The 57,105-nt window shown below is 52.7% G+C and carries 51 protein-coding genes and 6 tRNA genes (2 of these 57 cut by a window edge); 29 read left to right on the top strand and 28 right to left on the bottom strand.

The genetic code is table 11. From position 1 onward, the window contains the following. Together AC0LWE_RS11510 and ypfH are read left to right on the top strand one after the other, a co-directional pair. Window positions 1-834, top strand: partial view of a tRNA(Met) cytidine acetyltransferase TmcA gene (locus tag AC0LWE_RS11510; RefSeq protein ID WP_474265464.1) — the final stretch only. Its footprint begins 1,167 nt before the window's first position; 834 of the gene's 2,001 nt are visible here — the last part of the coding sequence; its start codon lies beyond the left edge, outside the window; its stop codon occupies window positions 832-834. A 74-nt stretch (window positions 835-908) separates the two neighbouring features. Then, window positions 909-1,604: an esterase gene (gene ypfH / locus AC0LWE_RS11515; RefSeq protein WP_202693268.1), complete on the top strand. Its 696-nt coding sequence runs from the start codon at window positions 909-911 to the stop codon at window positions 1,602-1,604. A gap of 42 nt (window positions 1,605-1,646) precedes the next feature. On the opposite strand, the gene AC0LWE_RS11520 is transcribed toward ypfH, so the two are convergent. The 3 genes from AC0LWE_RS11520 to AC0LWE_RS11530 are packed head-to-tail and all read right to left on the bottom strand — an operon-like array spanning window position 1,647 to window position 3,355. Next, window positions 1,647-1,844 (bottom strand): YpfN family protein, encoded by a 198-nt coding sequence (locus AC0LWE_RS11520; protein WP_059179411.1) that lies wholly within the window; start codon window positions 1,842-1,844, stop codon window positions 1,647-1,649. Between the two features lie 25 nt (window positions 1,845-1,869). After that, complete coding sequence (gene dapE / locus AC0LWE_RS11525) at window positions 1,870-2,997, bottom strand: succinyl-diaminopimelate desuccinylase (protein ID WP_219347505.1); 1,128 nt, start codon at window positions 2,995-2,997, stop codon at window positions 1,870-1,872. Between the two features lie 10 nt (window positions 2,998-3,007). Beyond that, on the bottom strand, window positions 3,008-3,355 hold the full coding sequence (locus AC0LWE_RS11530) for an ArsC family reductase (RefSeq protein WP_202693267.1): 348 nt from the start codon (window positions 3,353-3,355) through the stop codon (window positions 3,008-3,010). Window positions 3,356-3,743: 388 nt separating this feature from the next. On the opposite strand from AC0LWE_RS11530, the gene ypfM reads away from it, so the two are divergent. Then, window positions 3,744-3,803: a protein YpfM gene (gene ypfM / locus AC0LWE_RS11535; RefSeq protein ID WP_100780840.1), complete on the top strand. Its 60-nt coding sequence runs from the start codon at window positions 3,744-3,746 to the stop codon at window positions 3,801-3,803. 100 nt (window positions 3,804-3,903) lie between these two features. Here ypfM and acrD read toward each other — a convergent pair whose 3' ends face one another. Together acrD and narQ are read right to left on the bottom strand one after the other, a co-directional pair. Then, window positions 3,904-7,017: a multidrug efflux RND transporter permease AcrD gene (acrD, locus tag AC0LWE_RS11540; RefSeq protein WP_202693266.1), complete on the bottom strand. Its 3,114-nt coding sequence runs from the start codon at window positions 7,015-7,017 to the stop codon at window positions 3,904-3,906. A gap of 201 nt (window positions 7,018-7,218) precedes the next feature. Beyond that, the gene (gene narQ / locus AC0LWE_RS11545; protein WP_219347507.1) at window positions 7,219-8,913 is read right to left on the bottom strand and encodes a nitrate/nitrite two-component system sensor histidine kinase NarQ; all 1,695 of its coding nucleotides are present in this window, start codon (window positions 8,911-8,913) and stop codon (window positions 7,219-7,221) included. Between the two features lie 183 nt (window positions 8,914-9,096). Here narQ and aegA point away from each other — a divergent pair, with 183 nt between their 5' ends. From aegA to AC0LWE_RS11560, 3 genes are all read left to right on the top strand, one after another. Then, complete coding sequence (gene aegA / locus AC0LWE_RS11550) at window positions 9,097-11,073, top strand: formate-dependent uric acid utilization protein AegA (protein ID WP_219347508.1); 1,977 nt, start codon at window positions 9,097-9,099, stop codon at window positions 11,071-11,073. Between the two features lie 66 nt (window positions 11,074-11,139). Beyond that, window positions 11,140-11,715, top strand: a complete 576-nt coding sequence (gene nudK, locus AC0LWE_RS11555; protein ID WP_059179405.1) for a GDP-mannose pyrophosphatase NudK — start codon at window positions 11,140-11,142, stop codon at window positions 11,713-11,715. Window positions 11,716-11,839: 124 nt separating this feature from the next. Next, window positions 11,840-12,883, top strand: coding sequence for a DUF1176 domain-containing protein (locus AC0LWE_RS11560; protein WP_219347509.1), 1,044 nt, complete (start codon window positions 11,840-11,842; stop codon window positions 12,881-12,883). Here AC0LWE_RS11560 and tkt read toward each other — a convergent pair. Together tkt and tal are read right to left on the bottom strand one after the other, a co-directional pair. Continuing rightward, entirely contained in the window at window positions 12,880-14,868 is a 1,989-nt protein-coding gene (tkt, locus tag AC0LWE_RS11565; RefSeq protein WP_219347510.1) for a transketolase, read from the bottom strand. The genes AC0LWE_RS11560 and tkt overlap by 4 nt on opposite strands. Before the next feature lie 19 nt (window positions 14,869-14,887). After that, window positions 14,888-15,838 carry a transaldolase gene (gene tal, locus AC0LWE_RS11570; protein WP_219347511.1) on the bottom strand — a complete coding sequence of 317 codons (951 nt, stop codon included), beginning with the start codon at window positions 15,836-15,838 and terminating at the stop codon, window positions 14,888-14,890. Between the two features lie 292 nt (window positions 15,839-16,130). Between tal and maeB the strand changes: the two genes are divergently transcribed. Further along, a complete protein-coding gene (gene maeB / locus AC0LWE_RS11575; RefSeq protein WP_059179401.1) occupies window positions 16,131-18,410 on the top strand; it encodes an NADP-dependent oxaloacetate-decarboxylating malate dehydrogenase in 2,280 nt (759 codons plus the stop codon). Between the two features lie 54 nt (window positions 18,411-18,464). Here the strand turns inward: maeB and hemF are convergent, their stop codons facing one another. Then, window positions 18,465-19,364, bottom strand: coding sequence for an oxygen-dependent coproporphyrinogen oxidase (gene hemF, locus AC0LWE_RS11580; RefSeq protein ID WP_131487748.1), 900 nt, complete (start codon window positions 19,362-19,364; stop codon window positions 18,465-18,467). Next, window positions 19,361-20,236 carry an N-acetylmuramoyl-L-alanine amidase AmiA gene (gene amiA / locus AC0LWE_RS11585; protein ID WP_015959952.1) on the bottom strand — a complete coding sequence of 292 codons (876 nt, stop codon included), beginning with the start codon at window positions 20,234-20,236 and terminating at the stop codon, window positions 19,361-19,363. Before amiA ends, hemF begins: the two co-directional genes overlap by 4 nt. Before the next feature lie 214 nt (window positions 20,237-20,450). Between amiA and AC0LWE_RS11590 the strand changes: the two genes are divergently transcribed. The 10 genes from AC0LWE_RS11590 (at window position 20,451) to pdxK (ending at window position 28,779) form a co-directional block, all read left to right on the top strand. Then, entirely contained in the window at window positions 20,451-20,876 is a 426-nt protein-coding gene (locus AC0LWE_RS11590) for a GNAT family acetyltransferase (RefSeq protein ID WP_041689485.1), read from the top strand. After that, entirely contained in the window at window positions 20,863-21,312 is a 450-nt protein-coding gene (locus tag AC0LWE_RS11595) for a DUF2919 domain-containing protein (protein ID WP_202693259.1), read from the top strand. Before AC0LWE_RS11590 ends, AC0LWE_RS11595 begins: the two co-directional genes overlap by 14 nt. Before the next feature lie 62 nt (window positions 21,313-21,374). After that, window positions 21,375-21,959, top strand: coding sequence for an RpoE-regulated lipoprotein (locus AC0LWE_RS11600; RefSeq protein WP_202693258.1), 585 nt, complete (start codon window positions 21,375-21,377; stop codon window positions 21,957-21,959). 92 nt (window positions 21,960-22,051) lie between these two features. Beyond that, the gene (locus AC0LWE_RS11605; protein ID WP_059179396.1) at window positions 22,052-22,951 is read left to right on the top strand and encodes a Dyp-type peroxidase; all 900 of its coding nucleotides are present in this window, start codon (window positions 22,052-22,054) and stop codon (window positions 22,949-22,951) included. A 202-nt stretch (window positions 22,952-23,153) separates the two neighbouring features. Beyond that, on the top strand, window positions 23,154-24,167 hold the full coding sequence (locus AC0LWE_RS11610; RefSeq protein WP_219347513.1) for a sulfate ABC transporter substrate-binding protein: 1,014 nt from the start codon (window positions 23,154-23,156) through the stop codon (window positions 24,165-24,167). Then, on the top strand, window positions 24,167-25,000 hold the full coding sequence (gene cysT, locus AC0LWE_RS11615; RefSeq protein ID WP_059179394.1) for a sulfate/thiosulfate ABC transporter permease CysT: 834 nt from the start codon (window positions 24,167-24,169) through the stop codon (window positions 24,998-25,000). Before AC0LWE_RS11610 ends, cysT begins: the two co-directional genes overlap by 1 nt. Continuing rightward, on the top strand, window positions 25,000-25,875 hold the full coding sequence (cysW, locus tag AC0LWE_RS11620; RefSeq protein ID WP_059179393.1) for a sulfate/thiosulfate ABC transporter permease CysW: 876 nt from the start codon (window positions 25,000-25,002) through the stop codon (window positions 25,873-25,875). The genes cysT and cysW overlap by 1 nt, the downstream gene beginning before the upstream one ends. Continuing rightward, window positions 25,865-26,959, top strand: coding sequence for a sulfate/thiosulfate ABC transporter ATP-binding protein CysA (gene cysA / locus AC0LWE_RS11625; RefSeq protein WP_059179392.1), 1,095 nt, complete (start codon window positions 25,865-25,867; stop codon window positions 26,957-26,959). Before cysW ends, cysA begins: the two co-directional genes overlap by 11 nt. 66 nt (window positions 26,960-27,025) lie before the next feature. Beyond that, complete coding sequence (gene cysM / locus AC0LWE_RS11630) at window positions 27,026-27,937, top strand: cysteine synthase CysM (RefSeq protein ID WP_216981084.1); 912 nt, start codon at window positions 27,026-27,028, stop codon at window positions 27,935-27,937. 5 nt (window positions 27,938-27,942) lie between these two features. Further along, window positions 27,943-28,779, top strand: coding sequence for a pyridoxine/pyridoxal/pyridoxamine kinase (gene pdxK, locus AC0LWE_RS11635; protein WP_219347514.1), 837 nt, complete (start codon window positions 27,943-27,945; stop codon window positions 28,777-28,779). A 63-nt stretch (window positions 28,780-28,842) separates the two neighbouring features. On the opposite strand, the gene crr is transcribed toward pdxK, so the two are convergent. The 5 genes from crr to cysZ form a co-directional block, all read right to left on the bottom strand. Next, window positions 28,843-29,352 carry a PTS glucose transporter subunit IIA gene (crr, locus tag AC0LWE_RS11640; protein WP_015959941.1) on the bottom strand — a complete coding sequence of 170 codons (510 nt, stop codon included), beginning with the start codon at window positions 29,350-29,352 and terminating at the stop codon, window positions 28,843-28,845. A 39-nt stretch (window positions 29,353-29,391) separates the two neighbouring features. Further along, window positions 29,392-31,119, bottom strand: coding sequence for a phosphoenolpyruvate-protein phosphotransferase PtsI (gene ptsI, locus AC0LWE_RS11645; RefSeq protein WP_015959940.1), 1,728 nt, complete (start codon window positions 31,117-31,119; stop codon window positions 29,392-29,394). 43 nt (window positions 31,120-31,162) lie between these two features. Continuing rightward, window positions 31,163-31,420 carry a phosphocarrier protein Hpr gene (gene ptsH, locus AC0LWE_RS11650; protein WP_000487600.1) on the bottom strand — a complete coding sequence of 86 codons (258 nt, stop codon included), beginning with the start codon at window positions 31,418-31,420 and terminating at the stop codon, window positions 31,163-31,165. A 317-nt stretch (window positions 31,421-31,737) separates the two neighbouring features. After that, window positions 31,738-32,709: a cysteine synthase A gene (gene cysK / locus AC0LWE_RS11655; protein ID WP_059179387.1), complete on the bottom strand. Its 972-nt coding sequence runs from the start codon at window positions 32,707-32,709 to the stop codon at window positions 31,738-31,740. 162 nt (window positions 32,710-32,871) lie between these two features. Further along, on the bottom strand, window positions 32,872-33,633 hold the full coding sequence (gene cysZ / locus AC0LWE_RS11660; RefSeq protein WP_219347515.1) for a sulfate transporter CysZ: 762 nt from the start codon (window positions 33,631-33,633) through the stop codon (window positions 32,872-32,874). Between the two features lie 230 nt (window positions 33,634-33,863). Between cysZ and zipA the strand changes: the two genes are divergently transcribed. The 3 genes from zipA to AC0LWE_RS11675 all read left to right on the top strand — a co-directional run bounded on the left by zipA (window position 33,864) and on the right by AC0LWE_RS11675 (window position 37,117). Continuing rightward, window positions 33,864-34,817: a cell division protein ZipA gene (gene zipA / locus AC0LWE_RS11665; protein ID WP_219347516.1), complete on the top strand. Its 954-nt coding sequence runs from the start codon at window positions 33,864-33,866 to the stop codon at window positions 34,815-34,817. A 67-nt stretch (window positions 34,818-34,884) separates the two neighbouring features. After that, window positions 34,885-36,900 carry an NAD-dependent DNA ligase LigA gene (gene ligA / locus AC0LWE_RS11670; RefSeq protein ID WP_219347517.1) on the top strand — a complete coding sequence of 672 codons (2,016 nt, stop codon included), beginning with the start codon at window positions 34,885-34,887 and terminating at the stop codon, window positions 36,898-36,900. Window position 36,901: 1 nt separating this feature from the next. Next, window positions 36,902-37,117, top strand: coding sequence for a DUF3820 family protein (locus AC0LWE_RS11675; RefSeq protein WP_059179383.1), 216 nt, complete (start codon window positions 36,902-36,904; stop codon window positions 37,115-37,117). On the opposite strand, the gene AC0LWE_RS11680 is transcribed toward AC0LWE_RS11675, so the two are convergent. After that, window positions 37,114-38,109, bottom strand: a complete 996-nt coding sequence (locus AC0LWE_RS11680) for a bile acid:sodium symporter family protein (RefSeq protein WP_059179382.1) — start codon at window positions 38,107-38,109, stop codon at window positions 37,114-37,116. The two genes, AC0LWE_RS11675 and AC0LWE_RS11680, sit on opposite strands and share 4 nt — an antisense overlap. 89 nt (window positions 38,110-38,198) lie before the next feature. Between AC0LWE_RS11680 and AC0LWE_RS11685 the strand changes: the two genes are divergently transcribed. Then, window positions 38,199-39,134, top strand: coding sequence for a LysR family transcriptional regulator (locus AC0LWE_RS11685; protein WP_059179381.1), 936 nt, complete (start codon window positions 38,199-38,201; stop codon window positions 39,132-39,134). On the opposite strand, the gene AC0LWE_RS11690 is transcribed toward AC0LWE_RS11685, so the two are convergent. The 5 genes from AC0LWE_RS11690 to AC0LWE_RS11710 form a co-directional block, all read right to left on the bottom strand. Continuing rightward, window positions 39,131-39,478, bottom strand: coding sequence for a FlxA-like family protein (locus AC0LWE_RS11690; RefSeq protein WP_202667425.1), 348 nt, complete (start codon window positions 39,476-39,478; stop codon window positions 39,131-39,133). The genes AC0LWE_RS11685 and AC0LWE_RS11690 overlap by 4 nt on opposite strands. A gap of 298 nt (window positions 39,479-39,776) precedes the next feature. After that, window positions 39,777-39,852: transfer RNA gene (locus tag AC0LWE_RS11695), tRNA-Lys, on the bottom strand. A gap of 3 nt (window positions 39,853-39,855) precedes the next feature. Continuing rightward, window positions 39,856-39,931 (bottom strand) — tRNA-Val (locus AC0LWE_RS11700). 36 nt (window positions 39,932-39,967) lie between these two features. Beyond that, window positions 39,968-40,043, bottom strand: a tRNA-Val gene (locus tag AC0LWE_RS11705). A 44-nt stretch (window positions 40,044-40,087) separates the two neighbouring features. Continuing rightward, window positions 40,088-40,163, bottom strand: a tRNA-Val gene (locus AC0LWE_RS11710). 259 nt (window positions 40,164-40,422) lie between these two features. Between AC0LWE_RS11710 and gltX the strand changes: the two genes are divergently transcribed. Then, entirely contained in the window at window positions 40,423-41,838 is a 1,416-nt protein-coding gene (gene gltX / locus AC0LWE_RS11715) for a glutamate--tRNA ligase (RefSeq protein ID WP_219347518.1), read from the top strand. A gap of 47 nt (window positions 41,839-41,885) precedes the next feature. Here the strand turns inward: gltX and AC0LWE_RS11720 are convergent, their stop codons facing one another. Beyond that, the gene (locus tag AC0LWE_RS11720) at window positions 41,886-42,281 is read right to left on the bottom strand and encodes a YfeC-like transcriptional regulator (RefSeq protein WP_202667426.1); all 396 of its coding nucleotides are present in this window, start codon (window positions 42,279-42,281) and stop codon (window positions 41,886-41,888) included. Then, complete coding sequence (locus AC0LWE_RS11725) at window positions 42,274-42,645, bottom strand: YfeC-like transcriptional regulator (protein WP_202667427.1); 372 nt, start codon at window positions 42,643-42,645, stop codon at window positions 42,274-42,276. The genes AC0LWE_RS11720 and AC0LWE_RS11725 overlap by 8 nt, the downstream gene beginning before the upstream one ends. Window positions 42,646-42,862: 217 nt before the next feature. On the opposite strand from AC0LWE_RS11725, the gene AC0LWE_RS11730 reads away from it, so the two are divergent. The 3 genes from AC0LWE_RS11730 to AC0LWE_RS11740 all read left to right on the top strand — a co-directional run bounded on the left by AC0LWE_RS11730 (window position 42,863) and on the right by AC0LWE_RS11740 (window position 45,461). Further along, window positions 42,863-42,938: transfer RNA gene (locus tag AC0LWE_RS11730), tRNA-Ala, on the top strand. Window positions 42,939-42,977: 39 nt separating this feature from the next. Then, window positions 42,978-43,053, top strand: a tRNA-Ala gene (locus AC0LWE_RS11735). A 212-nt stretch (window positions 43,054-43,265) separates the two neighbouring features. Beyond that, entirely contained in the window at window positions 43,266-45,461 is a 2,196-nt protein-coding gene (locus tag AC0LWE_RS11740; protein ID WP_202667428.1) for a sensor domain-containing phosphodiesterase, read from the top strand. Window positions 45,462-45,500: 39 nt separating this feature from the next. On the opposite strand, the gene nupC is transcribed toward AC0LWE_RS11740, so the two are convergent. Next, on the bottom strand, window positions 45,501-46,688 hold the full coding sequence (gene nupC, locus AC0LWE_RS11745; RefSeq protein ID WP_059179375.1) for a nucleoside permease NupC: 1,188 nt from the start codon (window positions 46,686-46,688) through the stop codon (window positions 45,501-45,503). A 352-nt stretch (window positions 46,689-47,040) separates the two neighbouring features. Between nupC and AC0LWE_RS11750 the strand changes: the two genes are divergently transcribed. Then, a complete protein-coding gene (locus AC0LWE_RS11750; RefSeq protein WP_059179374.1) occupies window positions 47,041-48,279 on the top strand; it encodes an Nramp family divalent metal transporter in 1,239 nt (412 codons plus the stop codon). 63 nt (window positions 48,280-48,342) lie between these two features. On the opposite strand, the gene AC0LWE_RS11755 is transcribed toward AC0LWE_RS11750, so the two are convergent. Then, complete coding sequence (locus AC0LWE_RS11755; RefSeq protein ID WP_131487766.1) at window positions 48,343-48,696, bottom strand: DUF2502 domain-containing protein; 354 nt, start codon at window positions 48,694-48,696, stop codon at window positions 48,343-48,345. Between the two features lie 127 nt (window positions 48,697-48,823). Next, window positions 48,824-49,822: an L-glyceraldehyde 3-phosphate reductase gene (gene mgrA / locus AC0LWE_RS11760; RefSeq protein ID WP_204771527.1), complete on the bottom strand. Its 999-nt coding sequence runs from the start codon at window positions 49,820-49,822 to the stop codon at window positions 48,824-48,826. A 185-nt stretch (window positions 49,823-50,007) separates the two neighbouring features. On the opposite strand from mgrA, the gene ipdC reads away from it, so the two are divergent. Then, the gene (gene ipdC, locus AC0LWE_RS11765) at window positions 50,008-51,666 is read left to right on the top strand and encodes an indolepyruvate decarboxylase (protein WP_219347519.1); all 1,659 of its coding nucleotides are present in this window, start codon (window positions 50,008-50,010) and stop codon (window positions 51,664-51,666) included. Here the strand turns inward: ipdC and AC0LWE_RS11770 are convergent, their stop codons facing one another. Beyond that, window positions 51,667-52,902: an ion channel protein gene (locus AC0LWE_RS11770; protein ID WP_059179370.1), complete on the bottom strand. Its 1,236-nt coding sequence runs from the start codon at window positions 52,900-52,902 to the stop codon at window positions 51,667-51,669. 205 nt (window positions 52,903-53,107) lie between these two features. Between AC0LWE_RS11770 and glk the strand changes: the two genes are divergently transcribed. Beyond that, window positions 53,108-54,073, top strand: a complete 966-nt coding sequence (gene glk, locus AC0LWE_RS11775; RefSeq protein WP_059179369.1) for a glucokinase — start codon at window positions 53,108-53,110, stop codon at window positions 54,071-54,073. A gap of 35 nt (window positions 54,074-54,108) precedes the next feature. Here the strand turns inward: glk and AC0LWE_RS11780 are convergent, their stop codons facing one another. Together AC0LWE_RS11780 and AC0LWE_RS11785 are read right to left on the bottom strand one after the other, a co-directional pair. Beyond that, entirely contained in the window at window positions 54,109-54,846 is a 738-nt protein-coding gene (locus AC0LWE_RS11780; protein WP_059179368.1) for a LytR/AlgR family response regulator transcription factor, read from the bottom strand. A 14-nt stretch (window positions 54,847-54,860) separates the two neighbouring features. Next, window positions 54,861-56,558 carry a sensor histidine kinase gene (locus tag AC0LWE_RS11785; RefSeq protein WP_219347520.1) on the bottom strand — a complete coding sequence of 566 codons (1,698 nt, stop codon included), beginning with the start codon at window positions 56,556-56,558 and terminating at the stop codon, window positions 54,861-54,863. Window positions 56,559-56,943: 385 nt separating this feature from the next. Between AC0LWE_RS11785 and alaC the strand changes: the two genes are divergently transcribed. Beyond that, window positions 56,944-57,105: the 5' portion of an alanine transaminase gene (gene alaC, locus AC0LWE_RS11790; RefSeq protein WP_059179366.1), read on the top strand. Its footprint extends 1,074 nt past the window's final position; the window shows 162 of its 1,236 coding nt (coding positions 1-162); it begins with the start codon at window positions 56,944-56,946; the stop codon falls past the right edge of the window.

The raw sequence follows: 57,105 nt of genomic DNA on the forward strand, positions 1-57,105 counted from the left end.
CAGCATTTTACCATTGCCCGCGCCGCAGAAAAACTTATCGGCGCAATGTGGCTGGTGGAGGAAGGTGGTTTGAGTCCGGAACTCAGCAAGGCGGTATGGGCGGGGTATCGGCGGCCGCGCGGCAATCTGGTGGCGCAGTCGCTGGCGGCTCACGGCGGCTCACCGTTGGCGGCTACGCTTATTGGGCGGCGTATCACACGCGTTGCGGTACATCCGGCGCGTCAGCGCGAGGGCATTGGGCAGGCTCTTATCGCGGGCGCGAGTCAGCATATCCAGCAGGATTATCTCTCCGTCAGCTTCGGTTTCACCGATGAGCTATGGCGATTTTGGCAGCGCTGCGGGTTTGTTCTGGTGCGGATGGGCACGCATCGTGAAGCCAGTAGCGGTTGCTTTACGGCAATGGCGCTGCTGCCAATAAGCGAGGCGGGCAGAGCGCTTTGCGTCCAAGCGCATCAGCGTTTATGTCGTGATGCCCGAATCATTGAGAAATGGAACGGTGAAAAGATCCCCGTAGAAGAGGCGTGGGAACCTGTTCTTAATAATGATGACTGGCTTGAGCTGGCTGGGTTTGCTTTCGCCCATCGGCCATTCGCCACGTCTGCGGCGGCGCTTACGCGATTACTGCTGGCGGTGGATCTCCCGCTTACGGCCCTGCGCGGGAAAATAGAACGCCAACGGGATGATGCCCAGCTGTGCGCGGATCTTACCCTTCAGGGGCGCAAACAGTTGCTCGCAATGCAGCGTCGTGAAGCATGTCAGGCCCTTGATTCATTGGATATTCAGCGTAGCCAACGGCTTAAAAGTGACATTTTGCAATGGCAATTTTTTCAATGACTTCTTCAGTAAAGTGGCATGGTGATTACCTTCCGGAGGCGTAAACTCCACCTTATCGAATTGAGGAGACTGCCATGAAACATGACCATTTTGTTGTTCAAAGCCCAGAAAAACCCGCACAACAATTACTGCTGCTGTTTCATGGCGTGGGCGATAACGCCGTCAATATGGGGCAGATTGGAAGCTGGTTTGCGCCCATCTTCCCCGATGCGCTGATTGTCAGCGTGGGCGGCGTTGAGCCGTGCGGTCCGAATGGACGCCAGTGGTTTTCGGTGCAGGGTGTGACGGAAGAAAATCGTCAGGCGCGCATCGATGCCATCATGCCGACGTTTATTGAAACGGTGCGTTACTGGCAAAAACAGAGCGGCGTTGGCGCAGCGGCCACCGCGCTGATTGGTTTTTCTCAAGGGGCAATTATGTCACTGGAGAGCGTGAAAGCGCAGCCAGGCCTGGTGTCCCGTGTGATTGCGTTTAACGGCCGTTTTGCCACGCTGCCAAAAACGTCGACCACATCAACAACGATCCACTTGATCCACGGTGGTGAAGATCGGGTCATCGAGCTGTCTCACGCAGTCGCGGCACAGGACGCGTTGATTCGTGAAGGCGGGGACGTGACGCTGGATATCGTTGATGAGCTGGGTCATGCGATTGACGATCGCAGCATGCAGTTGGCGCTTGATCATCTGCGCTTTACCGTGCCGAAGCATTATTTTGACGAAGCGCTGAGCGGCGGTAAGCCGAATGACGACGATATCGTTGAGTTTTTATGATGTGGCTTTCCTCTCTCCTGGCGGAGAGAGGAAATAAGACGATTATTTCTTCTGGTCTTTCTTCGGCCAGTTGTCGTCATCGTCCCACTTGTCGTTGAAGTCACGATGTGGCGGAAGTTCGGGCTTGTTGGCGAGAAACTTCTTATGATCAACGCGCTTAAGATCTTTGATGACGTTAAGCAAGACGCCTACCAGAAACACCAACACCAAAATCCACCAGTATTTAGCCAGCCAGTCCATTCGCTATTCCTTCTCAGAGCCATCGTCAGGCGACGAGTTGCTCCATGATACGTTGATACATACGCGCCAGTAGCTGTAAATCAGCCGCATTCACGCATTCATTGATTTTATGAATGGTGGCGTTCACTGGTCCCAGTTCGACAACCTGCGCACCCATACGGGCAATAAAGCGTCCGTCTGATGTGCCACCCGTTGTCAGCAGTTGCGGTTTAATTTCATTATAGTGCGCGATGGCGTTAACCACCGCATCGACCAGCTTGCCGCGGTGGGTCAGGAACGGCTGGCCAGACAGCCACCAGTCCACGGAGTAGCGCAATTCGTATTTTTCCAGCAGCGCGATGACGCGGCTTTTAATCATCTCGTCGGTCAGTTCCGTACTAAAACGGAAGTTGAACTGCACGGAGAAATCACCGGGGATCACATTATTGCTGCCCGTACCCGCCTGAAGATTCGCAATCTGCATGCTGGTCGGCGGGAAGAATTCGTTGCCTTTATCCCATTCGATATTGACCAGCTCATTCAGCATGGGCGCAGCGCGATGCACCGGGTTATCGGCAAGATGCGGATACGCGACGTGGCCTTGCACACCGTGGATCGTCAGGTTGCAGGTCAGCGATCCGCGACGGCCATTTTTCACCACATCGCCCACCACTTCGGTGCTGGACGGCTCGCCTACGAGACAATAATCCAGGCGTTCGTGGCGTTCCATCAGCGCTTCAACGACTCTCACCGTGCCATTTTTAGCGCTGGCTTCTTCATCGGACGTGATCAGGAATGCCAGACGGTTTTTGTGGTTTGGATGCTGGGCGACGAACCGTTCGGCGGCCACCACCATCGCAGCCAGCGAGCCTTTCATGTCAGCCGCACCGCGACCAAACAGCATGCCGTCACGAATGGTCGGTTCAAACGGCGGATTGATCCAACGGTCAGCATCGCCTGCCGGAACGACGTCGGTATGTCCGGCAAAAGCCAGCGTTTCACCCTGGCCGCGCCATGCCCAAAAGTTCTGGGTGTCGCCAAAATCCATCCGCTCAACGGTAAAACCGATCGCGCGCAGACGTTCAATCATTAAAGCCTGACAACCTGCATCGTCCGGGCTAAGGGAAGGGCGGCGAATAAGCTGCTGAGTCAGCTCAATGACCGGGCATGACATAAACTGCACCTCAAATATAAGTCTGATAACTGGATTCACTAAAGCCCAGCAGCATAGGCTGACCGGGCGCGCAGAGCAATGGGCGTTTGATTATTGCTGGCATTTCGAGCATTAATTTTGCTGCGCTGTCGGCATCGGTAATGCTACTACGAACGGAATCATCCAGTTTACGCCAGGTTGTTCCGCGCGTATTCAGCAGCGCTTCCCAGCCCAGTTCCGCGATGGCGGTTTGAAGGAAATCAGCGTCAAGCCCATCAACGCGGTAATCATGAAAGCGATATTCGACATTATGGCTTTCCAGGAAGCGGCGTGCCTTTTTTATGGTGTCGCAGTTTTTAATTCCATACATCACAATCATGATGAATCCTTTTGTCCTTATTAATAAAAAATGTTCAGTTTTTTCGATGTTATATTATTTGACCAAACATAACATATTTACCTTATGCCTGATTGTACTATGCCTGATAATTCAACCTACACCTGTAAGCTGAATATTATTTCATCAAGACCGCATAAATGTCCAGATAAGCAAAATTTGGCTTAAAGTCAGTAGGTAATAAGAATATCACCCACACGTATGGTTGTTTCTAAATATTGCTATTGGTCACATAAAATTTATGGTTAAAAGACCATATTTGAAGCACGTCAGGCACAGCAAGGGGAAGGGTAGCAAACCGATTGATTAAATTATCTTCACAATACCGATATATTCTCATAGAATACGCATAATAATAAGAGAGGTTGTTATGATTGAACGTGAACTGGGGAACTGGAAAGATTTTATCGAAGACATGCTTCGTAAATGACATTCAGGAAGAATTGCAAGAGCACTTATTTAGTATAAAAACGATGTGATTCATCACACAATAAAAAGGCGGCCCTGGAGCCGCCTTTTTTAATGCACGTTTATTCTGGCCGTTCTTTAAGCGGGAAGCGACGACGCACCAGCACGAAGAACAACGGAACGAAATAGATAGCCAGAACCGTGGCTGAAATCATTCCGCCCATCACCCCCGTCCCCACAGCATGCTGGCTGCTGGAACCTGCTCCAGAACTGGTCGCCATAGGCAGCACGCCAAACACAAATGCCAGAGACGTCATCAGGATCGGGCGCAGACGCTGACGACACGCGTGTAGCGTAGACGACAGCAGATCGTGCCCCTTCGAATTCATCTCATTGGCAAACTCGACGATCAAAATCGCGTTCTTCGCCGACAAGCCGATGACCGTGAGCAACCCCACCTGGAAGTACACGTCGTTTTCGAGACCACGCATCCAGGTGGCGAGTAATGCGCCGATGACACCTAATGGCACCACCAGCATGACGGAGAACGGAACGGACCAGCTTTCATAGAGCGCGGCGAGGCACAGGAACACCACCAGTAACGACAGGGCATACAGAGCAGGGGCTTGTGCGCCTGAGAGCCGTTCCTGATAGGACATCGCGGTCCACTCCAGGCCGAACCCTGCGGGCAGTTGCTGAACCAGCTTCTCCATGGTGTCCATCGCGGTTCCGGTACTTACTCCCGGCGCGGCTTCACCGACTATCTCCAGCGCGGAATACCCGTTATAACGTTCCAGGCGCGGGGAGCCGCTCTCCCAGTGGGATGTCGCAAACGCGGAGAACGGCACCATCCCACCAGTATTATTGCGCACGTACCACAGATTAATATCGTCGGGCAGCATGCGGTAAGGCGCCGCCGCCTGGACGTAAACCTTTTTCACGCGTCCGCGATCCATAAAGTCGTTGACGTAGCTGGAGCCCCAGGCCGTTTGCAGCGTATCGTTAATATCATTGATGGAAACTCCCAGCGCCTGGGCTTTGCGCTGATCGATATCGATCTGTAATTGCGGGCTGTCATCAAGACCGTTATGGCGCACGCGGGTGAGCGAAGGGTCTTTACCCGCCAGGTCCAGCAACCGATCGCGGGCGGCCATGAGCGCATCGTGCCCGGCGCCTGCATGGTCTTGTAACTCCATATCAAAACCTGCCGAACTGCCCAGGCCGCTAATGGCCGCCGGGCTACTGGCAAATACCCGCGCTTCTTTAATGCGCGTAAATGCTTTGGTGGCGCGCTCGATAATGGCGAAAGAAGAGCCGGTCTTGCTGTCGCGCTCGTCCCAGCCTTTCAGGCGGACGAACATCCGCGCGACGTTCTGCCCGTTACCTCCAGGGCCGGATCCGACGGTTGAAAACACCGACACAATGTTGTCTTTTTCTTGGGTGAAAAAGTACTGTTCAACTTTCTGCACCACTTTCAGCGTTTGCTGCTGGGTGGCACCGCTGGGCAACTGCACTGACGTGATAAACATGCCCCTGTCTTCCAGCGGCAGGAACGAGGTCGGCAGGCGCAGGAATAAAAATACCATCCCACCGAGCAGTAAAACGTAAATCGCAATCCAGCGCAGGCTGCGGTGCAATATCTTTGCGACGCCCGCCTCATAGCGCGCCGCATTGCGATTAAACATGCGGTTGAACCAGCCGAAGAACCCTTTTTGTCCGTGTTGTTCGCCTTTGTGCAACGGTTTGAGCAGCGTTGAGCAAAGAGCGGGCGTCAGGATCATGGCCACCAGCACCGAAAGCACCATGGCAGAAACGATGGTTATCGAGAACTGGCGGTAAATCGCGCCGGTTGTGCCGCCAAAAAACGCCATGGGCACGAAGACGGCGGAGAGCACCATCGCGATACCCACCAGCGCGCCCTGAATTTGCCCCATCGATTTACGCGTCGCTTCGCGCGGCGAAAGGCCCTCTTCCGTCATGATACGCTCGACGTTTTCCACCACGACGATGGCGTCATCCACCAGCAAGCCAATCGCCAGCACCATGGCGAACATGGTGAGGGTGTTGATGCTGTAGCCGAAGGCGTATAACACGGCGAACGTTCCGAGCAGAACCACCGGGACGGCAATCGTCGGGATAAGCGTTGCGCGAAAATTCTGCAGGAACAGATACATCACCAGGAACACCAGCGCGATGGCTTCGAGCAGCGTTTTAACCACATCTTCGATGGAAGCTTTTACGAAGGAGGTGGTTTCAAAAGCGACTTTATATTCCAGGCCGTGCGGGAAATAGGGCGCGAGTTCATCCAGCCTTTCAATAACCAGCTTTGCGGTGGCCATTTCGTTCGCTCCTGAGGCCAGTTTCACCCCTAAACCCGACGCCTGATTGCCGTTAAATCGGCTCAGGTTGTCGTATTTTTCCGCACCCATTTCCACTTTTGCCACATCCCCCAGACGCACTTCCGAACCGTCCGAATTGACGCGCAGGGTGATGTCGCGGAATTGCTGCGGCGTCTGAAGTAATGACTGCGAATTGATGGTGGCGTTTAGTGCCTGGTTATCGACAGACGGCGTGCCGCCAAGTTGGCCGACAGCGATTTGTGCATTCTGGGATTTGATGGCATTGGTCACATCCGTTGCCGTCATTTGCACGCTATTCAGCTTCGCCGGATCGAGCCAAATACGCATGGAATATTGCGAGCCATAGGCGTCGATATCGCCAACGCCGTTAATACGACTCAGCGGATCCTGAATATTACTGGCGACATAGTCTGAGATATCCTGTTTATCCATCGAACCGTCGGTGGAAACAAAGGCAATCGTCAGGATATTGGAATCACCGGTTTTACGGACCGTGACGCCCTGATTTTGCACCGCCTGCGGCAGTTTTCGCATGGCTGATTGCAGCTGGTTTTGCACCTGCTGTACGGCTTCATCCGGGTCAGAACCGGCGGTGAAACTCAAGGTAACGGTCGCCTGGCCTGTCGCGCTGCTTTGCGAGGACATATACATCAGATTGTCCAGCCCGGTCATGTTCTGCTCAATGACCTGGGTAACGGTGTTTTCCAGCGTTTGGGCTGATGCCCCGGGATAGTTCGCGGTGATACGAACGTTCGGCGGAGCCAGATCGGGATATTGCTCAACAGGAAGTGACAGAATAGCGAGAGTGCCTGTCAGACATAAAATAATTGCCAGCACCCAGGCAAAAATGGGGCGATCAATGAAGAAATTCGCCATGAAAATAAGACCTCGTTTTGCTGCGCATCGTTATTGTACATTGCCCGCTTAACTCTAGCGGCAAGGCGGATGCCAAACGTGGAGAAAATAAGGAGATAGTGTAAATTATCATGCGCATTTACAGCGCGTTCCTGACGTTCCGCACTGCGAATTATTGCCCACAAGCGAAGCAGACTGGCGACAATACCCTTTTATTTACCGTTATTTACCCTCTACGACCTCGGGCGTGCGAAAGCGAAGACATACCTGCGTTCCGCCATTTTGCGGCTGTGAGAAGCCCAGCGATCCGCCAAGTCGTCCGGCACGCTCGCGCATGATATTCAGTCCGTAGTGCCCTGGCGGCTCGCTGGCATCACCAATACCAATGCCGTTGTCACGAATATAGACTGTGTGCATGCCGTCAGGCGCGGTGATGCAACTGACGGTAATCTCGCTCGCCTGGGCGTGCTTGATGGCGTTCAGCACCGCTTCGCGCACAATTTGCAGCAAATGGACCTGCTTTTGTGCATCCAGGGCTAAGGATGAGAGTCGGCAGTCCAGCGCCAGTCTGGCGGTGGTCTGGCTTTGCAGACCTTCCAGCGCCTCTTGCAGCGCGGCAGGAAGATTCGAATGATTGAGCGCCAATCGGAACGTGGTCAGCAGCTCGCGTAACTGACGCCAGGCATTGTTCAGTTCGCGTGAGAAGTCGGTGATAATGGTCTGCGCAGGCACGTTATCGTCCGGGATAGCACGTTTGAGCAGCGCCAGCTGAATGCGCAAATACGAGAGCACCTGCGCCAGAGAGTCGTGCAGTTCGCGGGCAATCGTGGCGCGTTCTTCCATGAGCAGCAATTGCTGGTAGTGCTTCTGCGCCTGATTAAAATAGAGTCCGCGCCCGAGCATTGTCGCCACGCTTTTCATCAAAGGCAGAGAAACAGCCACACTCTCACTTTGCCAACGTAGCTCGCCAAAACGCGTGTCCTGCATAATGACCGGCAGGGTAAACGTCTCCCGATCGTCTTGTTTTACCCCTTCGCACAGCTGCCAGTTATCGCTGGCCTGCAGTTCCAGAAAACTCATTCCCGTATCTTCCTGAACAATTTGCAGAATATGCCGGAAACAATGCGCGTCTATCTGACTGGTGTTCAGCGCCTGGGAGCATTTGAACAGCATTTCGAGCTGCTGGTGGGCTTCATTCAGATGACGGGTTTTTTCTTCGACCGTTATCTCAAGCGATCGATAGTGTTTATGCAATTCCGAGGACATATGGTTAAAGGTGCGCGAAAGCAGCCCCAGCTCGTTGGGCAGGCTGGTGCCCTGAGCCTGAATGTCAAAATCACCTTGTTCCATTTGCAGGCTGGCGGCAACCAAATGGTTAAGCGGGGCGACAACCTGTCGGCGTATCCGGCGCAGTGTGACCACCACCAGCAGCATAATCCCCACTCCACCGGCCAGTGAAATCGCCACCACCAGCTGCATTTTGTGTTCCGCATAGTGCTGAAGTGCGAGCACGAAAGCGTCAATACGCTCCACATATTGCTGGATATGATCCTGATACCACGCCTTATCCCCCGCTTCGAGATGGCTATCCATCTCATGCCATGCGATCTGCAACTGCTGATAACCGGTTTTTACTGATTCCGGAACGTACCAGCGATCCAGCTCTTTCAAAACGGGAGAGTTAAGGGTGTTTTGCCAGTGAAGGCGATGATCGGAAAAACCGGCGCTGTTGCGTTCCAGATCGTAACCAAGACGGTAGCTTTGCATGCGCAAAGAGCCTGCAATATTAATGGCTTCAGCGTCACGCAGGCTGCTGGCAAGCGTCATTAACGCAATTCCGCTGGTCAGAACGGAGAGTAAAATAATCGAGATAAAAGCCCGGGCCAGGCTTCCTGAAACAGGACGTTTAACGATCACAACACGGCTTCCTGAACGTTACTGAAACGCAATTTCACCTGTGATGAAATAAATTGATCTGCCACAGGTAAGTCGTAAATAGTGCCCCTTTCTGGGCAAATGAACATTGCCTGAGACCGTCAGCCCAGTTAAATACAATATTCTTATAAAAACTAAGGGTAATGCTACCAGAACGGGTGTCTTATGAATCGATTTATTATGACCGATAACCTGCGCTGTATTGGATGTCATGCCTGCGAAGTTGCCTGCGTGATGGCTCACAATAATGAACAACACGTGCTCAGTTTGCGCCAGTTTGTTCCCCGGATCACAGTCCTGAAGCAGGGATCGCGTCGCAGTGCGGTGACGTGCCATCACTGTGAAAACGCGCCCTGTGCTCAACGCTGCCCAAATGGCGCGATCGCAAAAATCAACGACAGCGTACAGGTGAATCAGCAAAAATGCATCGGCTGTAAAGCGTGCGTTGTTGCTTGCCCCTTTGGGACGATGGAAATAGTCGTGACGCCGCTTGCGGACGGTCATGTTAAAGCCTCAGCGTATAAATGCGATCTGTGCCATGACAGACCGCAAGGGCCTGCGTGCGTCGAGAATTGCCCCGCCGATGCGCTGACGCTGATCACGGAAAAAGGGTTGAATCAACTGGCCAAAATGCGACGTCAACGTACCGCCAGCCAGGAAGCACAGCCGTGGCACGGCACATCCGCGCCAACTGAGACGCGACAGAGCAAAGTCAGCCAAATGCAGGCGCTGGCGGCGCGCGGTGAACCGGACAAACTCACGCCTGCTCAACGAGCCGGAAACTTTGACGAGATCTATCTGCCGTTTCGTACCGAGCAGGCGCATCGCGAAGCGGATCGCTGCCTGAAATGCGGCGAGCATTCCATCTGCGAGTGGACCTGTCCGCTGCACAATCATATTCCCCAGTGGATTGAACGCGTTAAGGCCGGAGATATCGACGGCGCGGTGGAACTCTCACATCAGACCAACTGTTTACCGGAAATCACCGGACGCGTCTGTCCCCAGGATCGTTTATGCGAAGGTGCCTGCACGGTTCGTGACGAATCGGGCGCAGTCACGATCGGCAATATTGAGCGTTATATTTCCGATCGGGCGCTGGCAAAAGGCTGGCGACCTGATATGAGCAGCGTGGTGTCCGTCGATAAACACGTCGCCATTATTGGCGCAGGGCCTGCGGGTTTAGCCTGTGCCGATGTGCTGATTCGTCATGGCGTTAACGTCACGGTTTATGACCGTCATCCGGAAATCGGCGGTTTGCTGACGTTTGGCATCCCGGCTTTTAAGCTCGACAAGTCCCTGCTGACGCGCCGTCGGGAGATCTTTACCGCGATGGGGATCCGCTTTGAGCTGAACTGCGAGGTGGGTAAGGATATCCCGCTGTCCCGTCTGCTCAGCGACTATGATGCGGTGTTTATCGGCGTCGGAACCTACCGCTCAATGAAAGCGGGCATCCCCCACGAAGATGCGCCAGGCGTTTATGACGCACTCCCTTTCCTCGTCGCGAATACACGGCATTTGATGGGCCTCGCGCCATCCGTAACCGAACCCTACATCGACACCGCTGGTCTGAATGTGGTGGTGTTGGGCGGCGGCGATACGGCGATGGATTGCGTGCGCACCGCGTTACGCCACGGTGCTGCCAGCGTCACTTGCGCCTATCGCCGGGATGAAGCCAACATGCCAGGCTCAAAAAAAGAGGTCAAAAACGCCAAAGAGGAGGGGGCGAACTTTGAATTTAACGTCCAGCCCGTTGAGCTGGTACTTGATGACGCTGGCAGAGTGAACGGCGTCCGCCTGCTGCGAACTCAGCTTGGTGAGCCTGATGGGCAGGGGCGTCGCCGTCCGGTGCCGATTGAGGGCAGCGAATTTGTCATGCCCGCGGATGCGGTCATTATGGCCTTTGGCTTTAACCCGCACGCCATGCCCTGGCTGCAGGCGCAAGGCGTGAACGTAGATGACTGGGGCCGTATCGTGGCAAGCGTTGAGAGTCGCTATCGTTATCAAACCAGCCACCCGAAAATTTTTGCCGGTGGCGATGCGGTGCGCGGTGCGGATCTGGTTGTCACAGCGATGGCGGAAGGGCGTCATGCGGCGCAGGGCATGATGGATTGGCTGGAAATAAAACAGCACGATATTCATTAAATCAGTGGGGCGACAAAGCGGGTTTCACGGCGTACTATGAATGACTCATTACGTTCTGGAGCCCGTATGAGTCTGAAAATTGAGATCATCAAAGATAAAATCCTTTCCGACAATTATTTCGTCCTGCGCAATATCACCTATGACTTAACACGCAAAAATGGCGAGATGATCCGCCATAAACGTGAGGTTTATGACCGTGGCAATGGTGCAACCATTCTTTTATACAACCGTGAAAAGCAAACCGTAGTGCTGATTCGCCAGTTCCGCGTGGCTACCTGGGTCAATGGCAATCCCGATGGACGTCTGATCGAAACCTGTGCCGGGCTGCTGGATAACGATGCGCCTGAAGTCTGCATTCGTAAAGAAGCCATCGAAGAAACCGGTTTTGCCGTGGGTGAAGTCAAAAAACTCTTCGAGCTGTATATGTCTCCAGGCGGCGTGACGGAAATTATTCACTTCTTTATTGCGGAATATACCGACGCGCAGCGCGCTAATGCGGGCGGTGGCGTAGAAGATGAAGATATCGAGGTGCTGGAGATTCCGTTTGAAAAGGCGCTGGAGATGGTCAAAACCGGAGAAATTCAGGATGGTAAGGCGTTGATCCTGTTGCAATATTTGCAGCTTTCAGGGTTAATGTCTTGATCTTTATGCCGTTAATAAATTGCATTTCAAATAAATCTATCCGATAAATCTGATTGAGCAACCCCGGTCATGACACGAAGATACCGCCAGTTTTCGAGTCTATGTATCCGGGATTGTGCCTTTCATGCGCCTCAGTGTTTTACTTATTTTATTTCTCAGCGTGCTGCCTGTGCCACTGGTATGGGCGGCTCCTGCACAACAGTCTTTCGCCGACTGGCAGGTCACCTGCAACAACCAGAACTTTTGCGTCGCGCGTAATACGGGTGAACACGGCGGGCTGGTGATGACGTTGAGCCGCAGTGCCGGTGCCAAAACCGATGCATCACTGCGTATCGAATTGGGCGGATTGTCGAGGGCTTCAGGTAAGGACGCGCCAATTGCGCAAAGACTGTTGTTGGACAACGCACGTTTAACGCTGAATACGCAGCGCTGGCAGATTTCGCCCTTGCGACTCATGACCGACGATGCCGTAACGGTGACTCAGTTTCTGAAAACAATTCAGGAAGGGGAGACACTGACGCTGAACGGCGCTAAGCAGACGATTTCGCTCGCAGGGCTGAAAGCTGCACTGCTGTTTATCGACGCGCAGCAAAAACGCGTGGGAAGTGAAACCGCCTGGATTCAGAAAGGCGACGATCCCCCGCTGAGCGTCCCGCCCGCGCCGGCCCTTAAAGAAGTCGCCGTTGTTAACCCCACCCCTACGCCGCTCACGCATGAAGAACTCAACGATCTGCTGGATTACGGCTCATGGCGTATGAATAACAGCCAGTGCTCGCTCGATCCGAATCGCCGAGAAGTGCGCGTTACGGCGCTCACCGATGATAAAGCATTGCTGATCATCAGCTGCGAAGCGGGTGCGTACAATACGGTTGATTTGGCGTGGCAAGTGTCGCGTAAGAAGCCGTTTGCTGCCCGCGCGGTGCGATTGCGTTTGCCGTTTGTCTCGTCGAGCGAGAGCAGTGAAATGGAGCTGATGAATGCGCGTTTTGATGAGAAAACCCGCGAGTTGACGACGCTGTCGCTAGGACGTGGCATGGCGGACTGCGGTATCCAGACGCGCTGGCGGTTTGACGGCCAGCGTTTTCGTCTGGTGCGTTATGCTGAAGAGCCGAGCTGTGATAACTGGCATGGGCCAGACGCCTGGCCCACCCTGTGGATCACGCGTTAAAGCACGCTTAGCGCTTTCTCGACCACGTTTTCGACGGTAAAGCCAAAGTACGGGAACAGCTTATCCGCCGGGGCGGATTCACCGTAGCCGGTCATCCCGACGATGGCGCCTTTCAGACCGACATATTTGTACCAGTAGTCGGCGATCCCCGCTTCAACCGCCACGCGGGCCGCGACGTTTGAGGGCAGTACCGATTCGCGATATTCCTCATCCTGCGCATCAAAAATATCCGTGGAGGGCAGAGAAACAACGCGCACCGCGTGGCCTTCAGCGGTTAATTTCTCTGCGGCTTGCACGGTAATTTCGATTTCAGAGCCGGTCGCAATCAGGATCACGTCAGGCTTGCCGCCGCTGTCTTTGAGCACATAACCCCCGCGGTCGATGTTTTTCACCTGCTCCGGCGAGCGCTCAATTTGCAGCAAATTCTGGCGCGAGAGGATAAGCGCAGTGGGGCCGGTGTGACGTTCAACCGCCAGTTTCCAGCCGACCGCTGCTTCCACCTGATCGCACGGACGCCAGGTGCTGAAGTTTGGCGTCAGACGCAGGCTGGCGAGCTGTTCGACAGCCTGGTGCGTGGGCCCATCTTCGCCAAGACCGATTGAATCATGGGTATACACCATGATTTGTCGCGCTTTCATCAGGGCGGCCATACGCGCCGCATTACGCGCATATTCGACAAACATCAGGAACGTTGCGGTATAGGGCACAAATCCGCCGTGATGGGCGATTCCGTTAGCGATGGCGGTCATCCCGAATTCACGCACGCCGTAGTGGATGTAATTCCCGGCGATATCCTCTTTCAGCGATTTTGAACCGGACCAGATGGTGAGGTTACTAGGCGCTAAATCCGCCGAGCCGCCGAGCAATTCCGGCAGAATTGGGCCAATCACATTGAGCGTATTTTGCGAGGCTTTACGGGTGGCGATTTTTGCCGGATTCGCCTGTAAGTTCTCGATCAACGCCTGGGTTTTCTCTTCCCAGTCTCCCGGGAGGCCGCCGCTCATCCGACGAGAGAATTCGGCTGCCAGCTCAGGATGCGCTTTTTTGTAGGCGGCGAATTTTTCGTTCCACGCCTGCTGGGCTTTTTCGCCGTCTTCACGTGCGTCCCAGGCTTTGTAGATCTCTTTCGGGATCTCAAACGCCGGGTATTTCCAGCCCAGTTTCTGACGCGTCAGGGCCACTTCTTCTTCACCCAGCGCTGCGCCGTGCGCCTCTTCTTTACCCGCTTTATTTGGCGAGCCAAAACCAATCGTCGTGCGGCAGATAATCAGCGACGGTTTATCGGTGACGCGTTGCGCTTCTTCAATCGCTTGCTTAATCGCCTGCGGATCGTGGCCGTCAATTTCATGCACCACATGCCAGTGATAGGCCTCAAAGCGTTTTGCCGTGTCGTCGGTAAACCAGCCATCGGTGTCACCGTCGATGGAAATACCGTTGTGATCGTAGAAACCGATCAGTTTTCCCAGCCCCAGCGTGCCGGCCAGCGAGCAGACTTCATGCGAAATCCCCTCCATCAGGCAGCCGTCACCCATGAAGACGTAGGTGAAGTGATCGACGATGTCATGGCCTGGCTGGTTGAACTGGGCGGCCAGGGTGCGTTCAGCGACCGCCAGCCCGACAGCATTCGCCAGCCCCTGACCGAGCGGTCCGGTGGTTGTTTCGACGCCCGGCGTATAGCCAAGCTCAGGGTGGCCGGGCGTTTTGGAATGCAGTTGGCGGAAATTTTTGATCTCCGACAGCGGCAAATCATAGCCGGACAAATGCAGCAGGCTGTACAGGAGCATAGAGGCGTGACCGTTTGAAAGAATAAAACGGTCGCGGTCATACCACGTCGGATCGGTCGGATTGTGTTTCAGGAAATCATTCCACAGCACTTCGGCAATGTCGGCCATGCCCATCGGTGCGCCAGGATGGCCGGAATTGGCTTTTTGCACGGCATCCATGCTGAGGGCGCGGATGGCATTAGCGAGCTCTTTACGGGACATATTTCACTCCATGGCGAGATTAAAGTTTGGCGGCAAGAAGATCTTCCAGTTTGCGCTGGTCAACGGCGAAGAGGCGGATGCCATCTGCCAGCTTATCCACGGCCATCGGGTCCTGATTGTGTTCCCAGCGGAATTCGGCTTCCGTTAACGGTTTCGGTTTTGGCAGAACGGTAGAGGTCGGCACCAGCTTGCGCATCACCGGCTCATCGTGATCCTGAAGCTCTTGCAACAGGGTAGGGGAGATTGTCAGGCGATCGCAGCCCGCCAGCGCCAGAATTTGCTCAATACGGCGGAAGCTCGCACCCATCACAATGGTTTCGTAGCGGTGCTGCTTGTAGTAATCAAAAATATTGCGCACTGATTTCACGCCTGGATCTTCATCCACCACGTAGGGTTCCATCGGTTTTTTGGCCTGATACCAGTCGTAAATACGACCGACAAACGGCGAGACCAGATAGACACCCGCTTCAGCGCATGCGCGTGCCTGTGCAAAGGAGAACAGCAGCGTCAGGTTACAGTTGATGCCCTCTTTTTCCAGCACTTCGGCGGCGCGAATACCCTCCCAGGTGGAGGCGAGTTTGATCAAAATGCGCGATTTATCGATGCCTTGCTCCTGGTAGAGCTCGACCAGTCGGTGCGCTTTGGCGATGCTTTTTTCCTGGTCAAAAGAGAGGCGTGCGTCCACTTCCGTTGAGACGCGTCCCGGTATGCTTTTCAGAATTTCCGCACCGATATTGACTGCCAGTTTGTCGCTGGCTTCAGCAACTTGCTGTTCCTGAGTCTTGCCGCGTTGCTTGCCGTAGGCGAGCGCGTCGTCAACCAGATGGCTGAAATGCTCAAGGCCCGCGGCTTTAAGCAGCAGCGAGGGATTGGTGGTCGCATCTTCTGGCTGATAGTGTCGAATCGACTCGATATCGCCGCTATCCGCGACTACCGTAGTGAATTGTTTGATGCCGTCTAGCTGGTTCATAAAGAAATACTCCTTCGAAAACAAAGCCCCAGGCGAGTGCGTTGGTTCACATTTCTGCGAAATACATGACGTACTTAACAAAAAAGCATAGCAGACGGGGGAGGCCTTGTTTTTGGAAGGGGTAACAGGATTGTTATAAATTGATAACAAATTTTGCTCTGGGATGGTGAGAGTTTGGCAGCCTTCAAAGTTTGTGCGGCTTTCAGGGGCGATACTAAGCGCCACTCCAGGGTGAGCATCAGGAACGTGAGCACGCCACCCTTTTTGATCGATACCTGAAAGGAACAACAAGATGGATGATCAGTTAAAACAGAGCGCCCTCGATTTTCATCAATTCCCTGTACCGGGCAAAATCCAGGTTTCACCGACTAAGCCACTCGCCACTCAGCGCGATCTGGCGCTGGCCTATTCGCCGGGCGTGGCGGCACCTTGTCTTGAGATCGAAAAAGATCCGCTCGCCGCGTTCAAATACACCGCGCGTGGCAATCTGGTTGCCGTTATTTCTAACGGTACGGCGGTGCTTGGGCTGGGTAATATCGGCGCACTGGCCGGAAAACCGGTGATGGAAGGCAAGGGCGTACTGTTCAAAAAATTCGCCGGAATCGACGTGTTTGATATCGAAGTGGACGAACTCGATCCCGACAAATTTATCAACGTGGTCGCCGCGCTGGAACCGACTTTCGGCGGGATCAATCTCGAAGACATCAAAGCGCCAGAATGTTTTTACATTGAGCAGAAACTGCGTGAACGTATGAACATTCCCGTGTTCCATGACGATCAGCACGGCACGGCAATCATCAGTACGGCCGCCATTTTGAATGGTCTGCGTGTGGTTGAGAAAACGCTTTCTGATGTTCGCATGGTGGTGTCCGGTGCGGGTGCGGCAGCGATTGCCTGTATGAACCTGCTGGTGGCGCTGGGCATGCAGAAGCACAACATTGTGGTGTGTGACTCGAAAGGGGTTATCTACAAAGATCGCGAACCGAATATGGCCGAAACCAAAGCCGCCTATGCGGTGGACGATGACGGCAAACGCACGTTAGATGACGTGATTGACGGCGCGGATATTTTCCTCGGGTGTTCGGGGCCGAAAGTGCTGACCCCGGAAATGGTCAAAAAAATGGCGCGTGCGCCGATGATCCTGGCGCTGGCAAATCCGGAACCGGAAATCCTGCCGCCGCTGGCAAAAGCGGTGCGTGAAGACGCGATCATTTGTACCGGGCGTTCTGATTATCCGAACCAGGTGAACAACGTGCTGTGCTTCCCGTTTATCTTCCGTGGCGCGCTGGACGTGGGCGCAACGGCTATCAACGAAGAGATGAAGCTGGCGGCGGTACACGCCATTGCTGAACTGGCGCACGCTGAGCAGAGCGAAGTCGTGGCATCGGCGTACGGCGATCAGGATCTGAGTTTTGGCCCGGATTATATTATTCCAAAACCGTTCGACCCGCGCCTGATCGTCAAGATTGCTCCAGCCGTTGCTAAAGCCGCAATGGATTCCGGCGTGGCGACGCGCCCGATTGAGGATTTTGACGCCTACGTCGATAAGCTCACGGAATTCGTCTACAAAACTAACCTGTTCATGAAACCGATCTTTTCGCAGGCACGTACCGACGCAAAACGCGTAGTGCTGGCCGAGGGGGAAGAGGCGCGCGTGCTGCATGCCACGCAGGAACTGGTGTCGCTGGGGCTGGCGAAACCGATTCTGATTGGCCGTCCGAGCGTTATCGAAATGCGCATCCAGAAACTCGGTCTGCAAATTAAGCCGGGAGTGGATTTTGAGATCGTCAACAACGAGTCCGATCCGCGCTTTAAGGAGTACTGGAGCGAGTACTACAGCATCATGAAGCGCCGCGGGATCACGCAGGAGCAGGCGCAGCGCGCGGTGATCGCTAACACAACGGTTATCGGGGCGATCATGGTTCATCGTGGCGAAGCGGATGCGCTGATCTGCGGTACTATTGGCGATTATCATGAACATTTCAGCGTGGTGCAGGAGATCTTCGGCTATCGCGAAGGCGTCCACACCGCAGGCGCGATGAATGCGCTGCTGCTGCCAAGCGGCAACACCTTTATCGCTGACACCTACGTCAATGACGATCCGACGCCGGAACAGCTGGCGGAAATCACCATTATGGCGGCTGAAACCGTGCGTCGTTTTGGTATTGAACCGAAAGTGGCGCTGCTGTCGCATTCAAACTTTGGCTCATCCAAATCTGCCGCCGCATGCAAAATGCGCGAGACGCTGGAGCGGGTGCGCGAACGTGCGCCGGAGCTGATGATTGACGGTGAGATGCACGGCGATGCCGCGCTGGTCGAAAGCATTCGTAATGAGCGCATGCCGGACAGCCCGCTGAAAGGCTCGGCGAACGTGCTGATTATGCCGAACGTCGAAGCGGCGCGTATCAGTTACAACCTGCTGCGCGTTTCCAGTTCTGAAGGGGTGACGGTTGGACCGGTGCTGATGGGCGTGTCGAAACCGGTACATGTGTTAACACCGATTGCTTCTGTGCGTCGGATTGTGAACATGGTGGCGCTGGCGGTGGTTGAAGCGCAGACGCAGCCGCTGTAACTGTTTCTCCTTCAGGCCCTCTCCCCGGTGGGAAGAGGGCCTGAGAGTGAGGGGTTAAATCCAGTCCCGCACTTTTATAAACTCGGCAAGGGCAGCCTCAGGGCTGCCTTCTTTTGGTTCAAAATTGTATTCCCAGCGCACCAGCGGCGGCATCGACATCAGAATCGACTCCGTACGGCCGCCGGTTTGCAGGCCAAACAGCGTGCCGCGATCCCACACCAGATTAAATTCCACGTAACGACCCCGGCGATACAGCTGGAACTCGCGCTCGCGTACGCCGTAATCGGTATTTTTGCGACGTTCCACTATTGGCAGGTAAGCGTCGGTATATCCCTCGCCGACGGCCTGCATAAAGTTAAACGCGGTGTCAAAATCCGGCGCATTAAGATCGTCAAAGAACAGGCCACCGATGCCGCGCTGCTCATCACGATGTTTAAGATAGAAATAATCATCGCACCATTTTTTGTACTTCGGATACACCTCTTCGCCAAACGGCTGGCAGATATCCCGCGCGGTGCGGTGCCAGTGCTGGGCGTCTTCGTCAAATCCGTAATAGGGCGTTAAGTCGAAACCACCGCCAAACCACCAGACCGGATCGGCACCGGGCTTTTCAGCAATAAAGAAGCGCACGTTGGCGTGGCTGGTCGGGACAAAAGGACTGTGTGGATGAACCACCAGCGACACGCCCATCGCTTCAAAACTGCGTCCGGCCAGCTCCGGACGATGCGCCGTCGCTGACGCGGGCATCGCATCGCCATGAACATGGGAAAAGTTGACGCCCGCCTGTTCGAACACACCGCCGTTTCGCAACACGCGGCTGCGCCCACCGCCACCGGCCTCGCGCTGCCAGCTGTCTTCGTGGAATTCGCCGCCGTCAACGGCGCTGAGTTTCTGGCAAATATCATCCTGAAGCTGCATCAGAAAGGTTTTGACCTGCTGTACATTCGGTTTCATCGGCGTCTCGACGAGTGGGCTTTTTGATTATCGAACCAGTTAAAATAACTGATCACGCCGGAGGCAATCGCATTGGCGATTTTCTGGCGAAACGCCGTCGTTCCGAGCAGGCGTTCTTCTTCCGGGTTGGTGATAAATGAGGTTTCGACCAGCACAGACGGAATCGATGGCGATTTCAGCACCACAAACGCCGCTTGCTCGGTGCCTTTGCTGTGCAGGCGATGCACGGGCTTAATACGCTTTAAAATGTGCGAGCCGAGTGTCAGGCTGTTTTTGATGGTGTCCGTCTGGACCAGATCAAACAGAACCTGCTGCAGCAGATGATCTTTATCAGTGGTTTTTTTACCCGCCACTTCGTCCGCGCGGTTTTCCCTGTCAGAAAGGTATTTCGCCATGGCGCTACTCGCGCCGCGATTCGACAAAGCAAACACGGAAGCACCCGCCGCGCTTGGGTTGGTAAAACCGTCGGCATGGATTGACATAAACAGATCTGCACCGTGCTGGTGGGCAATCTCCACGCGATCGTACAGCGGGATAAAGGTGTCACCGCTGCGGGTTAAACGCGCGTCAATACCGTTGCTACGCAGGATGGAGCGGACATTTTTCGCTATTGCCAACACAACGTGTTTTTCTTTGGAACCGTTGCGTCCGATAGCGCCGGTATCGATTCCGCCGTGACCGGGATCAAGCATCACGACCCGCTTCGCACCCGCTTTTTTTACCTTCGGTTTGCTGTGTCCGTTAGCCGTTTTCAGCGTGCTGTCATCTTTTGCTTGCGCTTGCGCAATGCCGGTTAACGTTAAAGCCGCCAGCCCCGCTTTGAGAACCTGACGACGCGATGTGAGTGTTTTTAAGGGTTTGAATGTGCTCATGCGGCCTGGATTGTAAAAAAATGGGAGTCCTGGTGTTATATCGTATCGCGTTTTCCGTTACGACAGTCCATGTTGAGAATTGTTTTACTTTTCATTTCAATACGTGACAGAGTGACATTATGCCAAAATTTCACGCCTTTTTCGCTGGTTATTGGCTAAAGGCGGTGTTCGCGTCATAATCACTGTTTTTGAACCCAAAAAGGCGGTTAATACCATGGAGATACGCGTTTTTCGCCAGGAAGATTTCGAAGAGGTGATTACCCTTTGGGAGCGCTGCGATCTGTTGCGTCCGTGGAATGATCCCGAAATGGATATCGAGCGAAAGGTTAATCATGACGTCAGCCTGTTCCTGGTGGCGGAAGTGAACGGCGAAGTGGTGGGCACGGTGATGGGCGGGTACGACGGACATCGCGGCTCGGCCTATTACCTGGGCGTACACCCGGAATACCGCGCACGCGGCATTGCCAATGCGTTGCTTAATCGACTGGAAAAGAAGCTGATCGCGCGTGGCTGTCCGAAGATTCAAATCATGGTGCGCGAAGATAACGACGTGGTGCTGGGAATGTATGAACGCCTCGGCTATGAACATGCCGACGTGTTGAATCTGGGTAAGCGCCTGATCGAAGATGAAGAGTACTGAATTCCATCCCGGCGATTATGACGTGCACGGGCGCATCAGGCTGCCGTTTATATTCTGGTGCGTGCTGTTGCTCCAGGCCCGAACCTGGGTGTTATTCGTCGTCGCGGGGGCGTCGCGCGATCAGGGAAACACGTTGCTGAATTTGTTCTATCCCGATCATGATAATTTCTGGCTTGGGTTATTGCCCGGCGTGCCTGCGGTGATGGCGTTTTTGCTGAGCGGACGTCGACAACATTTCCCGCGCGTGTGGAACAGCCTGCGATGGCTGTTGGTTCTGGCACAGATCGTGTTAGTTGCCTGGCAGCCACTGCTGTGGTTTTACGGTGAGCCGCTGAGCGGCATCGGGATTACGCTGGTGGTTGTCGACATCGTGGCGCTGATTTGGCTTTTGACCAATCCCCGCCTGCGCGCCAGTTTTGCCCTCGAAAAAGATTAAACGGCACTTTTTACCGATGCTGCACTCCAACAAGCGTTGAATTAACAAGAAAGGACGTTTCAATGAAATCGCTGCGTTTAGTTTTATGCGCTCTGCCGCTGGTGTTAACGGGGTGTTCGACACTCTCGTCGATCTCCTCAATTAACTGGTCGGCGGCGTATCCGTGGAACTGGTTTGGGTCATCCACTGAAGTGACCGATCAAGGCGTTGGCAATATTACCGCCGCAACGGCGCTGGATCAGGACGCCATCGAATCCGCACTAGGTAGTGATTACCGCCTGCGCAGCGGGATGAAAACGGAAAATGGCAATATTGTCCGTTACTTTGAAGCGCTGAAAGACGACAAGCTGGCGATGGTGATTAACGGCGATAAAGGCACGGTAAACCGCATCGACGTGCTGGACAGCGATATTGAGACCGACAGCGGTGTAAAAGTGGGGACACCGTTCAGCGCGCTCTATCAGAAAGCCTTCGGCAACTGCACAAGCGCGGTTGCTGAAGAGAAAGTCGCCGTGGAATGTAAAGCCGATGGTCGCCAGCATGTTAGCTATCTCTTCACCGGCGAATGGAGCGGCCCGGAAGGCTTAATGCCGTCTGACGATACGCTCAAAAACTGGAAAATCAGCAAGATTATCTGGAAGCAGTAATTTGCGCCCAGACAAACCGCCTCGCTGAAATATCAGTATAATAGCCGCCATCAGTGCCACGACTCCGTGGCATCTTTTTTTCAGGAGGAGCGATGTCTCAGGTTCAGAGTGGCATTTTGCCAGAACATTGCCGCGCGGCGATTTGGATCGAAGCCAATGTTAAAGGGGATGTGGATGCCCTGCGTGCGGCCAGCAAAGTGTTTATCGATAAACTGGCCACCTTCCAGGCCAAATTCCCGGATGCGCATCTGGGGGCCGTCGTGGCTTTTGGCAATAACGTCTGGCGTCAGCTGAGCGGCGGTGAAGGGGCGCAGGAGCTTAAAGACTTTATCCCTTACGGTAAGGGCTTGGCACCCGCGACCCAATACGACGTGCTGATCCACATCCTTTCTCTGCGTCACGATGTGAACTTCTCGGTGGCACAGGCCGCGGTGGAGGCTTTTGGTGATAGCGTGGACGTGCAGGAAGAAATTCATGGCTTCCGTTGGGTGGAAGAGCGCGATCTGAGCGGCTTTGTGGATGGTACTGAAAACCCGGCAGGTGAAGAAACGCGCCGCGACGTGGCGGTTATCAAAGATGGCGTGGACGCGGGCGGCAGCTACGTGTTCGTGCAGCGTTGGGAGCACAATCTCAAACAGCTTAACCGCATGAGCGTTCACGATCAGGAGATGATGATGGGGCGTACGAAAGACGCCAATGAAGAGATCGACGGCGATGACCGCCCGGTAACCTCTCACCTGACTCGCGTTGACCTGAAAGAAAACGGCAAAGGCCTGAAAATTGTTCGTCAGAGCCTGCCTTACGGTACGGCAAGCGGCACGCACGGTTTGTATTTTTGCGCCTACTGTGCGCGCCTGTACAATATCGAGCAACAGCTGCTGAGCATGTTTGGCGACACCGACGGCAAGCGTGATGCCATGCTGCGCTTCACCAAACCGGTGACCGGCGGCTATTACTTCGCACCGTCCGTTGAGCGTTTACTCGCGCTGTAAGTGAGTCTGTACCCTGACCCTCTCCTTTGGGAGAGGGGAAATCCCCCCCCTTATTCCCTTTTCTGCTTCTAAATCACCAAACGGTATATAAAACCGTTACTCCTTTAGTACTCGTTATAAATATGATGACTTCATAAACGTCATCACAAATATAGGGTGCGCAATGACCGTTACTGTACTGAAAACAAATATAGGGTGCGCAATGACCGTTACTGTACTGAAAAAAGGAACGCTGGCGCTGGCCGGTTTGATGCTGGTTGCGCAGGCGCAGGCCACGGAGTTGCTCAATAGCTCCTATGATGTCTCGCGTGAGCTTTTTGCTGCCCTGAATCCACCGTTTGAACAGCAGTGGGCGAAAGAGAATAACGGCGACAAGCTGACCATCAAGCAATCCCACGCCGGGTCTTCAAAGCAGGCGCTGGCGATTTTGCAGGGTCTGAAAGCCGATGTGGTGACGTACAACCAGATTACCGACGTGCAGATCCTGCATGATAAAGGCAACCTGATCCCAGCGGACTGGCAAAGCCGTTTGCCGAATAACAGCTCGCCGTTCTACTCCACCATGGGTTTCCTGGTGCGTAAGGGCAACCCGAAAAATATTCACAGCTGGAACGATCTGGTGCGTTCTGATGTGAAGCTCATTTTCCCGAATCCAAAAACTTCCGGCAACGCGCGCTATACCTATCTGGCTGCGTGGGGGGCTGCGGATAAAGCGGACGGCGGCGACAAAGCCAAAACCGAACAGTTTATGACGCATTTTCTGAAAAACGTTGAAGTGTTCGATACCGGTGGTCGCGGGGCGACAACTACTTTCGCAGAGCGTGGGCTGGGCGATGTGCTGATCAGTTTCGAATCGGAAGTGAACAACATCCGCAAACAGTACGAAGCGCAGGGTTTCGAGGTGGTGATTCCTGAGACCAATATTCTGGCGGAATTCCCGGTTGCCTGGGTTGATAAAAACGTCAAAGCCAACGGGACCGAAAAGGCCGCGAAGGATTACCTGAATTTCCTTTATAGCCCGCAGGCGCAGACCATCATTACTGATTACTACTATCGCGTGAACAATCCGGATGTGATGGACAAACTGAAAGATAAATTCCCGCAGACCGAGCTGTTCCGCGTGGAAGATAAATTCGGCTCCTGGCCGGAAGTGATGAAAACGCATTTTGTCACCGGCGGTGAGTTAGACAAACTGCTGGCGGCGGGGCGTAAGTAATGTTTGCTGTTTCTTCCAGACGTGTGCTCCCGGGCTTTACGTTAAGCCTCGGGACCAGCCTGCTGTTCGTCTGCCTGATTTTGCTGTTGCCGTTAAGCGCGCTGGTGATGCAGCTCGCGCAGATGAGCTGGGCGCAGTACTGGGAAGTGATTACTAACCCGCAGGTGGTGGCGGCCTATAAAGTCACGCTGCTATCGGCGTTTGTGGCTTCCATTTTCAACGGCGTGTTCGGCCTGCTGATGGCGTGGATTTTAACCCGCTATCGCTTTCCTGGTCGCGTTCTGCTGGATGCGTTGATGGATCTGCCGTTCGCGCTGCCCACGGCCGTCGCGGGTTTAACGCTGGCGTCGCTGTTTTCTGTTAATGGTTTCTACGGCGAGTGGCTGGCGAAGTTTGATATCAAAGTCACTTATACCTGGCTGGGTATTGCGGTGGCGATGGCCTTCACCAGCATCCCGTTTGTGGTGCGAACCGTGCAGCCGGTGCTCGAAGAGTTAGGTCCGGAGTACGAAGAAGCGGCGGAAACGCTCGGGGCAACGCGCATCCAGAGCTTTTGCAAAGTGGTGCTGCCTGAGCTGTCTCCGGCACTGCTGGCGGGTGTGGCGCTCTCTTTTACCCGTAGCCTCGGTGAATTCGGTGCGGTGATTTTCATCGCGGGCAACATCGCATGGAAAACTGAAGTGACCTCGCTGATGATTTTTGTGCGCTTGCAGGAGTTTGACTATCCGGCGGCGAGCGCGATTGCCTCGGTGATCCTGGCAGCATCGCTGCTGCTACTGTTCTCGATTAACACTCTGCAAAGTCGCTTTGGTCGACGCGTGGTAGGTCATTAATGGCGGAAGTGACTCAATTGAAGCGCTATGACGCGCCCCGCGTTAACTGGGGCAAATGGTTTTTGATTGGCACCGGCATGCTGGTGTCAGCGTTTATTCTCGTCGTGCCGATGGTGTATATCTTCGTGCAGGCGTTCAGCAAAGGGATTATGCCCGCGCTGCAGAATCTGGCCGACCCGGACATGCTGCATGCCATCTGGCTGACGGTGATGATTGCACTGATTACCGTGCCGGTGAATCTGGTGTTCGGGATTTTGCTGGCGTGGCTGGTGACGCGATTTAATTTCCCTGGCCGTCAGCTGCTGCTGACGCTGCTGGATATTCCTTTTGCGGTATCGCCAGTGGTCGCCGGTCTGGTGTATCTGCTGTTCTACGGCTCCAATGGTCCGCTGGGAGGCTGGCTTGATGAGCACAACCTGCAAATCATGTTTGCGTGGCCTGGCATGGTGCTGGTGACCATTTTTGTGACCTGTCCGTTTGTGGTGCGTGAGCTGGTTCCGGTGATGTTAAGCCAGGGTAGTCATGAGGATGAGGCGGCGATTTTGCTCGGCGCATCCGGCTGGCAGATGTTCCGACGTGTGACGCTCCCGAATATTCGCTGGGCGTTGCTGTACGGCGTGGTGCTGACCAACGCGCGCGCGATTGGTGAGTTTGGCGCGGTATCGGTCGTTTCTGGCTCGATTCGCGGCGAAACCCTGTCGCTGCCGCTACAGATTGAATTGCTGGAGCAGGACTACAATACCGTCGGCTCCTTTACCGCCGCAGCGTTGCTGACGCTGATGGCAATTTTGACCCTGTTTTTGAAGAGTGTGGTGCAGTGGCGTTTAGAGAATCAGGAAAAACGCCTGCAGCAGGAGGGAAATCATGAGCATTGAGATTGCCAATATTAAGAAGTCTTTTGGTCGCACCCAGGTGCTGAACGATATCTCACTGGATATCCCTTCCGGACAAATGGTGGCGCTCCTGGGGCCGTCTGGTTCCGGTAAAACCACGCTGCTGCGTATTATCGCTGGTCTTGAACATCAGAGCAGCGGACATATTCGCTTCCATGGAACCGACGTGAGCCGTTTACACGCCCGCGATCGTAAAGTGGGTTTTGTGTTCCAGCACTATGCGCTGTTCCGCCATATGACGGTGTTCGACAATATCGCTTTTGGCCTGAGCGTGCTTCCGCGTCGCGAGCGTCCCAATGCGGCGACCATCAAGGCGAAAGTCACCAAACTGCTGGAGATGGTGCAGCTGGCACATCTGGCCGACCGTTTCCCGGCGCAGCTTTCCGGTGGACAGAAACAGCGTGTGGCCCTGGCGCGTGCGCTGGCGGTTGAGCCGCAAATTCTGCTGCTTGATGAGCCCTTTGGCGCGCTGGATGCACAGGTGCGTAAAGAGCTGCGTCGCTGGCTGCGACAGCTGCATGAAGAGCTGAAATTTACCAGCGTGTTTGTGACGCACGATCAGGAAGAGGCGATGGAAGTTGCCGATCGCGTGGTCGTAATGAGTCAGGGAAATATTGAGCAGGTTGATGAACCAGAACAACTGTGGCGCGAACCGGCGACCCGGTTTGTGCTGGAATTTATGGGCGAAGTGAACCGCATGCAGGGCACAATCCGCGGCGGACAATTCCACGTCGGCGCACATCGCTGGCCGCTGGGGTATACGCCTGCTCATCAGGGACCGGTTGATCTGTTCCTGCGCCCCTGGGAAATAGATGTGAGCCGCCGAACCAGCCTTGATTCACCGCTGCCGGTGCAGGTTCTCGAAGCTAGCCCTAAAGGGCACTACACCCATCTGGTGGTACAACCGCTGGGCTGGTATACCGAACCATTGACCGTGGTGATGCGGGATGAAGAGCCGCCACATCGCGGTGAGCGCCTGTTTGTCGGCTTGCAGAATGCGCGGATTTATCACGGTAACGAGCGGATCGAAGCGCGTGAGGAACTTGCTCTGGCCGAGTCTGCCTGATAGGTTAATCAGTATGTTTATCGCCCGGTGGCGTTGCGCTTCCGGGCTTTTTTTTGAGCAAAAACCGTGAACACATTAGAGCAAACCATCGGCAATACCCCTCTGGTCAAACTGCAACGCATGGGGCCAACCAACGGCAGTGAAGTCTGGGTCAAACTTGAAGGCAACAATCCGGCGGGTTCCGTTAAAGATCGCGCGGCGTTATCGATGATTGTCGAGGCCGAAAAGCGCGGCGAAATACAGCCCGGCGATGTGCTGATCGAAGCGACCAGCGGCAATACGGGTATTGCGCTGGCGATGATTGCCGCACTGAAAGGCTATCACATGAAGCTGTTGATGCCGGACAACATGAGCCAGGAGCGTCGGGCTGCGATGCGCGCATATGGTGCCGAGCTTATCCTCGTGACGAAAGAGCGAGGTATGGAAGGCGCGCGCGATTTGGCCCTTGAAATGGCACAGCGCGGTGAAGGTAAGCTGCTGGATCAGTTTAACAATCCTGATAACCCTTACGCCCATTACACCACGACGGGACCGGAAATCTGGCAGCAGACAGAAGGGCGAATGACCCATTTTGTCTCAAGCATGGGCACGACGGGGACGATCACGGGCGTTTCTCGTTTTCTGCGTGAACAGGACACCGCAGTGACGATTGTTGGCCTGCAGCCGGAAGAGGGTAGCAGTATTCCAGGGATCCGTCGCTGGCCTGCGGAGTATATGCCGGGCATTTTTAATGCGTCGCTGGTGGATGTGGTACTGGATATTCATCAGCGCGAGGCGGAAAATACGATGCGTGAACTGGCGGTACGCGAAGGTATTTTCTGCGGCGTCAGTTCAGGTGGCGCGGTAGCAGGAGCATTGCGGGTTGCCCAGCAGAATCCGGGCGCGCGCGTGGTGGCGATTATTTGCGACCGCGGCGATCGTTATCTTTCTACCGGCGTGTTTGGTGAAGAGAGTTATTCGCAGGGGGCGGGGATTTAAGCGTCATGGAGATGATTTTATTTCGGGATAAAACCCGCGTGCAGCAGACCGATATTGTTGCTGTGCAGTCGCAGGTGGTTTACGGCAGCGTGGGCAACAGTATCGCTGTGCCAAATATCAGACTGCATCAGCTCACCGTGATGGCCGTTCCAACGGTGCTGTTCAGCAATACGCCGCATTACGACACGTTTTACGGCGGTGTGATCCCGGACGAATGGTTTAGCGGTTATCTGAAAGCACTGGAAGAACGCGACGTGTTGCGCGAGCTGAAAGCCGTGACGACGGGTTATATGGGCAGCGCCAGCCAGATAAAAATCCTGGCGCAGTGGCTTAAAACGGTGAAGCAACAGCATCCTGATTTGCTGGTACTGGTCGATCCGGTGATGGGGGATATCGACAGCGGTATGTACGTTAATCCTGAAATCCCCAAAGCCTATTGTGAGCACTTGCTGCCACTGGCCCAGGGAATCACGCCCAACGTCTTTGAGCTTGAGGTGCTGAGTGGTCAGCCGTGCCGCACCCCTGAAAGCGCCATTTCTGCCGCAAAAGGATTGCTGTCAGAGACCCTCAAATGGGTGGCGATCACCAGCGCGCCGGTGGCCGCTGTTCCAGACAATATCCATGTGGTGTTGGTGACGAAAGAGGATGTCGTGGTGACTCACCATCCGCGCGTCGTGACCGATTTAAAAGGAACGGGCGATCTGTTCTGTTCAGAGTTGGTGAGCGGGATTGTGCAGGGGAGTGATGTTGCAGAGGCGATACGTCGTGCAGGCGATCGCGTGACTGAAGTGATGAAGTACACCCAGCAAAAAGGTTTCGACGAGCTGATACTCCCGGTATAAAAAAGCGCTCACGGCATAAACAAAAATGGCGCCCTAAGGCGCCATTTCTCTGTGCGGCAAGAATTACTTCTTGATGCGGATCACTGGGGTTTCACCCACGGTCACGCTGCCAGACAGTTTGATCAGTTCTTTGATTTCGTCCATGTTGGAGATAACAACCGGAGTCAGGGTAGACTTGGCTTTCTCTTCCAGCAGGGCCAGATCGAATTCGATCACGGTGTCGCCAACTTTCACACGTTGACCTTCTTCTGCGATACGTTTGAAGCCTTCGCCTTTCAGTTCGACAGTGTCGATACCGAAGTGAACGAACAGTTCGATACCGCTATCGGATTCGATAGAGAACGCATGGTTAGTTTCAAAAATTTTACCGATGGTGCCGTCAACAGGAGCAACCATTTTGTTGCCGGTTGGTTTGATAGCAATGCCATCACCAACAATTTTCTCGGCAAAAACAACATCCGGCACGTCTTCGATATTCACGATTTCGCCAGACAGCGGAGCAATAATCTCAATAGTTCCGGTGTCTTTCTTATCATCAGAAACCAGAGATTTCAGTTTATCGAACAAACCCATGATCTTCTCCTAAGCAGTAATTGGGCCGCATCTCGTGGATTAGCAGATTGTTTTTTCTTCAATGAACTTGTTAACCAGCGTCATTAACTCGTCCGTTGTCGGTTGAGCAAGAGCCTGCTCTGCTAACACCTTCGCATCTTCGAAGTTCGTGTTACGGATAATCTTCTTAATGCGCGGGATGGAAATGGCGCTCATAGAGAACTCGTCCAGACCCATACCCAGCAACAGAAGTGTAGCACGTTCGTCGCCTGCAAGCTCACCACACATGCCAGTCCATTTGCCTTCAGCATGAGAAGCATCAATAACTTGCTTGATCAGGTTGAGTACGGATGGTGACATTGGCTGGTAGAGATGTGAAATCATATCATTACCACGGTCAACTGCCAGGGTGTACTGCGTTAAATCATTGGTGCCGATACTAAAGAAATCAACTTCTTTGGCTAAATGACGAGCAATAACGGCGGCAGCAGGTGTTTCAACCATCACGCCGACTTCGATTGTCTCATCAAAGGCTTTGCCTTCGTCACGCAGTTCCTGTTTGTAGATTTCGATCTCTTTCTTCAGTGCACGCACTTCTTCAACAGAGATGATCATCGGGAACATAATGCGCAGTTTACCGAAGGACGATGCACGCAGAATCGCACGGACCTGATCGCGCAGGATCTCTTTACGGTCCATAGCGATACGTACTGCACGCCAGCCCAGGAACGGGTTCTCTTCTTTCGGGAAGTTCATGTACGGCAGTTCTTTGTCGCCGCCGATGTCCATGGTACGCACGATAACGGCCTGAGAGCCGCAGGCTTCAGCAACCGCTTTATAGGCTGCGAACTGCTCTTCTTCAGTTGGCAGGGCGTCACGGTCCATGAACAGGAATTCAGTACGGTACAGACCGACACCTTCCGCGCCGTTGCGCTCAGCGCCGTCTACGTCACGTACGGTACCGATGTTTGCGCACACTTCTACCTGATGACCGTCCAGCGTGATAGCTGGCAGATCTTTCAGTTTAGCGAGTTCGGTTTTTTCGGAAGCAACCTGCTCCTGAACCGCGCGCAGTTTCTCGATTTCTTCGTTGGTTGGATTGACGTAAACCAGATTGTTTACGGCATCCAGAATCAGATAATCGTCGTTCTTAACCTGAGAAGTAACGCTACCTGTACCCACGATCGCGGGCAGTTCAAGAGAACGCGCCATGATAGAGGTGTGGGAGGTACGGCCACCTGCGTCAGTGATGAAACCCAGCACCTTGTTCAGGTTCAGCTGTGCGGTTTCAGACGGCGTCAGGTCAGCGGCGACCAGGATAACTTCATCCTGAATTGAGCTGAGATCGATGATGGCCAGGCCTAAAATGTTACGTAGCAGGCGCTTACCGATGTCACGTACGTCAGCCGCACGTTCTTTCAGGTATTCATCATCGAGTTCTTCAAGGGCAGTTGCCTGACCTTCGATAATTTCATGCGCAGCCGCGTCGGCCGTCATGCCTTTATCTTTAATCAGGGCTATGATTTCCTGCTCAAGCTCCTCATCTTCGAGCAGCATGATGTGCCCTTCGAAGATGGCTTCTTTTTCTTCACCAAAAGTTTCACCAGCTTTAGTTTTGATCGCTTCCAGCTGCGCAGATGCCTTTGCACGACCGCTCAGAAAACGTTCAACTTCCTGATCAACCTTGTCGGCAGAAATTTTTTTCCGGTCGATGACGATCTCGTCTTCTTTCAGCAGAAGTGCTTTGCCGAAAGCGATACCCGGGGATGCTAAAATGCCTGAAATCATAACCCTACCTTACTTGTGACTGATATTAAAAAGAACCCGGAACTTACTCGAGCTCAGCCATCAGTTTTACCAGATGCTCAACTGCTTTCTGCTCGTCTTCACCCTCTGCAGAAATAGTCACTACGGTGCCCTGAGTCAGGCCCAGAGTCTGCAGTTTGAACAGGCTTTTGGCGCTAGCGCTTTTGCCGTTGGAGGTAACAGTGATCTCAGAAGTGAAGCCTTTAGCTTCTTTAACAAACTGAGCAGCAGGGCGGGTATGCAGACCGTTTGGAGCAGTAATGGTAACTTCTTGCTGGAACATTGTATTTCCCCAACTTATAGGTTTAGTGTTGTGGAACTAAAGTCTAGCCTGGCGGCTTAACTTTAGCCTGTCTTGTTAGCGCTGACGTTTCGCTCGTCATTAAACATTATGCAGTCAAAGCAAGACTTGAACCAAATCATAAAATCGATTCAGCAAGTCGATTTCTTACATTGATTAATTTCGCGCTTCAAAATAATTGTCAGGTTAAATACCAGACCCGACGGGGTGAATCAATGCCAGGAGGGGTAAAAGTTTGAAGTGGACCACAAAAAAGCACCCATTAGGGTGCTTTTTTACGCGTTTTTAACATGCTGGCATTACTGTTGCAGCTCTTTTTCGGTAAAGAGATCGGCAAACAGTGCAGTGCTTAAATAACGCTCACCCGAAGAGGGGAGGATAACCACTATATTCTTATTGGTAAAGGTTTCATCTTCCTGGAGTTTCAACGCAGCAGCCACTGCCGCGCCGGAAGAGATGCCCGCAAGAATACCTTCCTCATCCATCAGACGACGCGCCGTAGAGATGGCTTCTTCGTTAGTAATGGCAACGACTTTATCAATCAGCTTCAGATCCAGGTTACCTGGAATAAAGCCTGCGCCGATACCCTGAATTTTATGCGGGCCCGGTTTCAGCTCTTCACCTGCCAGTGCTTGGGCAATAACCGGAGAATCCGTTGGTTCAACCGCAACGGTAATCAGATCTTTTTTGCCTTTCGTGCCTTTAATATAACGGCTAACGCCTGTCAGGGTACCGCCAGTGCCAACACCGGAAATAAATACGTCAACCTGACCGTCCGTGTCTTCCCAAATTTCAGGACCGGTTGTTTTCTCGTGAATTTCCGGGTTTGCTGGGTTGCTGAACTGCTGGAGCAGCAGATATTTAGCCGGATCGCCTGCAACGATTTCTTCTGCTTTCTGAATGGCACCTTTCATGCCTTTTGCGCCTTCGGTCAGAACCAAATTAGCACCCAGCGCTTTCAGCAGTTTGCGACGCTCAATGCTCATGGTTTCTGGCATGGTCAGCGTGAGTTTATAACCTCGCGCTGCAGCAACATAAGCGAGGGCAATACCGGTGTTGCCACTGGTAGGTTCAACCAGTTCAATACCAGGCTTCAGAACGCCGCGTTTTTCGGCATCCCAAATCATATTTGCACCGATGCGGCACTTCACGCTGAAGCTCGGGTTACGTGATTCGACCTTCACCAGAATGCGTCCATTACCGATACGGTTCAGTCGAACCAAGGGCGTATGACCGATCGTCAACGAGTTGTCTTCGTAAATCTTACTCATGGCCTGTCCTTAACTGTATGAAATTGGGATACCGCTCCAGCATACCTGTTGAGAAGGTATGGGGAAGTAAGGAAATCGCATATCTATATGCTGTTGAGAAATAATGCGTTCAAGTATGGAATAAGGCGCGGCATAAGCCACTCCGGTTTACACAGGTTTGCACTATTTCCATAACGCATGTTTATCGCGATAACAGTCCACCCACATGGCTGTCGCACCGCAAACGGCAACAGGCATGATGAACAAATTCAGCACCGGAATCATGGTGAACAGGCTGGTGAGTGCGCCAAACTGCATGTTGATCACTTTTTGACTGCGAAGGGCGGTGCGCATCGTCTTGAACGGCACTTTGTGATTGTCGAACGGATAGTCGCAATATTGTATGGCCAGCATCCACGCACTGAACAGGAACCACAGAACGGGAGCCACAGTCTGGCCGATGCCGGGAATAAAATAGAGAATGAGCAGCATAATGGCACGCGGCAAATACCAGGCAAATTTCTGCCATTCACGCTTCATGATGCGCGGCACATCTTTCATGATGCCGAACACGCCGGTATCGGGCGGCGTAGCGCCTGTCAGCCGGGCTTCCAGTTGTTCAGCCAGCAGCCCATTAAACGGGGCAGCTATCCAGTTGGCTATCGTCGAGAAGAAATAGCCAAAAACCAACAGGACCGAAATGACCACAATCGGCCATAACAGATAGCTAAGCCACTGCAGCCAGTCTGGAACGTGACTCATGATGGAGGGCACCCAACTTTCGAGTTGGGTAAACAGCCACCAGAATGCGGCGCCCATCAGTAATATATTGATCAGTAAAGGCATGATCACAAAGCGTCGGATGCCTGGCAGGGAGACCAGTTTCCATCCCTGTGAAAAATACCCAATGCCGCTGCGTGGGGCTAAATTTGAGGTTGAAACCATAACCAGGCTGTACTCCTTTTTTCACAACCAGTGGAATTGCTCACCTATATTATCGAGTTATGGATCAATGACCAGTTCGGAAATGTTCGAAAAAACAGCAAAAAGCACGATTTCATCCATCTTTATGCTGTGAATGCTCCGCACACACTTGCACTTGACGTAATCGGCAAATACTCTTAGTGAGTAAATGTTTGCCGTGGTGGCAAGGTGTTAGAACAACAGAGAATATAATGATGCAGGATTTGCGTCTGATATTAATCATTGTTGGCGCGATCGCCATACTTGCTTTACTGGTACATGGTTTTTGGACCAGCCGTAAAGAACGTTCGTCTATGTTTCGCGATCGCCCACTGAAGCGCATGAAGTCTCACCGTAATGATGACGGTGATGACGACATCGAAGATAACGACGACGAGGGCGTGGGTGAAGTGCGCGTCCATCGGGTCAATACGGCGCCCGGCGTAGGCCATGGGGAGCAAGAAGCGCCTCGTCAGTCTCCGCAGCATCAGTATCAGCCGCCGTATGCTTCTGCACAGCCGCGTCCGCAGAGTCCTCCGCCTGTGGAAGAGCCGGTCCGCCAGCCACAACCGCAGCCTGTGCATCAACAGCCTGTCGCGCAGCCACAGTCGGTTCCGCAGCATCAGCCTGTGCAACCTGTTCAGCAGCCGCAGCCAGAACCTCAGCCTGTCCAGACTCAGCCTGCACCGCCTGTTGATCCAGAACCGGTTGTAGAAGAAGCGCCAGTGGTTGAAAAACCGCAGCGTAAAGAAACGGTCATCATCATGAACGTGGCGGCTCACCATGGCACCCAGCTTAATGGTGAGTTACTGCTTAACAGTATTCAGCAGGCTGGCTTTAAATTTGGCGATATGAACATTTTCCATCGTCATTTAAGCCCTGATGGCAGTGGTCCTGCGCTGTTTAGCCTGGCCAATATGGTGAACCCAGGGACGTTTGATCCGGAAATGACCGGTGATTTCCTTACGCCGGGTATCACTATCTTTATGCAGGTGCCGTCTTACGGTGATGAACTGCAAAACTTTAAGCTGATGCTGCAATCCGCTCAGCATATCGCTGATGAAGTCGGCGGTATGGTACTCGACGATCAACGTCGTATGATGACGCCGCAGAAACTGCGCGAATATCAGGATCGCATCCGCGAAGTTAAGGAAGCCAACGCGTAATACCTGCGTGTCTTCCCCTCCTCCAGAACCCCCGCATGTCGGGGGTTTTTCTCATTGATGGTGCGTTATGGACTCAATCGAACAACAACTGACACAGCTAAGAACCACACTTCGCCATCATGAATATCTTTATCATGTGATGGACGCCCCGGAAGTCCCGGATGCGGAATATGACCGTCTAATGTGTGAGTTGCGCGAGCTGGAAGCGCAGCACCCCGAGCTTATTACGCCTGATTCACCGACCCAGCGCGTGGGTGCCGCGCCGCTGGCATCCTTCAGCCAGGTGCGTCACGAAGTCCCTATGCTTTCGCTGGACAACGTTTTCGATGAAGAGAGTTTTCTCGCGTTCAACAAGCGCGTTCAGGACCGGCTAAAAAGCGCGGATTCCCTGACCTGGTGCTGTGAGCTAAAGCTTGATGGATTGGCCGTCAGTATTCTGTATGAAAATGGTCTGCTGGTGCGCGCTGCGACGCGCGGCGATGGGACAACGGGCGAAGATATCACCGCCAACGTACGGACCATTCGCGCCATCCCGTTAACGCTGCGTGGTGACAATATTCCCGCGCGTCTTGAAGTGCGTGGTGAAGTTTTCCTCCCGCAGAAGGGCTTTGAGAAGATCAACGACGAAGCGCGTCGTACGGGCGGAAAAATTTTCGCCAACCCGCGAAATGCGGCGGCAGGGTCGTTGCGCCAGCTGGATCCGCGCATTACGGCGAAGCGACCGCTCACGTTCTTCTGCTACGGCGTCGGTATTCTGGAAGGGGGCGAATTGCCTGATACCCATCTGGGACGTTTGCTGCAGTTTAAAGCGTGGGGCTTGCCGGTCAGCAACCGCGTACAGCTGTGCGACTCTCCCGAAGCCGTGCTGGCGTTTTATCACAAGGTGGAAGAAGACCGCCCGTCGCTGGGGTTTGATATTGACGGCGTGGTGATCAAAGTGAATTCCCTGGCGCTTCAGGAACAGTTGGGCTTCGTCGCCCGCGCGCCGCGCTGGGCCGTTGCGTTTAAATTCCCGGCTCAGGAGCAAATGACTTTTGTGCGCGACGTGGAGTTCCAGGTGGGACGCACGGGCGCTATCACACCCGTTGCGCGCCTGGAGCCGGTGCAGGTGGCTGGCGTACTGGTCAGCAATGCGACTTTGCATAATGCCGACGAAATTGCCCGCCTGGGCCTGCGTATTGGCGATAAAGTCGTTATTCGCCGCGCCGGTGATGTCATTCCGCAGGTCGTTAACGTCGTGGAGTCTGAGCGTCCTGACGATACCCGTGAGATTGTTTTCCCGGCCCATTGCCCGGTCTGTGGCTCCGATGTCGAACGTGTTGAAGGTGAAGTGGTAACGCGCTGTACGGGCGGCTTGATTTGTGGTGCTCAGCGTAAAGAGGCCCTCAAGCACTTCGTATCGCGTCGGGCATTAGATGTGGACGGGATGGGCGATAAAATCATCGACCAACTGGTCGAGAAAGAGTATGTCCACACGGCTGCCGATCTGTTCCGCCTGACTGCAGGTAAGCTGACCGGGCTCGATCGAATGGGACCGAAGTCCGCGCAAAACGTCGTTAACGCGCTGGAGAAAGCCAAAGAAACGACGTTTGCCCGCTTCCTGTATGCGCTGGGGATTCGCGAAGTGGGTGAGGCGACAGCGGCAGGTCTGGCGGCTCATTTCGGTACGCTTGAGCAGCTTGAAAAGGCGACGATTGACGACCTGCAAAAAGTGCCCGATGTCGGGATTGTGGTCGCCACTCACGTCTTTAACTTCTTTGCTGAAGAGAGTAACCGCGACGTAATCGGCAAACTGCTGGAAGAGGGTATTCACTGGCCCGCACCGGTTGTTATCAACGCCGAAGAAATCGACAGCCCGTTTGCGGGCAAAACGGTGGTACTCACTGGCAGTCTGAGCCAGCTTTCGCGTGACGATGCCAAAGCGCGTTTGGTGGCGCTGGGCGCAAAAGTAGCGGGCAGCGTATCGAAGAAAACCGATCTGGTGATTGCCGGTGAAGCGGCAGGCTCGAAACTGGCGAAAGCCCAGGAACTGGGCATTGAGGTTATCGACGAAGCCGAAATGATTAGGCTACTGGGAGAGTAACGTGGAGAAAGAACAGCTCATCGAGATCGCCAATACCGAAATGCCTTTTGGGAAATACAAAGGCCGTCGGCTGATTGATGTTCCAGAAGAGTATTTTCTGTGGTTCGCGCGAAAGGATGAGTTTCCTGCCGGCCGACTGGGCGAGCTGATGGCTATCACGCTGCTCATTAAATCAGAAGGGCTGAGCCATCTGGTTCAGCCCCTCAAACGGCCTTAAGCTTTTGCGGCGTGGGTCTCTTCCTGCGCCAGCTTTTCGGTTTGACGTTTATAGCGTCGTGCCATCACCGCGCACACCATCAGCTGGATCTGGTGGAAGATCATCAGCGGCAGCACCATCATCCCAATGACCGACGTCGGGAACAGAATATTGGCCATCGGTATGCCATTCGCCAGACTCTTTTTCGACCCGCAGAAGACGATGGTGATTTCATCGGCTTTATTAAACCCGAATCGACGCGCGGCAAACATGTTCACCGCAATAATTATCGCCAGCAGCACACAGCTCACCAGCGCAATAAACAGCAACGAACCGATGCCGACTTTGTGCCAGATACCGTTCACGACGGCTTCACCAAACGCGGAATAGACCACCAGCAAAATCGACGTCTGATCAGTTTTGCCAATCCACTTTTTATTTCTCGCCACAAAGTCGCCAATCCATGGGCGAGAAAGATGGCCCAGCACAAATGGCAGCAGCAACTGCAGGCAGATTTTGCCCACCTGTTCCAGATTGCCTTCCGCACCATGCATGTTCATCAATAGCCCGACCAGCAGCGGCGAAACAAAAATCCCTAACAGACTTGAGGCTGACGCCGAACAGACTGCCGCCGCCACGTTGCCTCCGGCCAGAGACGTAAAGGCAATGGCTGACTGCACTGTCGCCGGCAAAATGCACAGATAGAGGAAGCCGGTATAAAGCGCGGGATCGACATTTACCGGTGCCCACCACGCGAATAGCACGCCGAGGATCGGGAATATCACAAACGTACTGCACATCACCCACAGATGCAGTCGCCAGTGACTGCCGCCTGCAATGATGGCTTCACGGGAGAGTTTTGCACCGTGCATGAAGAACAGCAGGGCAATGGCTGCGGTCGTTAAACCTTCAACGAAAGGAACGAAGCTGCCGCGGGCCGGGAAAAATGAGGCCAGCAGCACGACGGCAATCAGGGTAAGAGTAAAGGGATCGAGAATGCGAAAGAGTTTCATAAACGCTCCTGAAAACAGATTTCGCTATTGTGCTTTGTTCTGTTTGAGAAATAAAATCGATTTATTGCATCCATTCATGAATTAAAAATATGAATTATTCTCTACGTCAGCTTCGTGTTTTTGTCACCGTCGCGCAGGCCAAAAGTTTTAGCCGCGCCGGTGAGATAATTGGCCTGAGCCAGTCGGCGGTAAGCCACAGCGTGAAAGAGCTGGAGCTACAGACCGGCGTGCGTCTTCTGGATCGAACCACGCGTGAAGTGGTGCTCACTGAAGCGGGGCAGCAGCTGGCTTTACGCCTTGAAAGACTGTTGGATGAACTTAATAGCACTCTGCGTGATGTGGGCCGAGTCGGACAGCAGCTTTCCGGAACGGTGCGCGTGGCAGCAAGCCAGACGATTTCAGCGCATCTCATTCCGCAGTGTATTGCTGAAAGTAATCAGTGTTATCCCGATATCAATTTTGTGCTGCATGACCGGCCACAGCAATGGGTGCTGGAGAGCATTCGTCAGGGGGATGTCGATTTTGGGATTGTTATCGACCCCGGTCCGGTCACGGATCTTGAGTGCGAGATGGTGCTCTCTGAGCCTTTCTTGTTGTTATGTCGTGACGATGACCCGCTGGCGGCCTTGCCAGAGGTCACGTGGCAGGCACTCCAGGGGGCGAATCTGGTGCTGCAGGATTATGCGTCCGGAAGCCGCCCGCTGATTGACATGGCGCTGGCCGAGCAAAACGTTAAGGCGATAATCGTGCAGGAAATTGGTCATCCTGCGACGCTATTCCCGATGGTTGAGGCGGGGATTGGTATCAGTGTGTTACCTGCGCTTGCACTGCCGCTGCCTCAGGGAAGTCGGCTGGTTGTAAAGCGTTTTACGCCATGTATCGAACGCAAGTTGATGCTGGCGCGGCGCAAAAACCGCTCACTTTCAGGGGCGGCTCACGCATTATGGGAAGTCGTTCGTATGCAGGCACAGCAATTAATGGAGGCCCGCATACGCGATCCGCTGTTTAACGCAACTGACGATTAGATGTAGATATCGATCTGATTACTGTCTGTCGGTGAATTCACACCTTCGGCTTTGCCCTGTTGTTGCGCTTGTTTTTGTTGGCTTTCTTCGGCTTGCTGGCGCTGTAACTGTGCCAGTTGGGCCTGTAGCATTTTGAGCTGCTCCTGAATGAGCTCAGCCTGCTTTTTCTTTTCTTCGACGCTGCCACTCCCGCTTGTGACATCTTTAAGCTGTTGGGTCAGCTTGGTGATCTTCGTCATAAGGCGGCTGATCTGTGATGAGATGTCATTGCTCGTTGAGCTACTGCCACTGCTACCGCTGCTGCTCGTCTGAAGTGAAGGGGTAGATGCCTGGATAGTTGTCATGTTATTTCCTCTCGCCATAAAACAAGAATATCGGCATTTGTAACAATAGCTTGAGTGTACCTGCCAGATTTAGCAGGTCAGAATGCAGTAAAATCGAAATGTGCAGGGGCAGGGCGCTGATGAAAAGTCTATTGAGCAGACGCCTTAATTTCAGGCAGTTCGTGTTGATACTCAAGTAACGTTAAGCTTTTGCATTAGTAGGTCGTGCAGGATGATTGGCGCTGCTCGAACCTGCTGCTGGCTCGAATCGTTCAAATCGCAGATAGCAAAAAAGCGCCTTTAGGGCGCTTTTTTACATTGGTGGGTCGTGCAGGATTCGAACCTGCGACCAATTGATTAAAAGTCAACTGCTCTACCAACTGAGCTAACGACCCGAATGGTGGGTGATGACGGGCTCGAACCGCCGACCCCCTCCGTGTAAAGGAGGTGCTCTACCAACTGAGCTAATCACCCATTTCGGTACTACTCAGATAAGAAACTTTTTGAGAATGGTGGGCGATGACGGGCTCGAACCGCCGACCCCCTCCGTGTAAAGGAGATGCTCTACCAACTGAGCTAATCGCCCAATCTCAAATTCTTATCTACACTGCGGAGTCTACGTGAAGTAGATGGTGGGTGATGACGGGCTCGAACCGCCGACCCCCTCCGTGTAAAGGAGGTGCTCTACCAACTGAGCTAATCACCCCCGCTGTGTGGAGTCGCATTATAGGGAGAGTTGAAAATGAGTCAACGCCTTTTCTAAAGTTTTCGTTCGTTCGTCGTAAAATTAGACAAAAGGATTGCTAAACCACCCATGCAGCATGATTTCTAAACAAAATTAGTAAACCTGCACGTCAAACAGGCAACATCATTGAGGAATCGCCCCACAGTGATAGAATATTGCCCATTGTTTTTTTCCCAGCATTTGCCGGTCGTCGGCATCGTTCATAACGTAAGGCCATTTCATGAAAATCAAAACTCGCTTCGCGCCCAGCCCGACAGGTTATTTGCACGTCGGTGGAGCACGTACTGCTCTCTATTCCTGGCTTTTTGCACGTAACCACGGCGGTGAGTTCGTGTTACGTATTGAAGACACCGATCTTGAGCGCTCCACGCCGGAAGCCATCGAAGCCATTATGGATGGGATGAACTGGCTGAATCTGGAGTGGGATGAAGGCCCGTACTTCCAGACCAAGCGTTTTGACCGTTATAACGCGGTAATTGATGACATGATCGTCGCGGGCACAGCCTATAAGTGCTATTGCTCAAAAGAGCGTCTGGATGCATTACGCGAAGAACAAATGGCGAATGGCGATAAACCTCGCTACGACGGCCGCTGCCGCCACAGCCACGAACATCACGCTGATGATGAACCCTGCGTTGTACGTTTCGCTAATCCACAAGACGGTTCCGTTATTTTTGACGATCAGATCCGTGGCCCGATTGAAATCAGCAATCACGAGTTGGACGATCTTATTATCCGTCGCACCGATGGTTCTCCAACCTATAACTTCTGTGTCGTCGTCGATGACTGGGATATGGAGATCTCTCACGTTATCCGTGGCGAAGACCATATCAACAACACCCCGCGCCAGATCAACATCCTGAAAGCGTTGAATGCGCCGGTGCCGGTTTACGCACACGTTTCTATGATCAATGGCGACGACGGTAAGAAACTGTCTAAACGCCACGGTGCAGTGAGCGTGATGCAGTACCGTGATGACGGCTATTTGCCTGAAGCGTTGCTGAACTACCTGGTGCGTTTGGGGTGGTCCAGTGGCGATCAGGAAATCTTTAGTCGCGAAGAGATGATCAAGCTGTTCTCTCTGAGCGCGGTAAGTAAGTCAGCCAGTGCGTTTAACACCGATAAACTGCTGTGGCTGAATCACCATTACATTAACACCATGCAGCCTGAGTACGTGGCGACCTATCTGCAATGGCATATTGAGCAGGCTAACATTGATACCCGCACTGGCCCTGAGCTCGCGGATCTGGTGAAACTGCTTGGTGAGCGCTGCAAGACGCTTAAAGAAATCGCTGAAAGCTGCCGCTATTTTTATGAAGAGTTCGATGCGTTTGATGCGGATGCAGCAAAAAAACACCTGCGCCCGGTTGCGCGTCAGCCTCTGGAAGTGGTGCGCGATAAACTGGCTGCCATTACCGAATGGTCAGCAGAAAATGTTCATCATGCGATTCAGGCAACCGCAGACGAGCTCGAAATCGGTATGGGTAAAGTCGGTATGCCACTGCGCGTCGCGGTGACAGGTGCAGGCCAGTCACCCGGCCTGGACGTAACGGTCCACGCCATTGGTAAGACTCGTAGCGTTGCGCGCATTAACAAAGCCCTGGACTTTATTGCTGAGCGCGAAAGTCAGCAGTAATCCTTCTCAACAGACGATAATTAAACGGCAGGTTTCCCTGCCGTTTTTTATGCGTGCTCTTCAGCAATACCGAGACGGTTGAGAAATCCCTGGATGCCCTCACGTGTCAGTAGTGCTGCAAGCCGTTCCTGCTCGGTTTGGGTCATATTTTCCAGTGTATCGATAACCTGACGCAACACACGAGGTGGGGTAGTGCCACCGTATGTGGCTGACGGCTCAGCAAGATGATAGGTGACCTGACGGTTACGAATGGCGGGCAAGTTAACGATGTGCTCGCGGACCCTGGCGTCAATATGAATGAGCCTTGCCCGTCCACCTTTCACACCGTTTATACCCTCTGTTTTCCAGCCTTGCTTGCGCACCCAGCGGTTTACCGTTTGCTTGGCCACGCCAAGACTTTCGGCCAACTCTTCCGTGGTCATTTTGCTCCGTAATTTATTCATATGAGTTCTGGTCACGTATTCCTAAACGTTGTAATAATCCGGAAATCCCTTCCCGCAGTAACAGCGTGGTCAGCTGCTTTTGTTCATCCGGTGTCATTTCATTTGCCAGTGTCAGGAGCAGCGCGTTAAGTGCGTTAAGGTTTGCACTGCCTTCCGATAGCTGAGGGTCGTCTGTTATTCGACAGGCAGAACGAATAAATTCCCTGACTTTTTCATTCACATGTACCAAACGCGCTTTTCCGCCCTGAACTCCCGGCCTTGGTGAAGTTTTCCAACCCTCTTTACGTACCCATTTATTGATGGTCTGACGGCTATAGCCCGTGAGCCGGGACAGCTCCTCCGGCGTCATTCGTTCCTTGATCATACAATCACCTGAGTATCAGTAGGGTTAATTAGTGGTTCATCTTATAGCACCCTTTTACGTGAAAACGTGACAGGCTTAACTTAGGACTGCGAGCCGCTTCGCAATGTGCTTTATTTGCCTGATTTTTCGACGATTGAAAGAGTGGAGCTGATTTTGCCGTTGACACACTTCAATGGAATTCATATTATGCCGCCCGTCAACACGACAGCTTTACGTTGGGGCTATAGCTCAGCTGGGAGAGCGCTTGCATGGCATGCAAGAGGTCAGCGGTTCGATCCCGCTTAGCTCCACCAAATTCTTATCCAGAAGAGTTTGGAACGTAAAGACACTGTGGGGCTATAGCTCAGCTGGGAGAGCGCTTGCATGGCATGCAAGAGGTCAGCGGTTCGATCCCGCTTAGCTCCACCAAATTCAGACCCTCGCCGAATGGCGGGGGTTTTTTTATGGTAATGTAAAAAACATCCCTCCCTTTGTTGCAAAACAACGTATTTCTTATACGGCGAGTAAACCTTTGGCAAAAACGCTGGCGACCCTTAAAGGGAGACTTGCTTCGCGGAATTAATAAACTTACTATTCTTACGCATTAACGCACTGTCAGGTAAATGAGGTTGCTAACCGTAATGACAAAAAAAATTCTTGAAAGCTTAAGAATATTCGCAATCGCTTCAATTATTTGCCTGCTGACTCTTCCTCTTTCCCGCTATATCTCCCCTCGTGCAATTGTTAATGATAATGATATATATCTTGCCTGGCTTCCGCTGAGCGTAATGCTGGCGGTTATTTTATTATTTGGCCGACATGCGATCGCACCCATTATTGTTAGCACTGCACTTATTAATGCCTGGGGTTTACATTTAACGCTCATACAGTCATTAGCGTTATTGTTTTGCCAGGTATTTTCTGTGTTGGTTGTCTGCGGTATTATGCGATGGCAGCTTGGGCGACGATGGCGGTTTGGAGTCCCTAATCGAAACATAGGGATACAGATTTTTTGGTTGGGTTTTATACTCCCCATTAGCATTAAATTATCTATGTTTTTGATAGGATATTTACTCCATTTCCCTGTGATGCTGTCGAATTATTTTGGCGTAGGCTCAGCAATGGATAACGTTATCGATGTTCAGAGCCTAATATCGTCTGCAATAATATTCACAATGATGTTTTATTACCCCTTGAGGATGATGATTAATCCTCGTTATGCGATGAAAATTTGGCGGTATCACGTCAGACCTTCTTTTTCTAAAAAACATATCTTTTTTACATTATTCTGGTTGATGCTTCTGATCGCTGTACTGATTGCCCTGTGCACGCCTTTTCGTGCAAATTACATTGCAGGCTATCTGGTTCCGGTCATATTTATCCTGTTCACTATTGGTATTAGCCGATTAAGCTATATTGTGATTTCGTTCAGTTGGGCAATCTGCGTATTTTTGCTACTCACCTATAACGGAAATTTCCTTTACGGTGTAGAGAATGGCTACTCCCTGGCATTTGTTCTCTCCGTTCTGATTTCGTTCACGCTATGCCTGCTTTACATGTCACGTATCTATCAGCATGGAGAGTGGTTAAAGCAGGGTTGGCAGGAGAGGGCATTGACCGACCCCTTAACGGGCTTACCTAATATGCGCGCTCTGGAGGATTTTCTTGAAAAACACCCGCACTTCCACGTGTGTTGCTTGCGCATAGCCAACCTGGAGTTTCTAAGTCGGCATTATGGGATGATGATGCGCGTAAACTGTAAGCGTGAAGTTACGAGCGCTCTACAGCCGTTTTTACTGACCGATGAAAAACTTTTCCAACTACCGGGTAGCGAGTTGGTACTTGTACTGAACGGCACCGAAACGGCTGCGCGCTTGCAGCACATTGTTGACCATCTTAATAATCGAAGAATTTACTGGAACAACACAGCCCTTGATGTCGAATTTGGTGCATCCTGGGGGAGCATGAGCGATGAATGGGGTGAGAAGCTACATCATGTGCTGGGTCAACTGAGTTGGTTATCAGAGCAGTCCTGTGCAAATCAAACCGTATTAGCATTAACACACAGCCTGGCAACGATATCTGATCAGACGACGGAACGCGTTTTCCTGTTGAGTCGTGTCAAACGCGCTCTCACTGAGGGCGGTTTGCGTCTGTATGTGCAACCCATTCAGAATGCTGAAGGCGGGGGATATCACGAAATCCTGACGCGGCTGGAAAGTGATGGCGAATTGATTTTCCCCGACCAATTCATCCCACTCTTTGCACAATTTAACCTCAGCAGGCGTTTTGACCTGAGCGTGGTGGAAGCCATGGTGATATGGTTGGCGGATCATCCTGTGTCGCACCCTTACGCTCGGTTCTCGGTCAATCTCATGCCACTCACGCTGATGCATAAAGAGACAGCATCAGAGATTATTGCTCTATTTAAACGCCATGGCGTCTCTTGCGCAGCGGTGATTATCGAAGTCACTGAAGAGCAGGCTTTTTCTGAGTCTGAAAGCAGTATTTTTAATATCCAGAAGCTGCGTGAATTCGGATTCAAAATTGCCATTGATGATTTCGGTACGGGCTATGCTAACTACGAGCGGCTGAAACGTCTGGAGGCAGACGTTATAAAAATAGATGGCTGTTTTATAAAGGATATTTGTACCGACAGCATGGACGCGATGATCGTGAAATCGATCTGTAATCTGGCGAAAACCAAATCACTGAGCGTTGTTGCTGAATATGTTGAAACGCAAGAGCAGCGACAGATGCTTTTGGCGTTTGGTGTGGATTACCTTCAAGGCTATCTGATTGGGAAGCCACGCCCGATTGAGGAATTACAGGCATAAAAAAACCGGAGGCTTAGCACCTCCGGTTTTTTCTTCTGATTACAGTACCAAGGCTGCGATAGACGCAGACAGCACGCTCACCAGAGTTGAACCATAAACCAGTTTCAGACCAAAGCGGGAAACCACGTTTCCTTGCTCTTCGTTCAGGCCTTTAATCGCGCCTGCGATAATACCGATTGAAGAGAAGTTAGCGAAGGACACCAGGAAGACTGACAGAATGCCTTCTGCGCGCGGGGAGAGCGTGCTGGCAATTTTCTGCAGATCCATCATCGCAACGAATTCGTTGGAAACCAGTTTGGTGGCCATAATACTACCGACCTGCAGTGCTTCATGCGCCGGAACACCCATTACCCAGGCAATCGGGTAGAAGATGTAACCCAGAATCCCCTGGAAGGAGATGCCCAGTACGGCAGCGAACAGGGCGTTCAACGCAGCGATCAGCGCGATAAAACCGATCAACATGGCAGCAACGATAATGGCAACTTTAAAGCCAGCCAGAATGTATTCACCCAGCATTTCGAAGAAGCTCTGGCCTTCGTGCAGGTTAGACATCTGGATATTTTCTTCGCTGGCATCAACGCGGTAAGGGTTGATCAGGGACAGAACGATAAAGGTGCTGAACATGTTCAGAACCAGCGCTGCGACCACGTATTTCGGTTCCAGCATCGTCATGTATGCACCCACGATAGACATGGATACAGTCGACATTGCGGTTGCCGCCATGGTGTACATGCGGTTGCGAGACATTTTGCCCAGGATATCTTTATACGCGATAAAGTTCTCAGACTGGCCCAGAATCAGGGAGCTGACGGCGTTGAAAGACTCCAGTTTACCCATACCGTTGACTTTGGATAACAGGAAGCCAATTGCGCGGATAATCACTGGCAGAACACGAATGTGCTGCAGAATACCGATCAGTGCAGAGATAAAGACGATTGGGCACAGCACTTTCAGGAAGAAGAATGCCAGACCTTGATCGTTCATACTGCCAAAGACGAAGTTGGTCCCTTCGTTAGCAAATCCGAGCAGTTTTTCGAACATTTCGGAAAAGCCTCTGACGAAACCAAGGCCAATGTTGGAGTTCAGGAAGAACCACGCAAGTAAAACTTCAATGACGAGCAGTTGTATAACATAGCGAATACGAATGTTTTTGCGGTCAGTGCTGACCAGCAATGCAAGTGCAGTAACGACAACAAGTGCCAGGACAAAATGAAGGACGCGGTCCATATTTGCTCCAAATATGAGGCAGGTTTAATTTCCGTGCACATTCTATGTAACAAGTGCAAAGAAAACGAGATCAAGACCACACTATAGTTACATCCTGTGACGAGTCTCAAAAATAGTGATCAACCATACATTTCTGTTATGTTATGTAAATGAGTGAAAAGTTACGTTTGTGTGCTAGGCTTCACAAAAGATGATTCACTTTCGCTGTTGGTTCTAATAATTCCAAAACGTCCTGCCTTGCTATTGTTCTTCACTATCAATGAAATCGCTATAACCCATTTAAATGATCTTGATAATCATTCTCGTTTTGATAGCATGAAACATAGCAAAGGCTATATCTGCAGAGGTAGAAATGAATAACAGTCGCGTTGAGGGTAGCAGTGGTAGAGCAGCGCGCAAGTTGCGGTTCGCATTAATGGGACCGGCGTTCATTGCTGCGATTGGTTACATTGATCCAGGTAACTTTGCGACCAATATTCAGGCTGGGGCCAGCTTCGGCTATAAATTGCTGTGGGTTGTCGTGTGGGCAAACCTGATGGCGATGCTGATTCAAGTGTTATCCGCGAAGCTTGGGATCGCGACGGGAAAAAACCTGGCGGAACAAATTCGCGATCATTATCCCCGCCCGGTCGTATGGTTTTACTGGGTTCAGGCGGAAATCATCGCGATGGCGACCGATCTCGCGGAATTTATTGGCGCGGCCATAGGTTTCAAACTGATCCTCGGCGTTTCGCTCCTTCAGGGCGCAGTACTGACGGGGATTGCCACTTTCCTTATTCTGATGTTGCAGCGGCGGGGGCAAAAACCGCTGGAACTGGTCATCGGCGGTCTGCTGTTATTCGTTGCGGCAGCGTATATTGTTGAGCTCGTGTTTTCGCAGCCGAATCTGGTGCAGTTGAGCAAAGGTATGGCAATACCCAGCCTGCCAACCTCGGAAGCTGTGTTTCTGGCAGCCGGTGTTCTGGGCGCGACGATCATGCCGCATGTTATCTATCTCCACTCGTCGTTGACGCAAAATGCGCATGATGGCACCCGGCAGGAACGCTATTCGGCAACCAAATGGGATGTGGGTATTGCGATGACGATCGCCGGATTCGTTAATCTTGCCATGATGGCGACTGCTGCAGCGGCGTTTCATTTTAACGGTCACACCGGCGTTGCCGATCTTGATCAGGCGTATCTGACGCTGGAACCGCTGCTGAGCCATGCGGCAGCAACCATTTTTGGTCTAAGCCTGGTCGCCGCGGGGCTTTCATCGACGGTGGTCGGTACGCTGGCAGGGCAGGTCGTTATGCAGGGCTTCGTGCGTTTCCACATTCCGCTGTGGGTACGCCGCTCCGTCACCATGATGCCTTCATTTATCGTCATTCTGATGGGGCTGGACCCCACCCGAATTTTGGTGATGAGTCAGGTATTGCTGAGCTTTGGTATCGCACTGGCGCTGGTACCGCTGCTGATTTTTACAGGCAATCAATCGCTGATGGGTGATTTGGTCAATTCGACGCTGGTTAAACGTATCGGATGGATGATCGTGGTACTGGTGGTGGCGCTGAACCTGTGGCTGCTGATTGGCACGCTGCTGGGGTTGTAAGACAACCAGACTGAAATAAGCATGAAAAAGGAGCCTGATGGCTCCTTTTTTGCGGTGACGATATTAGTGGCGATGCCCGTGTCCGTGCCCACGATCGTGACCTCGTCCATGGCCCCGAGGTCCGCGACGGTCATCACGATCGCTCCAGCCTTCACGGTAGCCACGTTCGTACGCCTTGCGGTTATCCCAACCACGGTGACGACCATTATCATGTCTCCACCAGCGGTTTTGACGCCATTCGTAGTTACGGTGCCAGTAATCACGGTCGCGCCAGCCGCCACCGTCCCAGTAGTTACCAGAGTTATCACGATCGCCAATATGTAATTTTATTGACGGCAACAGGGTAATTTCGCCTGCATTTGCAATCAGTGGCGCACTCGCCATCAGGATTGCCGCAAGAATCAGTGATTTGAACATTATTGTTATTCTCCTACGAACGGAGCCGTAAGCGGCCTGTTAACGCAATTTTACGGGGCAGTAAAGCCCCGTATAATCGCCTCAACTCCTAATTCACAGGGGGGAGCACTTTTTGCTAAAGACGCATTTATTTTGAGCTGTTCAGAATCGCGTCGATCGCTTCAAGCTCTTCAGCAGTGAAGTGAAGATTATTGAGCATGCCGACTGCGTCTTCGATTTGTGACGTCTTACTGGCACCAATCAGCACGCTGGTGACGGTGTCGTGACGTAACACCCAGGCGAGTGCCATTTGTGACAGCTTCTGGCCTCGGCGTTCGGCTAACGCGTTGAGCTGGCGAACCTTACTCAGTTTTTCATCGCTGACCTGATCGGCATTCAGGAATCGACTCTTGCTCGCCGCGCGTGAATCAGCCGGAATACCATTCAAATAGCGATCGGTCAGTTGCCCACCCGCGAGCGGTGAGAAAGGAATACAACCCACCCCTTTTTCCTGCAAAACGGACAGCAATCCCTCTTCAGGAGCACGTTCAAACATCGAGTATTTTGGCTGGTGGATGAGACAAGGCGTCCCAAGATCGTCCAGGATATCAATGGCCTCGCGAGCCAGTTCCGCCGGGTAGTTTGAAAGACCGACATACAGGGCTTTGCCCTGGCGCACGATATGATCGAGCGCTTTCATTGTCTCTCTCAGCGGCGTTTCTGGGTCCGGGCGGTGGTGGTAAAAGATATCAACATATTCCAGCCCCATGCGCTTGAGGCTTTGATCAAGGCTGGCGATGAGATATTTTCGCGACCCCCAGTCCCCGTAAGGCCCGTCCCACATGGTGTATCCCGCTTTAGTCGAGATCACTAACTCGTCACGGTAAGCGTGAAAATCTTCCCGAAAAATACGTCCAAAGTTGCTCTCTGCCGATCCTGGCGGTGGCCCGTAATTGTTGGCCAGATCGAAGTGGGTGATCCCGAGCTCGAATGCGCGCTGTAAAAGTTGACGGCTATTTTCAATCAACGTGCTGTCGCCAAAGTTATGCCACAGGCCCAGCGAAACGGCGGGGAGTCTCAGACCACTCTGACCGCATCGACGATACTGCATTGACTCATAACGTGTTTTATCAGCCTGAAAAACCATGCTCTAGCCCCTTTGTTCTGAATAGTGATTCTCAGTGTATACGTTTACACGCTGGTTCAGACCATCAGATTACTACGTCATTTTTCGTAAAGCATTCTTTCCAGCCTCTTCTTTTCCGCATTCCTGGACAGACATCACGCTTCTTTAATACTCAAAGTGAGGTCAACGTCAGAAGGACTCCTGTTATGCGAACCGCCTATTCCGTCGCCGATTATCTGCTGGACCGCCTTTCACAGTGTGGTGTTGAGCACCTGTTTGGCGTGCCGGGTGACTACAATCTGCAATTCCTTGATCACGTTATCGACAGCCCCGTAATCCGCTGGGTGGGGTGCGCCAACGAACTCAATGCCTCCTATGCCGCCGATGGATATGCCCGCTGCAAAGGTTTTGCCGCGTTGCTCACGACATTTGGTGTGGGAGAACTGAGTGCGATGAACGGAATCGCCGGCAGTTTTGCGGAGTACGTGCCGGTATTGCACATCGTAGGAGCGCCTTGCAGCACCGCGCAGCAAAAAGGGGAGCTGATGCATCACACATTGGGCGACGGAGAATTCCGCCATTTCTATAAGATGAGTGAGCCCATTACCGCAGCGCAGGCTATTCTCACCGAACAAAATGCCTGCTATGAAATCGATCGCGTATTGTCAGTCATGCGACGTGAGCGCCGCCCGGGATATCTGATGCTACCCGCAGATGTGGCAAAAAAACCTGCCATACCCCCTGTAAGCGTTTTCACTGATGAACTTCTTCCCCTTGATCACGCCTGTTTGCAAGCGTTCCGCGAAGCCGCAGAGGCGCGTCTTGCAACCAGTCAACGTACGGCGCTATTGGCTGATTTTTTAGTCCTGCGGTATGGGCTAAAAAAATCGCTTCAGGCGTGGGTGAAAGAGACGCCCATGGCACATGCGACGATGCTGATGGGGAAAGGGATTTTTGATGAGCGACAGACGGGTTTTTATGGGACGTACAGCGGGGCTGCGAGCACCAACGCCGTACGGGAGGCTATCGAAGGGGCGGATACCGTCATCTGCGTGGGCACGCGTTTTACCGATACGTTGACCGCGGGATTTACTCACAAACTCACTGCGGCCCAGACCATTGAAGTCCAACCCTATGCGGCTCGGATTGGGGATCGCTGGTTTACCGGCATTCCCATGGCGCAGGCGGTTGAAATCTTATCTGAGCTTTGCAGGCAGCACGTTACCCGACAGGCGCTGCCGAGCCATCAGCCTGCTCTTTCTCAGGATTATCATGAAGGCACGCTGACTCAGGATAATTTTTGGCACACGCTGCAAACGTTTATTCGTCCCGGGGATATCATTCTTGCCGATCAAGGGACTGCTGCGTTTGGTGCAAGTGCGCTGCGACTGCCTTCGGACGTCGACTTTATCGTTCAGCCGCTATGGGGATCGATCGGCTTTACGTTAGCAGCGGCGTTTGGCGCGCAAACCGCTTGTCCGGATCGGCGCGTAATTGTGCTCACCGGGGACGGCGCAGCACAGCTGACGATTCAGGAAATGGGCTCGATGCTGCGGGATAATCAGCGGCCGGTCATTCTGGTGCTGAATAACGAAGGGTATACCGTTGAGCGGGCGATTCATGGGGCGGAGCAGCGCTATAACGACATCGCGCTGTGGAACTGGACGCAAATCCCGCAGGCGCTCAGCCTGAATTGTCAGGCACAATGCTGGCGGGTCAGCGAAACGGTACAGCTGGCGGAGGTGCTGGAGAAAGTCGCCCATCGTGAGCGACTTTCACTGATTGAGGTGATGTTGCCCAAAGCGGATATTCCTCCGCTTCTCAGGGCCATCACCGAAGCGCTGGAGGCGCGTAACAGCGCGTGATCACTTATCCTTCCGCCAGGCCATCAGCATAGGTTTGCCCGCCAGCAGGAGCCAGGCGGGCAGCATCACGATACAGAGTAACGGCAATAAGTTGGTATCGGGCACCACGACCGCTGCCATAAACAGGCTCAGCCAGGCATCGCGCGTGACGACCAGCACCAACCCCAAAATGGAGCAGGAAATCGTAATTGCCGCCGGAACGGCGTCGACATGCTCATGGAGCATCAGTCCTAACGCCACGCCGATAAATACCGCCGGGAAGATACGCCCCCCGCGAAAACCACATGCAGCCGCCACGACAACGGCGGCCAGCTTGATAACGGCGAACAGGAAATAATCCGACACGCTAAAGACCTGGCTAAATGCCATCTGTTGCATCTCATCGAGGCCTTTAAATAACGTCACCGGCCCACCGATTGCCCCAAGAATCCCCAGCAGAAAACCGCCCGCACCCAGAATCAAAACCGGGTGTTTGAGCTTATGCATCAGGCGATGCAGTCGCGGCAAGCACCAAACGGCCACCATACCTAGCGCGATGGCGATGGCAGCGACAATGGCACCGCTGAAAATATCTGCCAGTTGCATCTGCCCGTAATGCGGAATGGGCAGCGAAAAATGCGGATGGTAAAACAGGCTGGTGGTGAGCGCGCCAGCGGCGGCAGCCATCAGAGGCGCAAAGAGGCGATCCCAGAGCGGGACGTCGTTATCGCCACTCAGCGTTTGGGAAAAAATAAGCGCGGCGGCGACGGGCGTACCAAATAGCGCCCCGATGGTGCCGGCAGACGCCAGAATCGTCCAGTCCAGCGCGCCAACGCGGGGGAAAATGCGCGAACCCAGATAAACTGCGAGCGCAATATTCACGGCCATGATGGGGTGTTCTGGCCCCAGACTCACACCGCCCGCCAGACCGATCACCAGGGCAAGAAGTAAACCCGGTAGCGCCGCCGGGTTGACCGGCGCGCTAATCAACGGCTCCAGCGCCGGATCGGGGCCTGCGTGTCCAGGGCTAAAACGAATGACTAAGCCTACCGCGATACCGGTGAGGGTCAGCATCAGGATAATCCAGGTCGGAGAGGCAAAATCGATGCCGAGCTTTCCCGGCAGGGCAGCCCACAAAAAAGTTTGCAGCACCGAGGCGACTTTCATCACGACGATTAACACCAGGCTTGACGCAATACCAATGATGAGCGCAGGTGTCGCTAACAACAGCATGGTTCTGGCTCGCGGATGGAGCATGATGATTTCCTTGTACAAAAGTATTTAGCGTGACTTTGCACATTCAGTTTGACGGCAATAGTGCAAAAGGTGCTGAAACGGTAAAGTGATTCTGTGACGAAGATCGATTATCCTGGGCAGTTCGCATTCAGGCCGTTGTTGTTATCCCGCCTTGAATTTACAGTGTCCCAAAGATTTATTCTGACTTTAGCGGAGCAGTAGAAGAATGACAAAATATGCTTTAGTAGGCGATGTAGGCGGCACGAATGCGCGGCTGGCATTATGCGATATTGATACCGGTGAAATTTCTCAGGCAAAGACCTATTCCGGGCTGGATTATCCCAGTCTTGAAGCGGTAGTTCGTGTCTATCTGGATGAACATCAGGTCGGTGTGGAGGACGGTTGTATTGCTATTGCCTGCCCAATTACCGGTGACTGGGTGGCCATGACGAATCACACCTGGGCCTTTTCCATTGCCGAAATGAAAAAAAATCTCGGCTTCGCACATCTGGAAATTATCAACGACTTTACGGCCGTTTCAATGGCGATCCCCATGCTCAAACCCGAACATCTTATTCAGTTTGGTGGCGCGGAACCGGTCGAAGGCAAGCCGATTGCCGTCTATGGCGCGGGCACAGGACTGGGTGTTTCACATCTGGTTCACGTTGATAAACGTTGGGTCAGCTTGCCGGGCGAGGGCGGTCACGTTGATTTTGCGCCGAACAGTGAAGAAGAAGGCATCATTCTGCATGAACTGCGCGCCGAACTGGGCCACGTCTCCGCCGAGCGCGTGCTGTCCGGCCCTGGGCTGGTCTATCTTTATCGCGCGATTGTGAAATCCGATAATCGTCTGCCGGAAAACTTACAGCCAAAAGACATTACTGAACGCGCCCTGGCGGACAGTTGCACTGACTGTCGTCGCGCGTTGTCACTGTTCTGCGTGATTATGGGACGCTTTGGCGGCAATCTGGCGCTCAATCTCGGCACGTTTGGCGGGGTTTACATCGCGGGTGGCATTGTGCCGCGTTTCCTGGAGTTCTTTAAAGCGTCGGGTTTCCGTGGCGGATTTGAAGATAAAGGGCGTTTTAAATCCTATGTGCAGGACATTCCGGTTTATCTGATCGTACATGATAATCCAGGACTGCTGGGCTCCGGCGCGCATTTACGCCAGACGCTGGGCCAATATCTCTGATTGTCATCCCCTCTCCAGGTGGAGAGGGGATTCTGCTACAAATGCATAAGCTGTCTGAATTCCTTCACCTTGCTACGACTCACTGGCACCTGAAAATCCAAATCCTTCAGCCGTAAAATATAGGTGTTGTTAAACCACGGTTCGATCTCGCGGATTTTATTCAGATTCACACAAAACGAACGGTGACAGCGGAAAAAATGCGACGCGGGCAGCTTGCTGCAAAATTCAGTGATATTCATCGGCATCACGAAAGACTCGCGGCGAGTATAAACAAACGTCATTTTTTCGTGCGCTTCGGCGTAATAAATATCATCCATGGGGGTGACGATAATCCGCTCATCTTTTATAAGATTCAGCGTATCGTTTTCACGTGTAATAACAGGGCTTGTGCTCACCGCGGAGTGGTTTTGCTGCTGCCAGGCCATTTCAAGTTTTTGCAGCATACTCACAATGCGCGATTCCTGATAAGGCTTGAGAATGTAGTCAAACGCTTCCAGTTCGAATGCTTCGACGGCATGCTCTTTCCAGGCAGTGACAAAAACAATAAACGGCTTATGAGCAAACTGATTGATATTCTGCGCCAGCAGTACGCCATCCAGTGACGGAATGTTGATATCCAGGAAAATAGCGTCAACTTTGTTGTGCTGTAAAAACTTCAGCACATCCAGTCCGTCTTCAAACGTACCCACAATCTCCATCTGGCTGTGCTCTTTTATCAGCCAGCTCAGCTCTTGTTGGGCGAGGATCTCATCTTCGACAATGATGACTTTCATGCATCCATCCTCATTCAGGGCCACAATAATGTTTGCGTATGCACGGGCAAGCGCTCATTAGGCACATAAAAAGCGATTTCCGTCCCGGGTTCCAGACGACGAATATGCAGCCCTTCGCCGTAAAGTAATTTCACGCGGTGATGAACATTCAACAGGCCAATTTTATTGCCGGGCATTTCGTTAGATTCCACGCGCGCAATCACGTTGGGATCAATGCCGTTTCCGGTATCTCGTACCGCCACGCGCACGCGATTGCCACATTCCGCCACGCTAATCGTAACTACGCCTTTGCCTTTGCATGGCTGAATACCGTGGACGATCGCGTTTTCAACCAGCGGCTGAATCAACAGGCTTGGGATGACGCAGTGCACCTCTTCGTCGATATCGTAGATGACCGTCAGCTTATCGCCAAAACGTGCCTGTTCGATCGCGATGTAGTCTTTGATCTGATACAGCTCTTTTTTGATGTCGATTTGCTCGTCGTCATTAAGCTCAATGTTGTAGCGTAAATAGCGCGAAAGATTATAAATCAGCTGACGGGCGGTATCTGGATTCATTCGAATAGAAGAGGAAATCGCATTCAGCGCGTTAAACAGGAAATGGGGATTAATTTTACTTTGCAGGGCACGCAGCTCTGCCTTATTTGCCATTTCACGTAGCTGCTCGGCGCGAGAAACTTCCAGCTGTGTAGAGATAATTTGTGACAGGCCAATCGCCATCTCCTGCAGTGAAGAGGTGATTTGATGCGCATGACAGTAGTAAATCTTAAGCGTGCCGGTAACTATCCCTTTTTCCCACAGCGGGATGACCAGCATGGAGTGGATCTCCGGCGTGCGATGCGCTTCATCATTGTTTTTAATAATGATTTTTCCGTAGTTAATGGCCTGGCGAGTCGTGGGGCTGACGGCATCGTCGTTATCGCGATAGTTATGTTCACCCACACCCACGTAGGCCAGCACATGATCAATATTGGTGATCGCCACCGCATCAGCGTGAATATCTCGTCGGATGATATCGCAGACCTGACGCAAGGATTCTGCGTTGACATGCCGAAAAAGCGGCAGCGTTTTATTGGCAATATCCAGCGCAAGTTTCGCCTGGCGCGCTGCGCTGGCCTCTTTTTCGCCTTCGACGCTCTGCACCAGTAAAACGATAAATCCAATACATACGCTGCCCAGAATCATCGGAATACCGATTTTCGAGACAATATCCAACCCAAGTTCGATAGAAGGGGCCCAGGCCACCACCAGGATCATGGTCAGCGTTTCGCACACCATACCGGCCACGATACCGGCTTTCCAGTGCTGTTTTTTGGGAAACTTACGGTTGATCCAGCCGGATAATACACCCGCGATTATGCTGGTGATAAAGCACGGGATAGCCGTCACGCCACCGATATCGATTAAATAGCGGTGCGTTCCCGCAATAATGCCGGTAATGATCCCCACCCATGGGCCAAATAAAATCCCCCCGGACATCACGGCAATAATGCGCACATTGACCAGCGATCCCTCTACCGGTACGCCGGACCAGGTACTGAAGAGCGCAAACATCGAGAAGATTGCAGTGACGGCCAGCAGCTCTTTTGGCGAGTGTGCTGATTTGTGCAAAAGCTCGCGAAAAAGCCGGATGCGGATCAGGAAAAACAGACAAATCAGCATTAATGCTGCGCGATCAAATACCGCCAGCAGCATAGTGAATATTTCGTGCACGAGACAACCTGGGAAAACGGGAAAAATCTATGATAGAAAACCTGACGCCGAATGACCAGACATCACGCTTTTTTAGCAAATGAGGAAAAACCTTAATTTACAAAGGGGATTGTTGGATTCTGATTGACGGGATTGATGATGACGGTGAAGGAGCGGATTGTTGTAAGTTCATTGATATCATGATGTTAATTAAATGGCATCTCTGATCTCTTTTTGCATCAACACTTCCTGTTTTCCGTAAATTGTTGTTCCCATTTTACCTCTATTTTTATTTTTTCATTCTCCTCTCGACAGGGGGTTTTCAATCAGGCTATTTTCTAAGCATGCCACAAACGTGGCAGCGTCGCTCGGACGGTCCGGGCGCAAACGTGACTCTGAGGAATCTATGGCTGAATTCAGTCCTGAACGCCGTTTTACGCGTATCGATCGTCTCCCCCCTTATGTTTTTAATATCACTGCTGAACTGAAAATGGCTGCGCGTCGGCGCGGCGAAGACATTATCGATTTCAGCATGGGTAATCCCGATGGCCCTACGCCGCCGCATATC

The sequence above is a fragment of the Lelliottia sp. RD5 genome, from assembly GCF_056032945.1.

What these genes read in the sequence shown, in the direction of transcription:
- gltX (WP_219347518.1), top strand. Translation starts at nt 40,423, where the DNA reads ATGAAAATCAAAACTCGCTTCGCGCCCAGCCCGACAGGTTATTTGCAC.
- AC0LWE_RS11685 (WP_059179381.1), top strand. Translation starts at nt 38,199, where the DNA reads ATGAATTATTCTCTACGTCAGCTTCGTGTTTTTGTCACCGTCGCGCAG.
- glk (WP_059179369.1), top strand. Translation starts at nt 53,108, where the DNA reads ATGACAAAATATGCTTTAGTAGGCGATGTAGGCGGCACGAATGCGCGG.
- AC0LWE_RS11780 (WP_059179368.1), bottom strand. Translation starts at nt 54,846, where the DNA reads ATGAAAGTCATCATTGTCGAAGATGAGATCCTCGCCCAACAAGAGCTG.
- ligA (WP_219347517.1), top strand. Translation starts at nt 34,885, where the DNA reads ATGGACTCAATCGAACAACAACTGACACAGCTAAGAACCACACTTCGC.
- acrD (WP_202693266.1), bottom strand. Translation starts at nt 7,017, where the DNA reads ATGGCGAATTTCTTCATTGATCGCCCCATTTTTGCCTGGGTGCTGGCA.
- nudK (WP_059179405.1), top strand. Translation starts at nt 11,140, where the DNA reads ATGAGTCTGAAAATTGAGATCATCAAAGATAAAATCCTTTCCGACAAT.
- maeB (WP_059179401.1), top strand. Translation starts at nt 16,131, where the DNA reads ATGGATGATCAGTTAAAACAGAGCGCCCTCGATTTTCATCAATTCCCT.
- AC0LWE_RS11690 (WP_202667425.1), bottom strand. Translation starts at nt 39,478, where the DNA reads ATGACAACTATCCAGGCATCTACCCCTTCACTTCAGACGAGCAGCAGC.
- AC0LWE_RS11680 (WP_059179382.1), bottom strand. Translation starts at nt 38,109, where the DNA reads ATGAAACTCTTTCGCATTCTCGATCCCTTTACTCTTACCCTGATTGCC.
- AC0LWE_RS11530 (WP_202693267.1), bottom strand. Translation starts at nt 3,355, where the DNA reads ATGATTGTGATGTATGGAATTAAAAACTGCGACACCATAAAAAAGGCA.
- ipdC (WP_219347519.1), top strand. Translation starts at nt 50,008, where the DNA reads ATGCGAACCGCCTATTCCGTCGCCGATTATCTGCTGGACCGCCTTTCA.
- tkt (WP_219347510.1), bottom strand. Translation starts at nt 14,868, where the DNA reads ATGTCCCGTAAAGAGCTCGCTAATGCCATCCGCGCCCTCAGCATGGAT.
- hemF (WP_131487748.1), bottom strand. Translation starts at nt 19,364, where the DNA reads ATGAAACCGAATGTACAGCAGGTCAAAACCTTTCTGATGCAGCTTCAG.
- ypfH (WP_202693268.1), top strand. Translation starts at nt 909, where the DNA reads ATGAAACATGACCATTTTGTTGTTCAAAGCCCAGAAAAACCCGCACAA.
- AC0LWE_RS11600 (WP_202693258.1), top strand. Translation starts at nt 21,375, where the DNA reads ATGAAATCGCTGCGTTTAGTTTTATGCGCTCTGCCGCTGGTGTTAACG.
- ptsH (WP_000487600.1), bottom strand. Translation starts at nt 31,420, where the DNA reads ATGTTCCAGCAAGAAGTTACCATTACTGCTCCAAACGGTCTGCATACC.
- AC0LWE_RS11740 (WP_202667428.1), top strand. Translation starts at nt 43,266, where the DNA reads ATGACAAAAAAAATTCTTGAAAGCTTAAGAATATTCGCAATCGCTTCA.
- mgrA (WP_204771527.1), bottom strand. Translation starts at nt 49,822, where the DNA reads ATGGTTTTTCAGGCTGATAAAACACGTTATGAGTCAATGCAGTATCGT.
- AC0LWE_RS11590 (WP_041689485.1), top strand. Translation starts at nt 20,451, where the DNA reads ATGGAGATACGCGTTTTTCGCCAGGAAGATTTCGAAGAGGTGATTACC.
- AC0LWE_RS11720 (WP_202667426.1), bottom strand. Translation starts at nt 42,281, where the DNA reads ATGAATAAATTACGGAGCAAAATGACCACGGAAGAGTTGGCCGAAAGT.
- AC0LWE_RS11605 (WP_059179396.1), top strand. Translation starts at nt 22,052, where the DNA reads ATGTCTCAGGTTCAGAGTGGCATTTTGCCAGAACATTGCCGCGCGGCG.
- AC0LWE_RS11520 (WP_059179411.1), bottom strand. Translation starts at nt 1,844, where the DNA reads ATGGACTGGCTGGCTAAATACTGGTGGATTTTGGTGTTGGTGTTTCTG.
- AC0LWE_RS11560 (WP_219347509.1), top strand. Translation starts at nt 11,840, where the DNA reads ATGCGCCTCAGTGTTTTACTTATTTTATTTCTCAGCGTGCTGCCTGTG.
- zipA (WP_219347516.1), top strand. Translation starts at nt 33,864, where the DNA reads ATGATGCAGGATTTGCGTCTGATATTAATCATTGTTGGCGCGATCGCC.
- ptsI (WP_015959940.1), bottom strand. Translation starts at nt 31,119, where the DNA reads ATGATTTCAGGCATTTTAGCATCCCCGGGTATCGCTTTCGGCAAAGCA.
- dapE (WP_219347505.1), bottom strand. Translation starts at nt 2,997, where the DNA reads ATGTCATGCCCGGTCATTGAGCTGACTCAGCAGCTTATTCGCCGCCCT.
- crr (WP_015959941.1), bottom strand. Translation starts at nt 29,352, where the DNA reads ATGGGTTTGTTCGATAAACTGAAATCTCTGGTTTCTGATGATAAGAAA.
- aegA (WP_219347508.1), top strand. Translation starts at nt 9,097, where the DNA reads ATGAATCGATTTATTATGACCGATAACCTGCGCTGTATTGGATGTCAT.
- AC0LWE_RS11755 (WP_131487766.1), bottom strand. Translation starts at nt 48,696, where the DNA reads ATGTTCAAATCACTGATTCTTGCGGCAATCCTGATGGCGAGTGCGCCA.
- nupC (WP_059179375.1), bottom strand. Translation starts at nt 46,688, where the DNA reads ATGGACCGCGTCCTTCATTTTGTCCTGGCACTTGTTGTCGTTACTGCA.
- tal (WP_219347511.1), bottom strand. Translation starts at nt 15,838, where the DNA reads ATGAACCAGCTAGACGGCATCAAACAATTCACTACGGTAGTCGCGGAT.
- AC0LWE_RS11610 (WP_219347513.1), top strand. Translation starts at nt 23,154, where the DNA reads ATGACCGTTACTGTACTGAAAAAAGGAACGCTGGCGCTGGCCGGTTTG.
- cysT (WP_059179394.1), top strand. Translation starts at nt 24,167, where the DNA reads ATGTTTGCTGTTTCTTCCAGACGTGTGCTCCCGGGCTTTACGTTAAGC.
- AC0LWE_RS11595 (WP_202693259.1), top strand. Translation starts at nt 20,863, where the DNA reads ATGAAGAGTACTGAATTCCATCCCGGCGATTATGACGTGCACGGGCGC.
- amiA (WP_015959952.1), bottom strand. Translation starts at nt 20,236, where the DNA reads ATGAGCACATTCAAACCCTTAAAAACACTCACATCGCGTCGTCAGGTT.
- cysA (WP_059179392.1), top strand. Translation starts at nt 25,865, where the DNA reads ATGAGCATTGAGATTGCCAATATTAAGAAGTCTTTTGGTCGCACCCAG.
- cysW (WP_059179393.1), top strand. Translation starts at nt 25,000, where the DNA reads ATGGCGGAAGTGACTCAATTGAAGCGCTATGACGCGCCCCGCGTTAAC.
- AC0LWE_RS11725 (WP_202667427.1), bottom strand. Translation starts at nt 42,645, where the DNA reads ATGATCAAGGAACGAATGACGCCGGAGGAGCTGTCCCGGCTCACGGGC.
- cysZ (WP_219347515.1), bottom strand. Translation starts at nt 33,633, where the DNA reads ATGGTTTCAACCTCAAATTTAGCCCCACGCAGCGGCATTGGGTATTTT.
- AC0LWE_RS11750 (WP_059179374.1), top strand. Translation starts at nt 47,041, where the DNA reads ATGAATAACAGTCGCGTTGAGGGTAGCAGTGGTAGAGCAGCGCGCAAG.
- cysK (WP_059179387.1), bottom strand. Translation starts at nt 32,709, where the DNA reads ATGAGTAAGATTTACGAAGACAACTCGTTGACGATCGGTCATACGCCC.
- pdxK (WP_219347514.1), top strand. Translation starts at nt 27,943, where the DNA reads ATGGAGATGATTTTATTTCGGGATAAAACCCGCGTGCAGCAGACCGAT.
- AC0LWE_RS11770 (WP_059179370.1), bottom strand. Translation starts at nt 52,902, where the DNA reads ATGCTCCATCCGCGAGCCAGAACCATGCTGTTGTTAGCGACACCTGCG.